The organism is Marinobacter aromaticivorans (assembly GCF_002806975.1).
Classification (GTDB): Bacteria; Pseudomonadota; Gammaproteobacteria; order Pseudomonadales; family Oleiphilaceae; genus Marinobacter; species Marinobacter aromaticivorans.
This window is the reverse complement of record NZ_NIHD01000013.1, coordinates 1-57,671: the sequence shown is the minus strand read 5'-3', so window position 1 is coordinate 57,671 and position 57,671 is coordinate 1. Positions and strand designations below refer to the sequence as shown.

Here is a 57,671-nt window from a genome sequence, read left to right as displayed (position 1 = left end):
TTAATCAGCGCTTGCAACATACCGCTGGTGCCTGTTCAGAAAGCAACTTTTTAAACCAGCGGCTGGCGGAACTGCAGTGGAAATCAATGGGGCAGCGCGCGCGCCGCCTGCCCGTTGCAGGGCTGAGCGCACTTTCTTTGCCTGAGCAAAAAAATCTTCTGCGCTGGTGGATCGGGCGGGCTGGTTACTCCGCCCCTTCGCTCAGCGATTGGTCCCAGGTGCTTGACGATTTGTTGCAGGCCGCGGACGACCGGTCTCCGGAGTTGCGGGCAGATGGCTACACTCTGCGACGTTTTCAGAGAGAGCTCTACCTGGTTCCTGAGGAGCCGGCTTTGCCCGACGAGCCGGTAGAGCTTCAATCCAATCAAACGGTGCATTGGGGCGAGTGGGTGATCAGGCTGAGCCCCACCGGTACCTCCAAAGGCCACAGGGCGCCAATACGAATATGTACGAGGCAGGGCGGCGAGCGCCTTCGGTTTCATCCTGAAGGCCCCTCGAAATCCCTGAAAAAATGGCTTCAGGAACGGGCTGTTCCGCCCTGGGAAAGGCGTCGCCTGCCCCTGATTTTCAGGGGGTTGAAGGGGGAAGAAGAGCTGATTGCGATTGGCGATCTGTGGTGTTCTGAACAATACTGCGGAAGCGCTCCTGTTGCAGGCTGGCGGCTGATTGTAGAGCGGGATTGTAATTGAGTCGTTAAAGGCTTTCTGGTAGTCTGGCGTCCCATCTTGAGATGACAATCTCCCTCCTTCACAGAACCTGATAATCGTGGAATCTGCATGACGCGTTATATTTTCGTCACCGGCGGTGTTGTGTCTTCACTGGGCAAAGGAATTGCATCAGCCTCCCTGGCTGCGATCCTTGAAGCACGCGGCCTTAAGGTTACTATTCTCAAGCTGGACCCATACATTAATGTGGACCCGGGCACCATGAGCCCGTTCCAGCATGGTGAGGTTTTCGTGACCGAAGACGGTGCTGAAACTGACCTGGATCTTGGTCACTACGAACGCTTCATTCGCACCCCGATGAGCCGTCGCAATAACTTCACAACGGGCCGCGTTTACGAGGAAGTTATTCGCAAGGAGCGCCGGGGTGATTACCTTGGTGGAACTGTGCAGGTTATTCCCCATATAACCGACGAAATCAAGCGCCGTGTTGTGGAAGGGGCAGCCGGTGCAGAGGTGGCCCTGGTTGAGGTGGGCGGAACCGTGGGTGATATTGAATCCCTGCCGTTCCTTGAGGCTTGCCGCCAACTGAAGGTTGAGGTGGGTTCCTCCCGGGCTCTGTTCATGCACCTTACACTGGTTCCCTACATAGCGACTGCCGGCGAAATCAAAACCAAGCCAACACAGCATTCTGTGAAGGAAATGCGCTCCATTGGCCTGCAGCCGGACATCCTGCTGTGTCGTTCCGAACACGAAGTAGATGTGAGTTCCCGCCGGAAAATCGCGCTGTTCACCAACGTGGAAGAGCGCGCTGTTATCCCGATGCGCGATGCCAAGTCCATTTATGCGATTCCCCGCATGCTGCACGAACACGGGCTGGACCAACTGGTTATTGAGCGTTTCAATCTCGAGGCCCGGGAGGCCGATCTGAGTGAATGGGATGGCGTTATAGAAGCGCTGATGAATCCCGAGCACGAAGTGACGATTGCCATGGTTGGCAAATACATGGAACTGCTCGATGCATACAAGTCCCTGATTGAGTCACTACTGCATGCAGGTATCAAGACCCGCACCAAGGTAAAGATCAATTACATTGATTCTGAGGATATTGAGCGTGAGGGTACTCAGGTTCTTGAGAGTGCAGATGCCATTCTGGTTCCTGGCGGTTTTGGCGAGCGCGGTGTCGAGGGCAAGATCCGTACCGTGCAGTATGCTCGTGAGAACAAAGTGCCCTATATGGGGATCTGCCTGGGCATGCAGGTAGCTGTTATCGAATACGCCCGCAACAAGGCCGGCCTGGTGGACGCCCACAGCACCGAGTTCCGTGAGCATACGCCGGAGCCGGTCGTTGGTCTGATCACCGAGTGGCTGGATGCAACCGGTGAGCGCGAGGAGCGTACTGATGATTCCGACCTCGGCGGCACCATGCGCCTGGGCGCTCAGGACTGCGTGCTTACCGAAGGCTCAACCATCGCCAATTGCTACGGCAGAAAAACCATTCGCGAACGCCACCGCCACCGTTACGAGGTGAATAACCACTTCCTGCCACAACTGGAAGCCGCTGGACTGCTGGTTTCCGGGCGTTCCACCGATGGCAAGCTCGTTGAAGTGGTGGAAGTGGCCGACCACCCCTGGTTTGTTGCCTGCCAGTTCCATCCGGAATTTACCTCCACGCCACGGGATGGCCACCCGCTGTTCAAGGGGTTTGTGGAAGCCGCGCTGGCGAATCGTAAGGAATCCTGATCATGGCTCAGAGTACCGTTACGGTTGCTGATATCGACATCGCCAACGACAAGCCTTTTGTACTGTTTGGCGGTATGAACGTGCTGGAATCCCGGGATTTGGCGTTTGAAGTTGCTGAAAACTACGTTGAGGTGTGCCGTAAGCTGGGCATTCCTTATGTTTTCAAAGCCTCTTTTGATAAGGCCAACCGGTCATCGGTTAAATCTTTCCGGGGCCCGGGGCTCGATAAAGGCTTGCAGATACTGGCCGATATCAAGAGCAAATACGGTGTTCCGATTATTTCTGATGTCCATGAACCGGCCCAGGCAGCCCCTGCAGCTGAGGTGTGTGACATTATCCAGTTACCGGCTTTCCTGAGCCGCCAGACGGACCTGGTGGTTGCCATGGCAAAAACCGGCGCGGCGATCAACATCAAAAAGGCCCAGTTTCTTGCGCCACAGGAAATGAAGCACATCATCAACAAGTGCGCAGAAGCCGGAAACGACCGGGTTATTCTGTGTGAGCGGGGCAGCAGCTTCGGGTATAACAACCTTGTGGTGGATATGCTCGGTTTTGGCATCATGAAGGCCATGAATGTGCCGGTGATGTTCGATGTGACCCACTCGCTGCAGATGCCGGGCGGCCGTGCCGATTCAGCCGGTGGTCGCCGCGCCCAGGTGACTGATCTGGCGTTGGCTGGCATGTCTCAGGGGTTGGCTGGTCTGTTTCTTGAAGCCCATCCTAACCCGGACGAGGCCAAGTGCGACGGCCCCTGCGCCTTGCGACTCAGCCAGCTGGCGCCGTTCCTGCAGCGTGTGAAGGCTGTAGATGACCTTGTGAAGAGCTTTAAACCCATCGATACCGCCTGATTGGCGGTTTTCGCGTTATGGGTACAAATTATGAGAGAGAGCGGGGCACGTCTTTACGAAAATGTGCGGAGCCATGGATGGCGGCGCCAAGCGCACATGGATGTGCTTGTAGCGGTTTTCGTAAAGACGTGCCCCGCTCTCTCTTGCACCAGATTTTGTTAATGACCTTTGAAATTGAAAACCTGGAGACTTTCTAGAATGACCAAAATTGCCAACATTAAAGCCCGTGAGGTTCTGGACTCCCGTGGTAACCCTACTGTCGAAGCAGACGTAATTCTGAAAGACGGCACTCTTGGCCGTGCCTGTGCGCCGTCTGGTGCCTCTACAGGTTCCCGCGAAGCGCTGGAACTGCGAGATGGTGATGCGTCACGTTATCTGGGTAAGGGCGTTCTGAAGGCAGTTGCGGCCATTAATGGCAAGATCAATGATGCGCTGAAAGGTAAAGATGCTGCAGATCAGCGCGGGCTGGATAATATCATGTTGGAACTGGATGGTACTGAGAACAAGGCCAATCTGGGTGCCAACGCTATTCTGGCAGTGTCGCTGGCAGCTGCTAAAGCCGCCGCAGCGTCTCTGGGCAAGCCACTTTATGAGCACATTGCAGACATCAACGGCACCTCTGGCAAGTTCAGCATGCCAGTGCCGATGATGAATATTCTGAACGGCGGTGAGCATGCGGATAACAACGTTGATATTCAGGAGTTCATGATTCAGCCGGTTGCGGCCAGGAACTTTGCAGAGGCTCTGCGCATTGGTGCGGAGATTTTCCACAATCTGAAAAAAGTGCTGAAGGCTCAGGGCCTGAACACGGCGGTAGGCGATGAGGGTGGCTTTGCGCCCAACCTGCCGTCTAACGAGGCAGCGCTGGCGGTTATCAAGGAAGCCATTGAGAAGGCAGGTTACGAGCTGGGTACTGATATTACCCTGGCTCTGGACTGTGCTGCATCCGAGTTCTACAAAGATGGGCAGTATAATTTGTCTGGCGAAGGAAAGAGCTTTGATTCTGAAGGCTTTGCCGATTACCTGGCTGGTCTGGCTGAGCGTTATCCGATTGTGTCCATTGAAGATGGCATGGATGAGAGTGACTGGGACGGCTGGAAGGTGTTGACCGACAAGATCGGCGACAAAGTACAGTTGGTGGGTGACGATCTGTTTGTTACCAACACCCAAATTCTGAAGCGTGGTATTGATAACGGCGTGGGCAATTCCATCCTGATCAAGTTCAACCAGATTGGCAGCCTTAGCGAAACCCTGGATGCCATCAAGATGGCACAGGATGCCGGCTTTACGGCGGTTATTTCGCACCGTTCCGGGGAAACCGAAGATACGACGATTGCGGACCTTGCCGTTGCTACCTGTGCTGGCCAGATCAAGACCGGTTCACTTTGCCGTTCTGACCGGGTTGCCAAGTACAATCAGTTGTTGCGCATCGAGGAGGCGTTGGAAGGTAAGGCGCCTTATCGCGGCCTGAGTGAAATCAAGGGGCAGGGCTGAGATAAGGCACGATGGCCTTTTTGACCAATCAGTTAGAAGAATTTGTTGTTAATCTACTCTAAGGTCTATACTCAGCGTCTGATGTTGTTTTTTTGATCGGTTGTATCCTTGACGGAATCGGTATTGATGAAGTTGCTCTGGGCTATCATGGTTGTTCTTATTCTCCTGTTGCAGGTGCGTCTGTGGGTCGGGGAGGGCAGCTTTGCGCAGGTATGGGCGCTGGAGAAATCGATTGCCGAACAACGTGAGGAAAATGCCGAGCTTTCCACGCGCAATGAGCGTCTGTATGCGGAGGTGCGTAACCTTCGTAATCAGCAGGGTGCGGTTGAGGAGCGGGCGCGGATGAACCTTGGGTTGATTCGTGACGATGAGACGTTTTTTCTTGTTGTTGAGCAGTGATTTCCGGGCTTGGAGCATGGAGCGGCGAGTAGGCCGTTTCCGGGAAACGCTACGAGCACATCCATGTGCGCTTGACGGTGGCCATCCCTGGCCACCGACATTCCCGGAAAATGCCTGCTCGCCGCTCTCCAGCCATCGTACGAAAACTCTATGACTTCTCCAAAACTCTGGTTGATTGTTCCCGCCGCTGGCATCGGTCGGCGCATGCAGACGGAATGTCCCAAGCAATATCTTCGGATAAATAACCGCTTTATTCTGGATATCACACTTTCGCGTCTGCTGGACTCCGGGCTTTTTGCCGGTTGTATGGTTCCCCTGAATGCTGCCGATCATTGGTGGCCAGAGTCTGATGCCAGCAGCGATGATCGTGTTCAGACCTGCGGCGGAGGCGCGGAACGGGCGGATTCTGTGCTTTCGGCACTGCACGCACTGCAAGAGCAGGTTGCAGCAGACGACTGGGTGCTGGTTCATGATGCGGCCCGTCCCTGCATTCATTCAACCGATCTTGAGAACCTCGTTTCAACACTGTCTGATCATCCTGTCGGCGGTCTTCTGGCAGCGCCGGTTGCGGACACGCTTAAAAAGGCGGAACCCGGTCGTTTACCCGAGGTTATTGGCACAGTGGATCGTAGCCGGTTGTGGCGGGCGCTCACGCCTCAGATGTTCCGGTATTCCATGTTGGTTAAAGCATTGGAAATGGCGCTCAAGGAGGGGCAGCCGGTTACGGATGAGTCCTCGGCAATGGAGCTTTCCGGTAATATGCCGGTTCTTGTGGAAGGTCGGTCGGACAATATCAAGATTACGGTTCCCGCCGACCTGGGTCTCGCCGGTTTTATTCTGAGCCGGTTTTGAGTTTTCTGGATTTTCCCGGAGTTGTTTATGCGAATCGGTCAGGGCTTTGACGTTCATGCTTTTGGCGAAGGCGACGCGGTTATTCTCGGTGGTGTTTCCATACCGTTCAGCAAGGGGCTGAAAGCCCATTCGGACGGTGATGTGTTGCTTCATGCGCTGGCAGATGCATTGCTGGGCGCGGTTGCGCTGGGCGATATTGGTCATCTGTTTCCGGATAGCAGTGCCGAGTGGGCGGGCGCAGACAGTCGCGATCTGTTGCGTCGGGTTATGACGCGGGTGTCAGAGGAAGGCTTTGGCGTAGTTAATGTGGATACGACGATCATTGCACAGGCACCTAAAATGGCGCCACACATTGAGGCGATGCGCCTGAACATAGCAGAGGATCTTGGAGTTCCTGCCAGCCGTGTGAGTGTCAAGGCGACAACGAGTGAGAACCTGGGGTTTACCGGCCGTGGCGAGGGGATTGCCTGCCAGGCTGTGTGCCTGCTTGAACCGGTGGCATCGTGAGCGAAGCAGAAGCTGGTGCGAAGCGTTGGCGGCTGGACTGGCCGGTATCCGGTGGCGAAAGGCTTGCCAGAGCCCGGTTGAAAACGACACCGGAAGATTTCCGGGTAAGCGAGGTGCTTGAGGATTTTCCTGAACCATCCGGTACGCCAGGCGTTACCGGCGAGGGTGAGCACCTGTGTTTGTTCATTGAGAAAACCGGTGACAATACGGAGTTTTTGGCGGGCGAGTTGGCCGCACTCGCGGGCTGCCGGCCTTTTGATGTGGGGTTTTGCGGGCTTAAAGATCGTCATGCGGTAACCAGCCAATGGTTCAGTCTCTATCGTCCCGGTATGATGGACGATGACAGGGCGCTTATCGGTCTGATTTCGCAGCGCTGGCGGGTAAAATCGGCTCATCGCAGTGTGCGTAAGCTGCGCCGTGGTGATCACCAGGGCAACCGTTTTGTGATCAGGCTCAGGCAGGTAAGCGCCGATCGCCAGTCAGTTGAACCGGCGCTTGAACGCCTGAAGGATCAGGGCGCGCCCAATTATTTTGGCCCACAGCGTTTCGGCTTTGCCGGTGGAAATCTTGATCGTGCTGTACATATTGATCCCTCGATGCTGAATCGCCGAAGGGGGCACGGTAGGCACAGGGGGCGGGGCAAGCTCCGCAGTGGCAGAGATGACCGGAAAAACGTATTGTATTTTTCAGCCGCTCGCTCCTGGTTGTTCAATGAGGTGCTTGCTTCCCGGGTGGCTGAGGGTAGCTGGCGCTTGCCGTTGCCGGGTGAGCCGGAGGATAACGCCACCGGCCCCCTGTGGGGCGATGGCGGCACCTGCGCCCGTGGTGAGGCAGAGCAGCGTGAGCGTGACATAGTCGCAAAAACACCGGAACTGGCTTCCCTGTTTCTTGCAACACGCATGAAGCCTGAGCGCCGGCCTCTGGTTGCCAGGCCGGTAGGCTTGGAGTGGCAATGGCTGGGCGCGGGCGTTCTGGAACTGTCGTTCTTTCTTGAGCCAGGGCAGTACGCCACCACAATTTTAAGTGATATTTTTGAGCTTGAGGATATGAGCCTCAGCCAATATGAAAAACAGCACGGCTAACCGGGACGCGGTCCGCTACTTGTTGCATATTATGTATCTGTAGTTTTTAGGCGTTAATTTTTACAGACGTCACTTTATGTGGACGTTGCTTTTTTGGAGAGTACTGTGCGTATTCTTTTGTCAAACGACGACGGTGTGCATTCACCGGGACTTGTCGCTCTGTATGAAGGCCTGAAAGGCCTCGGGGATCTGGAAGTGGTCGCGCCGGACAGGGATCACAGCGGCGCCAGTAATGCTTTGACGCTGAATCGTCCGCTGACGGTTGAGCAGCATCCCAACGGCTTCCGTTCTGTTGATGGCACGCCTACAGACTGCGTTCATCTGGCGGTAAACGGATTGTTTGATGAGCCATTTGACCGGGTTGTTTCCGGTATCAATACCCACGCCAATCTCGGTGACGACATTATCTATTCCGGCACCGTGGCAGCGGCGACCGAAGGCCGCCATCTGGGGCTGCCAGCTATTGCTGTCTCTCTGGTGAGCGAAGGGCGCAATCACTACGACACGGCCGCCAGAGTGGTACGCACACTGCTTGAAAGTAAAAGCCCTCTTGTACTGGGGCGGCGCTCCATTCTCAATGTGAACGTACCGGATCTCCCCTGGAAGGAACTGGCTGGGTTCCGCGTCACCCGGCTGGGTGACCGGGAGCGCGCCGAAGGTGCGGTACCCATGACATGCCCCAGGGGCAAGGAGCGTTACTGGATCGGGGCCGCAGGCAAGGGCGGCGATGCCGGCCCGGGTACAGATTTTCATGCGGTTGCCCAGGGGTACGTTTCGCTAACACCTGTGCACATCGACATGACCCGCCACGAAGCGCTTGTGTCGCTAAGAAGCTGGGCAGATTCACTGCAGCTTTCCATGGGGGGCGATGCGTGACCGGAGAGCTGCAAGGTATAGGGATGACATCAAGGCGCACTCGTATGCGTCTGGTGCAACGCCTCAAGGATTCGGGTATCCAGTCGGATCGAGTGCTGGAGGTCATGGGGCAGGTGCCACGGCATATTTTTCTGGACGAGGCGCTGGCGCATCGGGCCTATGAGGACACATCCCTGCCTATTGGCTACGGCCAGACCCTGTCACAGCCGTATATAGTCGCGCGAATGACTGAGCTTTTGCTCAGCCATGAACCCGCCAGAGTGCTGGAGCTGGGCACCGGATCCGGTTACCAGACAGCTGTGTTGTCTCACCTGTTCGACCAGATTTACAGTGTCGAGCGAATCAAGCCTCTGCAGGATCGTGCCCGGGAGCGACTGCGCCAACTCAGTATCCGCAATGTTATGCTCAAGCATGCTGATGGTGGTATGGGGTGGCCTGAAAGAGGCCCGTTCGATGGCATTATCGTTACCGCTGCGCCGATGGAGGTGCCGCCCGAGCTCCTGGATCAGCTTGCCGATGGAGGTGTACTGGTGGCGCCGGTTGGCGAGGAGAACCAGGTACTGGTTGAGATAATCCGCAAAGGAGACCGGTTTGAACGGCACGAACTTGAGCCGGTTCGTTTCGTACCTTTGCTGGGCGGAGTTGTCCGTTGAGCGATCGACCACAGGAAGTTACTTCGCAAAGCAACGCCCGTGTACAGCATTCCGCCTCAGTGTTCCTGAGGGGGATGGCGATGGGGGCAGCTGATATTGTACCGGGCGTTTCAGGCGGCACCATCGCGTTTATAACCGGTATCTATTTCCGGCTTCTGGAGGCGATTAACGCGATTCCCGGGGCGGTATTCAGACACCTGTTCCGGGGCAATCCGAGAGCGTTCTGGCAGGCCTGCGATGCAACCTTTCTCAGTACTTTGCTGGCGGGGATTCTCGCCAGTATCGTGACTCTGGCTACTGTAATCAGCTTTATGCTTACGGAATATCCGATTCTTATCTGGAGTTTTTTCTTCGGGCTGATACTGGCGTCTGTCTGGCATGTTGGGCGCCAGGCACTGAATTACCGGCTGACGTTACTCATTCCCCTGATTATTGGCGTTGCGGTCGCATGGTGGATTACAACCCTTTCTGCGGTGCAGCTGAATCCTTCAGCTGCGATGTTTTTTGCCGCCGGCGCTGTAGCAATATGCGCCATGATTCTGCCTGGGATATCGGGCAGTTTTATTCTGGTTATCCTGGGTATGTACGGCCCGGTTCTGGCAGCGATCAAATCCTTTGATATCGCTTTGTTACTATTGTTTATGGCGGGCTGCCTGGCAGGGCTCCTGTCCGTTGCGAGGCTGATTACCTGGGCATTTCACAGGTACCACGATCCGGTTCTCGCCCTGCTAACCGGCTTCATGATTGGCGCCCTGAACAAGGTCTGGCCCTGGAAGGAAACCCTGAGCTGGCGAACCAACAGTTCCGGTGAACAGGTGCCGTTGACTGAAATCAGCATAAGCCCGGGTGCGTTTTCGGATCTTACCGGCCATGATCCGCAGGTTCTCATGGCGGTTATTATGGCCATTACCGGTGTTGCTCTTGTTTTGCTGGTTGAGTGGCTTGGAGGCACAGGCCCGGCAGAGCGCCGCTCTTGAAAGAGGGGCCTGATAATCCGGTGTTACCTTTTCAGTCATGTTCCTGTTTCTACCCGTAACAAAAAACAGGATGGGTAACAGGAGTGGCGGGTCAGTAACTTGGATTTGGCGCTAAAATGTGCAATAAATTAGCGGGTTACTTTTAAAACTTCAGGATCTTCTTTGACCAGACTCAGAGCCTGTACAGATTACCTATAGCCGGGCCGGTGTTATTCCTGTGAGATCGTTGCGTGGGTCACTTCAAGCTGTTTATTCCGCTTCCCCGAGGTTCCTGTCCGGTACCCGGCGTCCCCCATGGGCTTTTGAAACCGTTAAAGCCGGGGTCTTCTTCAGCATAATACTGCTTCTCTCCGGGGCCCTGAGTGGTTGTAACACCCGTGCGCTGCATCAGGACGATCTCTACAACCCTCCGGTGTATTGGGGGCGCCATGTGGTTCGTGAGGGCGAGACGTTGTATGGCATTGCCTGGAATTATGGCCGGGATTACCGGGAGCTGGGTAGTGCCAATGGTATCGGGCCGCCATGGACGATCCGGGCCGGGCAGGTGCTCAGGCTGGATCTTCGCGGCAAGGTGCCGTCTGGCAGTAATGGTCATGCAGCAGCACAGAGATCAAGACCGGTCGCAAGCACCTCCGCCCGACCGGCACGCGCCAAACCTCCTGTAGTAACTCCGTCAAATACCCCGAAACCTGCGGTCACTCGCAAGTCCGACACCTCTGCCCCTCTGGCTTCCCGTACCCAGACAGTTGCCGGTATACCCTGGCGCTGGCCACACCCTGGCACCGTAATTGCAGGCTATTCAGCATCCGGAAAAGTCAATAAAGGCGTTGATATTGCCGGAAAAGCCGGGGATGCTGTAAGGGCTGCGGCGGAAGGAAATGTGGTCTATGCCGGCAACGGTTTGCTCGGGTACGGTAATTTGATTATCGTGAACCATAACGAGCATTATCTTAGTGCTTACGCTCACAACCGGAGGATTCTGGTCGCGGAGGGAGAGAAAGTAAAAGCCGGGCAGGTTATAGCCGAGCTTGGCAGCAGTGGTGCAGGTAGGCCCATGTTACATTTTGAAATACGGAAAAATGGAAACCCGGTCGATCCGGCTCACTATTTGCCACCACGTTAATGGCAGATGAGTAGTACAGAAGAAGAAAAAATGATGGCGGCCACAGGCCGGCTGTTGAAGTAGTCCTGAATCGAAGTGAAATACCCAATGCCCGCAATAAAAAGAAGTATCGGGCAAAATCCAGGATTGTTGAAAGGCGGGGCAAGAGATATGTCAGCAGAACAAGAAGAAATGATTGTTGATCGCATAACAGATGTTGATGATTCTACCAACCTTGATGACTCTACAGACTCTGCAGTAGTTGATGACGCTGAGAACCAGTTGCTCGCAGAAGAAAAAGCCGGAAAAAGCGCTTCCGGAGCAGTTGAATCCGATGGAGGGTTTTCTGCCCAGGGGCGTTATTACACCAATTCAAAGCAACTGGATGCAACACAGCTTTACCTGAATGAAATCGGTTTTTCTCCACTCCTGACGCCGGAAGAAGAAGTCTACTTTGCACGCCTGGCGCGCAAAGGTGAGGAGTCCGGGCGTAAACGAATGATCGAGAGCAATTTGCGGCTGGTGGTGAAAATTGCACGACGCTATGTGAACCGCGGCCTGACCTTGCTGGATTTGATCGAAGAGGGCAATCTGGGCCTGATCCGGGCTGTCGAAAAGTTTGATCCGGAACGCGGTTTCCGCTTTTCTACTTACGCCACCTGGTGGATCCGTCAGACAATAGAACGGGCCATCATGAATCAGACCCGCACCATACGTCTGCCCATTCATGTTGTAAAAGAGCTTAACCTGTATTTGCGGGCCGCCCGTGAGCTGACTCAAAAGCTTGATCACGAGCCGTCAGCGGAAGAAATCGCCAGGATGGTGGATAAGCCTGTCAACGATGTGAAGCGTATGCTCGGGCTTAACGAGCGGGTGGCCTCCATGGATACGCCCATTGGGACTGGTGGCGAGAAATCATTGCTGGACACAGTGGCTGATGAGGGGGCGTCGGACCCGGCCGATGTGCTTCAGGATAACAACATGAGCGCCTGCCTTGGAAACTGGATAGATCAGCTTAGTGAAAAACAGCAGGAGGTGTTGTCCCGCCGTTTTGGTCTGCGGGGCTATCCGGTCAGCACACTCGAGGAGGTAGGGCAAGAGATTGGCCTTACCCGTGAGCGGGTTCGCCAGATTCAGGTTGAGGCGTTGCGGCGCCTGCGTGAAATTCTGGAAAAGGAGGGCCTGACTGGCAATCTGCTCTTCCAGTAGAGCTTTGTTTGACAGGCTCTCCATAACGCCGGCCATGCCTCTCATGGCTGGCGTTTCTGTGTCAGCAACCGTGCAAATGAGAACCAGGTGGCGATTCGCGGCTTCCGGACATTGTTAGAATAGCCCCACCGGGGCCGCAAGTGGGGACCTGGCGACGAATGAACTCTCATAACAATGACGGAAAAGGAAAGCACTATGAAGAAGGCATTTTTGGCGGGCTTTGCATCGCTGATGCTGATAACCACCCTGTCGGCGCCCGCCTTGGCGGCAAATGTGGGTGGTGTCGATATTCCCGATACCTATACTGCAGGTAACACCGAGCTTCAATTGAACGGTGCAGGTACCCGTTCCAAATTTTTCATGGATCTGTACGTTGGCAGCTTGTATGTGCCCCGGGTTCAGAAGGATGGTAATGCGGTGGTTGAAGCCGATGAACCCCAGGCGATTACATTGCACATTACCTCCGGCATGATCACCAGCGACCGTATGACTGAGGCGACCATGGAGGGGTTTGAGGCCTCCACAGGCGGCGATATGTCCGCGGTGAAAGCAGATATCGACCAGTTTATGTCGGTGTTCAAGGAAGAAATCAAGGAAGGCGATGTGTTTGACCTTGTTTACCTTCCCGGTCAGGGGGTGAAGGTGCTGAAAAATGGCGAGGAAAAAGACACGGTTGGCGATCTTGAGTTCAAAAAGGCCCTGTTTGGTATCTGGCTGTCTGATGACCCGGCCCAAAAAAGCCTGAAGAAAGACATGCTGGGGCTTTAACCCTGTAAACGTTCAGTGGCATGGTTAGGGCAATAGCCACCAAAAAGCAGTCATAAGTCGGCTTTGCTGGCTACTGTCCTACCACTTACAAATAATCGCTCTTCTGTTTGAACTCGCACAGGTCCTCGATAATGCAGGCGCCACACCTGGGTTTTCGTGCAACACAGGTGTAACGCCCGTGCAGAATCAACCAGTGGTGGGCATCCAGAAGAAACTCCCTGGGCACCAGCCGCATCAGGCGCTTCTCGACTTCCAGTACGTTCTTGCCCGGAGCAATCCCGGTACGGTTTGATACCCGGAAAATATGGGTGTCCACGGCCATTGTCGGTTGCCCGAACGCGGTATTCAGAACCACGTTGGCAGTTTTGCGCCCGACTCCGGGCAGAGCTTCAAGGTCTTCCCGGTTGTCAGGAACAACGCCGTCGTGCTTTTCAACCAGGATCCGGCAGGTCTTGATCACGTTCTCTGCCTTGCTATTGAACAGCCCGATGGTTTTGATATAGCTTTTCAGGCCATCCACGCCCAATGCAAGTATGGCCTCAGGTGTGTTGGCCACAGGAAACAGCTTGTCGGTAGCCTTGTTGACGCCTACATCGGTTGCCTGTGCAGAGAGAATAACTGCAATCAGCAGCTCGAACGGAGTGCTGTAATTCAGCTCGGTTTTCGGGTTGGGGTTGGCTTCCCGAAAACGGGAGAATATTTCAATACGTTTGGCTTTATTCATGGCGTTTTTGGAAAACTCTGGCGGCGGATCATGAGGCGCTCCCGGTAACACGTACGCGCTTGCTGCCCGGCACGACCGCTGGTTGAGCCTCCTTCTGGCGGTCTTTGAGGCGGCTGTCGATGCCGTTTTTCAGGGCAATGAGTAAACCCAGGCCCACGAATGCGCCGGGGGGCAATACCATGAAGAGCATGTCCGGGTAGTTGGCGAAGGGCTCCATGACCCAGTCCGCAGCCATGGGGCCGAACAGCAGATGCATATCAACAAACAGCGTGCCCTGGCCAATCAGTTCCCGCATGCCGCCGAGTATCAACAGTACAATAAAGAAGCCGGTGCCCATCATGGCACCGTCAAGAAGTGCAGGGCCGGGAGCGTTACGCGAAGCAAATGCATCCGCACGGCCCAGAATGGCGCAGTTGGTGACAATGAGCGGGATGAAAATACCGAGAATCTGATACAGCTCGTAAGTGTATGCCTGCATTAGCAGCTCGGCACAGGTTACGAAGGACGCAATAATCATCACAAATGCCGGCAGGCGCACAGACTCGCTGACAAAGTTCCGGATCAGCGACACTGCAAGGTTCGAGCCCATTAGTACCATCAGGGTTGCCAGCCCCAGGCCTATTGCGTTGACCACCGTGCTGGTAACCGCAAGAAGGGGGCATAGCCCCAGTACCTGAACCAGGGCCGGGTTATTACTCCAAAGCCCGTCGCGGATGATGTCACCCGATGTTTTCGTCGCCATAATCAGGATTGCTCCAGGTTCGGGGATTCGTCTGTCAGATCTCCGGGTGTCAACTCAGGGCCTTCCCCTGAAGGTGTCCGGTTTAACCGGGCCCGGATGACTCTCTGGTTTTTCCGAAAATAAATCAGAGATTTCTGTACTGCTTTAACAACGGCCCTTGGTGTGATGGTGGCGCCGGTAAACTGGTCAAAAACGCCGCCGTTCTTTTTTACATTCCACTCCCGGGGCTTCGGATTGCCGAGAGAACGACCGTCAAAAGCATAAATCCAGTCCGACTTTCTGGTTTCAATCCGGTCTCCCAGCCCAGGAGTCTCTTTGTGGCTGATAACCCTCACACCCAGAACAGTACCGCCCGGATCAATACCCACCAGCAGCTTTATGGTGCCAGAATAGCCGTCCGGCGCAATGGCTGGCATGATCATGCCTACCGGTTGCCCGTCCTGGCGCGCTACCCAGGCAGTAACCGGCCCTTCGGTCGCAAGCCGGTCACTGGCCGGCAGAACCACGGTGTCTCTGAGCATGTCATTGTTATGGGCTGTTTCGGGAATGATTTCAAACAGGGCTTTGGCTTCCGCTCTTGCCGCCTGTTCTGCGATGCGTTCCTTGGTCAGAGCCTGGGTTACGGCAATGGTTCCGCCGGTTATTACAGCAAATATGCCGAGGCCGATGGCGCTGCGCCGAATGGATTGGGTCATGGTTGCCATGGTCAGCTCCTGCCCCCACCGGGCAGACCCCGCCGGGCTTTGTGATGACCGTAGGTCCGTGGCGGTGTGTAGTAATCAATAAATGGTACTGCAAAGTTCATGAGCAAAACGCTGAACGCCACCGCATCCGGATAGTTACCCCAGCTCCGGATCAGGTAGACCAGTATCCCTATACCAGCCCCGTAAATCAGCTTTCCCTGGTGGCTGGTCGCAGCCGATACCGGATCGGTGGCAATGAAAAATGCCCCCAGCATGGTAGCTCCGGCCAACAGGTGTAATGACAGCGGGGCGTACTGGTCTGCATTGCTTCCGAAGGCCAGGCTCATGGCCGCGAGGGCGGCCAGAAACGCCACAGGAATATGCCAGGTGATTATCCGCAGGCCAATCAGCAAAAGCCCACCGGCCAGGAAGGCTGCGTTAACCCACTCCCAGCCTTTTGCAACTCCATCTCCAAAGGTAGGGTGGGCGAGTACTTCGACCGCGGTATGGTTGGCAATCTTGTGCTTGTATTCGTCCAGCGGCGTGGCCATAGTCCAGCCGTCGACCGCTGTTTGCTGGCCGGAGGCGATTGCCGCCAGTGTATCCGCGAAACCGGGAGCCTTGCCCCAGAGTAACGCCGGCTCCGCCCAGTTGGTGGTCATGGCTACCGGGAACGAAATCAGCACCAGCGCGTAGCCCACCATGGCAGGGTTGAAAGGGTTGGATCCCAGGCCGCCATACAGCTGCTTGGCTATCACTATGGCCGAGATGACCGCTACGGCGGATACCCACCAGGGCGCAAACTGCGGCAACGACAGCCCGAGCAATAACCCGGTTACAGCGGCGGTATTGTCCCGGAGAAAAAACGCCACCGGTTTGCTGCGCAGTTTGAGTATGGCTGCTTCCGAGGCCAAGGCAATGGCGATACACCAGACCACGTTGATCAGGTTGCCCCAGCCAAAAAACAGGGTTTGCACCAGCAGGCCCGGCAAGGATGCAAGAATGACCCAGAGCATCACCTTGGATGTCGGTCGCGCATTGTGAGCATGAGGTGAGGACTGTTGAACAAACGCCATGAAAGTCGGGCCTGATTCAGGTTATTTTATGGACTGGGTTTCGGATTGGGTTTCGCGCTGGTCTTCCTGCAGCTTTCGGGCATCTGCCAGGGCGGCTTCTGCACGCTTCACCCGGTCATGGTTCTTGGCCACCGCACGTTCCAGCTTGTCTACATTGTCGGCTTGCTGGGCCTTGGCATCTTCAAGCATGGTTTGCATGGTTTCCAGTTTGGACTGGGCCTGGGCAAACTGCTTTTCCAGCGTTTCAATGTCGGGCTCCTCCCGGGCTGGCCGGCCAGGGGCGACCGTTTGTGACTGCGGATCAGGCGTCTGGCTGGCATTATTGCTGGTAGTGGCGCTGGTAGCGGTGCTGGCTTTTTTCCGCGCCAGAGCCTGCTCAACAAGAGCGGACCTTGCCGCCCGTTCGTCTACAGCGTCTCCATTGGCGGCAATTTTTTCGGCCTCTGCTTTCTTTTTGGCCTGGGCTTCTGCAGCAGCCCTGGCGCGCTCTTTACGACGCAGTTCTTTCTCCTGCTGTTCGCGTTCAAGCCTCTGCTGACGGGCCTCAAAGCGCTCCCGTGCACGATCGGCCTTGAGCTGCTCTGCACGCTGAACCCGGATCTCACCCTTGGCATAACGGTAGTACTGCACGAGCGGGATGGAGCTCGGGCAAACGTACGAGCAGGCACCACACTCTATGCAGTCGAACAGATTCAGGTGCTCGGCTTTCTCGAATTCCGTGGCCTTTGCGTGCCAGAACAGTTGCTGCGGCAAAAGCTCCATGGGGCAGACCTCAGCACACTGGCCGCAGCGGATGCAGGGTTGCTCCGGTGGCGGTGCAGGCAGTTCACTGGCAGATGCTGCAATGATGCAGTTAGTTGTCTTGATAACCGGTACCGCTGTGGTGGTCAGGGTATACCCCATCATGGGTCCGCCGAGAACCAGGCGGCTGGCACGATCTGCCTGCAGGCCCGCCTGTTCCAGGAGATAGTCCACGGGCGTACCCACAAGCACATCGAAATTGCCCGGGTTTTTTACTGCCTCACCGGTAACCGTAACAACCCGACTGATTAGCGGTGAGCCTTCAAACACCGCCCGGGCCACGGCAACGGCGGTTCCAATGTTCTGGCACATCACTCCAATATCTGCCGGGATGCCACCACTGGGCACTTCCATGCCGGTGAGAATCCGGATCAGCTGTTTTTCACCACCGGACGGGTATTTGGTCGGGATAACAGCGATTTCAATCTGTGTTCCCTGAATGGCTTCGCGCAGCGCCGCTGCAGCCTCCGGCTTGTTGTCCTCAATGCCGATCACGCAGCGCTCGGGGCGCAGAATCCAGGCCATCACTTTGAGCCCGGCAACAACCTCGTCGGCGCGCTCACGCATGGTCATGTCATCAGCGGTTATGTAGGGCTCACATTCGGCGCCGTTAAGAATCAGCGTGTCGACCTTGCGATCCCGGCGTGGTTTCAGCTTGATGTAGGTTGGAAAGCCAGCGCCACCCATGCCGGAGATGCCAGCCGAGTGAATTATGTCCAGAACCTCGTCCCTGTCGAGTTTGCGATAATCGCTGATGGGATAGCGGTCACACCATTGATCCTTGCCGTCCGGCTTCATAACGATGCACTTGTCGGCCATGCCGGAGGGGTGTGGTACCGGGTAGTCGCCGATGCTCTCAATCACACCGGATGTTGGTGCGTGAACCGGAACGCCCATGCCATGACTGACGTCGGCTATTTTCTGGCCTTTAAGAACACAATCGCCAACTGCCACTATAGGCTCCGCAGGCTCACCGATATGCTGTTGCAGTGGCAGCACCAGTTGCCCGGGAATCCCTGCGGCTTGAATCGGCCGGCTAGTTGAAAGCTGTTTGTTTTCTGCCGGGTGGATGCCGCCGCTAAAATCCCAAAGCTTGATAGGTGAGTGCATCAGGAATTGGCCTCCTGCCGGTCTGTGGCGATAATGCCGGGCGCAGGTGGAGACCAGGTCCAGCCACGGATGTCCGGCTCAACAGTAACCATGTCGATGCAGTCAACGGGGCAGGGCTCCACACACAGGTCGCAGCCTGTGCACTCACTTTCAATGACCGTGTGCATGTGTTTTGCTGCCCCCAGAATGGCGTCCACCGGGCAGGCCTGGATGCACTTGGTGCAGCCTATGCACTCATCTTCGCGTATCACCGCAACACGTTTGGCCTGCTCCACACCGTGCTCGGCATCCAGTGGCTGGGGTTCCACATCAAGAAGGTCAGCCAGAGCCTTAATGGTGGATTCCCCGCCCGGGGGGCATTTATTGATGGCACCGCCTTCAGCAATGGATTCGGCATAGGGCCGGCAACCGGGATAACCGCACTGGCCGCACTGGGTCTGTGGCAGCAAGGCATCAATCTGTTCCACCAGCGGATTGCCTTCAACCCGGAAGCGCTCGGAGGCAAAGCCCAGCAACCCCCCAAATACCAGGGCAAGGCCAAGGAGAACCAGAACGGCGATAATAATGCCTGTCCACATAAAAACGCGTCTCCGCTAAACGCCAACCAGGCCGGTAAAGCCCAGGAACGCCAGTGACATCAACCCTGCGGTGACCATACCAATGGCCGCACCCCGGAAGGAAGCGGGGACATCGGCCACAGCAATGCGCTCGCGCATTGCGGCGAACAGCACCAGCACCAGCGAAAAGCCGGCAGCGGCGCCAAAACCGTAGAGTACTGATTCAACGAAGTTGTTGTTTTTATTCAGGTTAAGAAGTGCTACGCCAAGTACAGCGCAGTTGGTGGTAATCAGCGGCAGGAAGATACCCAATACGCGATAGAGCAGAGGGCTGGTTTTGCGCACGACCATTTCGGTGAACTGAACCACCACCGCAATAACCAGAATGAAGGTGATGGTTTTCAGAAAGGCCAGATCCAGAGGGGCTAAAAGGTAGGTATAGGCAAGATAGCTGCACACTGATGACAGGGTCAGCACAAAGGTGGTGGCCAGGGACATGCCCATGGCCGTTTCCAGTTTGCCTGATACCCCCATGAAGGGGCACAGGCCAAGAAACTGAACCAGCACGAAGTTGTTCACCAGGATGGTGCTGACCAAAATCAGTAAATACTCTGTCATTAGTGCGTCATCGTTGCGTCATCGGGACGCTCTGCCTCGATTTCTGTTTACATAACTCGCATGCCGGGGGTTGCACCCGAATCCGGAGACAGGATGAAGATATCCTTGCCCCCCGGCCCCGCTGCCAGAACCATACCTTCGGACATGCCGAACTTCATCTTCCGGGGTTTGAGGTTGGCCACCATCACCGTAAGGCGGCCCTCAAGATCCTCGGGCTTGTAGGCAGACTTGATACCAGCAAACACGTTGCGTTCGCCATGCCCCAAGTCAAGAGTGAGACGAAGAAGCTTGTCTGCCCCTTCCACGTGCTCGGCTTTGACGATTTTAACCACTCGCAGATCTACCTTGGCAAAGTCATCAAACTCTATTTCATCGGCAATAGCTTGGTCTTTCCCGGATTCGGCGGGCTTGGCCGGTTTGCCGGTCGCTGCCGGCATTTCCTCTTTTGAGGCATCCAGCATTTTTTCGATCTGCGCCATATCCACCCGGCTCATCAACGGCTTGAATTTGCTGATGCTGTGGTTTTCAAGCCGCTCGCTGCGGTTGTTCCAGTCCAGTCTGGCGTTCAGAAACGCCTCGGAAGCCTTGGCGGTTTCCGGAAGCACCGGCGCAAGATAGGTCATCAGCAGATGGAACATGTTGATGGCGTTGGTGCAGATGGCCTGCAGCTTTTCGTCCTGACCTTCCTGTTTTGCAACCACCCAGGGCTGTTCATCATTTACGTACTGGTTGGCGATATCAGCCAACTCCATGATGCGGCGCATGGCACGGCCAAACTCCCGGGCCTCGTAGAAGGTTTCCAGATCTTTGCCCGCTTCGATGAACCCCTTCAGCTTCTCATGCTCGGTAACCTCGCCAAGTTTTCCGTCGAAACGCTTGGTGATAAAGCCGGCGCTACGGCTGGCAATGTTAACCACCTTGCCAACCAGGTCCGAATTCACCCTGGCGGCAAAGTCTTCCAGGTTGAGATCCATATCGTCCACACCACCGGTAAGTTTGGCGGCAAAGTAGTAACGCAGGTATTCCGGATTCAGATGATCCAGATAGGTGCGGGCCATAATGAAGGTGCCCCGGGACTTGGACATCTTCTTGCCATTAACCGTCACAAACCCGTGGGCCCAGACCGCCGTTGGCGTGCGGAAGCCCGCCTCGTGCAGCATCGCCGGCCAGAACAGGGCGTGGAAGTTGATGATGTCCTTGCCGATAAAGTGATAGACCTCAGCGGTGGAGTCCACCTTCCAGAAGTGTTCGAAATCGACATCTTCCCGGTTGCAGAAGTTCTTGAAGCTTGCAAGATAACCAATGGGTGCATCCATCCAGACATAGAAATATTTGCCGGGTGCATCCGGGATTTCAAATCCGAAATAGGGCGCATCGCGGCTGATATCCCACTCCTGCAGACCCGCATCAAGCCATTCGGCCAGCTTGTTGGCCACTTGTGGCTGCAAGGCACCACTGCGAGTCCATCCGGTCAGGAAATCCGCAAACTCCGGCAGCTTGAAGAAGTAGTGCTCCGACTCCTTCTCAATGGGAGTGGCCCCGGATACCGCAGAACGGGGATTGATCAGCTCCGCCGGGGTGTAGGTAGCGCCACAGGCTTCACAGTTATCACCATATTGATCCTCCGTTTTACACTTCGGACAGGTGCCCTTGATAAAACGATCCGCAAGGAACATGTTCTTTTCCGGATCGAAGAACTGCGTGATATTGCGAGTCGCGATCTTGCCATTTTTCTGCAACTGGCGGTAAATGTACTCGGAAAAATAGCGGTTCTCTTCCGAGTGAGTGGTGTAGTAGTTATCAAAGTGGATGTGAAACCCGCTGAAATCCTGTTGATGCTCCTCTCGCATCCGGTCAATCAGCCGCTCAGGCGTAATGCCTTCGCGCTCGGCACGAAGCATGATGGCGGTGCCGTGAGCGTCATCCGCGCAAACGTAGTAGCAATTATGGCCGCGCATATTCTGATAGCGCGCCCAGATATCCGTCTGAATGTATTCCAGCAGATGACCCAGGTGAATGGGGCCATTGGCGTAGGGCAGGGCGCTGGTAACCAGAATATCGCGCTGTTGCTTTGAACTCGCTTGCGTCATGGTGTGTCCGAACCTTTCATCAGATAAGGGTTGTATGGTCAGAAACGGGCCCAGATGATACCTTTTGAGCAGATAATTTTCACCCGAAACACCTGTTTTCATGCTGAAAAGTCCCATGAGCCCATAACGGAGAGCCAGATGACACAGATTTCAGAGCAGGCCTTGCAGGCAGCCGTTCGTGAATACCGAGACCCCTATCTGCAAAAGAATCTTTACGACCTGGGTGCCGTAAAGTCGCTGGTAGCAGACGACGTCGGCAAAGTGACGCTGATGGTCGAATTGCCATACCCGTCAAAAGGTATCGCCGGTGGCCTGAAACAACTGGTTGCCAACGCGCTGGAAAACGTTGCCGGCGTCGAAGCGGCAGAGGTTCATGTGGCCCAGAAAATCCACTCCTACAAAGTCCAGAAAGACCTGCCGTCCGTTCCGGGAGTCAAAAACATCATCGCCGTCGCCTCGGGTAAAGGGGGTGTAGGCAAATCCACCACCGCCGTCAACCTTGCCCTTGCACTGCAAGCTGAAGGCGCACGCGTGGGCATCCTCGATGCCGACATCTACGGCCCCAGCATCGGCATGATGCTCGGCGTACCCGAAAACAAACGCCCGGGCGTGCGGGAAGAAAAATACTTCCTGCCCATGGAAGCCCACGGCCTCCAGGCCATGTCCATGGCCTTCGTAACCACCGACAAAACCCCCATGGTATGGCGCGGCCCCATGGTCAGCGGCGCAGTCATGCAGCTGTTGCAGCAAACCCTCTGGGACGAACTGGACTACCTGATTGTCGACATGCCCCCAGGCACAGGCGACATCCAGCTCACCCTGGCCCAGAAAGTCCCGGTCACCGGCGCGGTTATCGTCACCACCCCCCAGGACATCGCCTTGCTGGACGGCAAACGCGGCATAGAAATGTTCCGCAAGGTTGACATCCCGGTGCTGGGCGTTGTCGAAAACATGAGCGTACACATCTGCAGCAACTGCGGCCACGAAGAACACCTGTTCGGCGAAGGCGGCGGTGAACGCATTGCCGATGAATACGAAACAACCCTGCTGGGCCAACTGCCCCTGCACATGACCATCCGTGAACAGACCGATGGCGGCGCGCCGACTGTGGTTGCCGTGCCTGATTCCGAAGTGGCGCTGCGCTACCGCGATATTGCCCGCAGGGTTGGGGCGGAGCTTTCCACAAGGGAACGAAATCTCAGTGGCGCTATCTCGAGTGTGTCGGTTAAGTCGCACTAACTAAGAAGTGATTTGCGCGGCGGGCTTCACATGAGTCCGTTCGCGGGCGCAGGAAAGGCGTTCCAAAAATGTCGTAGGCCAAGGACGGCCGAAGACAAGCGCACATGGATGTGCTCGTAGCGGTTTTTGGAACGCCTTTCCTGTGACCGCAGCCCCCAAAATCAGAACCCTCGAGGCTACACCGCCAAGCTTCGACAGAACCTAGCCGAACAGGTAAACTACGCCCCAATTTTCCTTTCCCAGTGGATACGAGACTTCACCCATGAGCATCAAAGCCGATAAGTGGATTCGCCGGATGTCAGAGCAGCACCGCATGATCGAACCTTTTGAAAGCGGACAGGTTCGTGAAACTGAAAAAGGCCGGATCATCTCCTATGGCACCTCCAGTTACGGCTACGACGTACGTTGCAGCAACGAATTCAAAATCTTCACCAACGTGCACTCCGTCACCGTCGACCCCAAAAACTTCGACGAAAAAAGCTTCGTGGACTTCACCGGCGACGTATGTATCATCCCGCCGAACTCCTTTGCCCTGGCACGCACCGTAGAATACTTCCGTATACCCCGCAGCGTACTCACCATCTGCCTGGGTAAATCCACCTACGCACGCTGTGGCATTATCGTCAACGTCACACCGCTGGAACCCGAATGGGAAGGCCATGTAACCCTGGAGTTCTCCAACACTACCAACCTCCCGGCCAAAATCTACGCCAACGAAGGCGTCGCCCAGATGCTGTTCTTCGAATCGGACGAAGTCTGTGAAATCAGCTACAAGGACCGGGGTGGTAAATACTTTGGCCAGACAGGGGTTACCCTGCCGAAAACATGAACGCCAACCAGTTTCTCAAAGCCGTCTCACAGCTACAGGGATGGCGCGAATGCGCCTTTCTGTTAGCCCTTGCCGAAAGATCGTTTCCAAACTATGCCCTGTTTGCCGAAGCGGTGGGCATGAAAACCGGCGGCAAGATGCGTCAACTGCTGGATCGCGCCTGGGATATGCTCCAGGAGGAGGTGGCAGAAACCGCCATACCGCAACTGCTGGCGAAACTGGAAGCCCTCTCGCCCGATGTGGAAGCCTACGACGCCTACGGTGTTTACCCGGCTTTCGACTTCTGCCAGTTACTGGAACAGGCGCTGCTCAATCGCCTGAACCCTTCAAAACACCGGGCGACTGAGGCATCGCAGTTGGCAACAGCCACAGTTATGAGCTTTATAGAGCTCTCCGAGGGGGAAAGCCTGGAAGAAGACGAACTGGTGCGCCTGCTGGATTCTCACCCCCTGATGAAAGAAGATAAAAACTTCCAGCGCAACCTGGTATTGGCTCTCAAGCGCCAGCGCGCGCCCGTGGAACGGTTTATTACAGAAATCCGCGAGGACGCTGCAAACGAGGGCGTCAGCAATCTTGGAATCTCGCTGGGGGACTAACGCGCCTTGAGCGTGAGAAAGCAAGCGCAAAAAAGCGTTTTCGCCCCACCCGCTAAATGTTCAGCCTGATCAGATGGATACAAACCCATGAAACTCTCCACTTTCGGTCGCAAGTTCACTGCAGAAGCCGGCATAACCTCGCTTATGGATGATCTTGGCAACGCCATGGCCTCCGGCGACGATATGATCATGATGGGAGGTGGAAACCCCGGGCACATTCCGGAAATCCAGGCGCGGGTGCAGGAAATTCTGGCGGACATGAGCCGGAGCGAGAGCGATGTTCGCAGGCTGGTGGGCATATACGACCCGCCCCAGGGCGAAAAACAGTTTATCGCCTCGCTTGCCGATTTACTCAACCGCGAATATGGCTGGGGCCTGAAGCCTGAAAACATTGCCCTGACCAATGGCAGCCAGGCTGCTTTTTTCATGTTGTTCAACATGTTTGGTGGCGATTATGGCGAAGGTCAGCGCAAGCATATACTGCTGCCACTGGCACCCGAGTACATAGGCTATGCGGATGCTGGTATCGAGCCGGGCCTGTTCCACGCGGTGCAACCGGATATTTCGTTTACGGATGCTCACGAATTCAAATACCGCGTAGACTTTGATGCGGTGGAAGTTACCGGGGAAACCGGCGCTATCTGTGTCTCCCGCCCAACCAATCCCACCGGCAACGTGGTTACCGACGAAGAAATGGCCAGGCTGGAGGAAATGGCACGCCAGCACGATGTGCCACTGATTGTCGACGGGGCCTACGGAACGCCGTTCCCGAGCCTGATGTTTGTGGATGCCACACCCACCTGGAACGAGCAGATCATACTGTGCCTGAGCCTGTCAAAGCTTGGCTTGCCTGCTGTGCGCACAGGTATCGTGATTGCTGCAGAGCCCGTCATTAAAGCCCTGTCCGGCATCAATGCCATCATGAATCTGGCGACCGGAAGCTTTGGCGCCATGTTGGCCGGGCCACTGGTTCGTTCCGGCGAAATTCTGTCCCTGAGTCGGGATGTGGTGTGTCCGTTCTACAAGCGCAAGATGCAACGTGCCGTGGCTGCTTTCCGGGAGGCGATGGGTGAAGATAGCTGTCGCTGGTACGTGCACAAGCCAGAGGGCGCTATGTTCCTGTGGTTGTGGTTCCCGGATTTGCCCATTACCAGTCTGGAGCTTTATCAGCGGTTAAAAGCCCGTGGTGTGCTGGTGGTTTCAGGCCATTACTTCTTCCCCGGGCTGCCTGACGATGGCTGGCGCCACCGCCATGAGTGCCTGCGCGTAACCTATTCACAGGACGACGAGCGTGTTGCCCAGGGGCTGCGAGTTATTGCAGATGAAGTAAAGGCTGTGTGGGCCGAGGCGGGCCGGGAGGTTTAGTCTCCCAGGTCCATGCTTTTGAGTGAGAGTTGGTAGCGGCTGCCGTCGGGTTCAACCTGGAGCAGGCGCACCAGCACATATTTGTTATCCGGGTCAAACCACATCAGGGTTTCTCTTTTGGAGTTTTCACGAACTTTTTCAGCTTTCAGATAGGAAGCCTGGCCTCCATCGGTGCGACTGACGTCGTCCGTCACAACGGCAAAGCGTTCGCTGTCAATTTTGCCCCGGTCCAGCACCTGATACTCCATTTCGCGCTTTCCAACCCGAATATCCTGGTGCAACTGGATCTGGTAGCCGAGGGGGTCGAGAACGCCTTCTTCAAGTTGGATCCGAAAAGGCTTTCCCCGGTATTCGCCGGTCGCGACACCAGCCTTCCAGTCGAAATCAATGGACTGTTTTCTGTCCCGGATCAGAAAGCCCGACAACCGATAGCGATATCTGAGTGGAATAACCCGACCGTCTTCCCATTTAAGAATCAGGGACTCATCAAGATCCGCGATGAACGAGTTCACATCGGTGCGGTACAGCCAGACGTCATTACCCTGTGATGTGAGAACGCGCTTGGCGCTGCCGTTCAGGGACAAGCCCTTGTCCATGGAGGCGTTGTAGCTTACTTCGAAGGGAAACAGTGCCGGCCCGGTTTCAGCCTTTGTGGCGGTACCTGCGAGCAAGCTGACCAGAGCCAGGGCGGATAGCAGGGTAATTCGAGCCCTTTTCTGCAGTGGTGTCATGATTCTGGCTAATCGCATCGGGTTGACCTCAAGTTCCTTCATGGGTGATGAAAGCTTAGCGGGTCAGCGGGCATTGCAGGGTGACAGTCTGTTAAGATGCGCCTCAGCTCTCCGGGAGGCGCATCGGGGCTTCCATAACCTGACCATCGAAAAGCACCTGATCCTGGCCCAACTGTATCCTGCCTTGGCAGAACCAGCGAACTACAATCGGGTACAGGAGATGTTCTTTCTGCTGTACTTTTTCCGCCAGGGTTTCGCTGGTGTCTCCGGCTGCCACTGATATTTCAGCCTGAGCGATGACTGGTCCACCATCGAGTTCCTCGGTTACAAAGTGAATGGAGACCCCGTGCGTCCGGTCGCCAGCATCCAGAACCCGCTGGTGCGTGTTCAGCCCTGTGTACTTTGGCAGTAACGAGGGGTGAATGTTTACAAGTTTGCCACGAAATGCCCGCACAAAATCTGTGGTCAGGATGCGCATAAATCCTGCCAGCACGATGAGGTCCGGATTGTAGCGAAGAATGTGGGCCATCAGGGCAGCATCGAATTCTTCCCGCGATCCGAAATTCCTGTGGTCAACTACGAAGGTTTCGATATTGGCCTGGCCGGCACGCTCAAGCACGAAGGCTTTCGGCTGGTTACAGCCGAGGGCAACGATCTGGCCGGGGAAATCCCGTTCACGGCTGGCATCTATGAGAGCCTGGAAGTTGGTTCCACTGCCGGAGGCCAGCACCAGAATTCTGGGCACGGTCGGTTCGTCTGCCTTCATTTTGTAAGGAGCCCCGGTGCATAGCGCACTGCTGCCTCTTCGTCCGTATTGTCAGCGCGTTCGATCACGCCCACCTGCCAGGCTGTTTCGCCCAGGGCGTTCAGCGTGTCCAGTGCCAGGTCTTTCTGGTTTGCCGGAACGCAAACAATCATGCCAATGCCACAGTTGAAGGTGCGGTACATTTCTTCACGGGCTACACCGCCGGCCTCCTTGAGCCACTGAAACACAGGTGGCAGCTCCCAGCTATCGGTGTCAATGGCGGCAACCATGCCCTTGGGGAGAACCCGGGGAATGTTCTCTGGCAAACCGCCGCCAGTAATATGGGAGAGAGCGCCGACATTCACTTCACGTATCAGTTGCAGCAGGTTTTTGACGTAGATCCGGGTGGGTGCCATCAGGGCGCCTGCCAGGGTGGTCTCACCCATTGGCTGGTCCAGATCGGCTTTGCTGACTTCAAGAATTTTCCGGATCAGCGAGTAACCGTTGGAGTGCGGCCCCGAGGATGCCAGTGCCAGCAGTACATCGCCCGCCTGCACCTTGCTTCCATCAATGATCTCGCTGCGCTCGGCAACGCCTACGCAGAACCCTGCGAGGTCGTAGTCATCGCCCTCATACATGCCGGGCATTTCTGCTGTTTCGCCGCCCACCAGCGCACAGCCGGCCAGTTCGCAACCGCGGCCAATACCGGCGACCACGCTGGCAGCTATGTCGACATTCAGCTTTCCGGTGGCGTAATAATCGAGGAAGAACAAAGGCTCTGCACCGCCAACGATGAGATCGTTGACGCACATGGCAACCAGATCTATTCCGATGGTGTCGTGCTGCGCCAGCTGCATCGCCAGCCGCAGTTTGGTACCTACACCATCGGTGCCCGAAACCATAATCGGCTCTTTGTAGCCGGGAGGGATGGCGACCATGGCACCAAAGCCGCCAAGCCCTCCCAGAACCTCAGGGCGCCGGGTACGTGCGGCGGTTTCCTTGATGCGGCTGACAAGTTCATTGCCAGCGTCAATGTCGACGCCTGCATCGCGGTAGGTCAGGGAGGGCTTCTGTTCGCTCATGTTGCTCATAACCGTTGGCCAGTGGGTCAGGCGGCGGATTTTAGCAGGTGCGGTGTAGGGCTCCAAGTGCTAATGCCTGAACCGGACCAGGTTTGCCTTGGCGGCAGCTTTATAGTGTGCCCGGATTGCTTTTCCGAAACCTGGCCTGGCTACTCAGGCCTGGGGGCATGGTGTATCCTATTCGCCATTCATGCGAACTGCAGGGTGTTTCATGCCAGGACAAGACCAGATCACCGTTATTAAGCTGCCACAAGCCTTTGTGCTTGCTGTTTTTTGTGCACTGATACTTGCGGTGCCGGTCCCTGTTAGCGCCGTAACGGTATCAGGGCTGTATTCTGTGGAGGTTCCCGTTTCCGGCTCCGGCCCGGGCGATCTCGCTCAGGGCTACGCAGACGGGCTGGCGCGGGTTTTCGTGCGCATTTCAGGCACGCGAGAAGTACTCGCGATGGACGGCGTGCAGGCTCTGCTGGCTGATGCCGAGTCGCTGTTGCTGTCTTACCAGGTGCTTCGTGGCGAAACTGGCGATAGCCGCCTCAGCATGGCATTCGGTGCCGTGGGAGTGAACCAGGCGCTGGCGTCGATTGGAGCCCCGGTCTGGGGTGCCAATCGGCCACTGACGCTTGCCTGGATAGCGGTCGAAGACCGCGGTGTACGAAGATTGATTATGGGCTCCGCCGGATCGGGGAGCGGCAATGATGATGGCGGTGTCTGGGCCGAAGCATTTGCCAGAGCCGCGCAGGAGCGTGGGCTACCGGTAGCGCTGCCACCCAATGAGTTCAGCGGAAACCGCGAATTATTGTCGGATATATGGGGCCAGTTTACCGGCCGCGTACGGGAAGCATCCCAAGGGTTGGAACACGACGTTCTTGCCATGGTGCGGGTAAGCCGTTCGGGTGGTCAGTGGCGGGCAGGCTGGGTTTTTGAGGGTGCCAAACTCAACAGCAGCGAGGAGTCAGTCACCGCCGCCACGCGGGAAGCCCTTGCCGAAGCACTGGTAAACCGCTGGGCCGAGCTTTATGCCAACCGTTATGCGGTCGCTGCAGGTGAGGTTGGCGACTTGCCGCAGGTTGATATTGTGCTGCGAGGTGTAACCTCCGTTGCAGACTATGGCAAAAGCAGCCAGGTTCTTGAAGGCCTCACGCCGGTTGTAAACGTGGGAGCATCACGGGTCAGGGGCGAACAATTGACCCTCAGGGTGGCGTTTTCCGGTGAACTGGACCAGCTCCGGGAATATATTGCACTGGATTCGCGGTTTGTGCCGGCAGAGGGCGAGCCGCAGGGGCCCTCTGCGCCCGCACAGGAGGTGCAGAATGTAACTGCCGGGTCCGCTCAGGCGGAAACAGCCGGGCCCGAGGTGGAGCCGGTGCCGGAAAACCAGCCTGATGCCGACAAGTCCAAACCGTCCATGTTTACTTATCAACCTTCCCCGGTCGATGAGGAGGACGCGGAGCAGGCGTTTGAGTCCCTTTACCAGGTGCTCTACTATCGCTGGCAGCCGGAGCCGGTCATCGGTAATGATAGCGCGCGGTAAAGCGGCGCTGGAGGCGTTTTTGTGAACTCACATGCCTGGCGCTGGGTCCCCAATGCGCTGACGCTTGTGCGTATTTTGCTGATCGCGCCTTTTGCCCGAGCCTTGCTGGTACAGGAGTATCGTCTTGCTTTGACAATTTTTGCCATCGCATCGTTAACAGACGGGCTTGATGGCTTCCTGGCCCGGCGCTTCAACTGGCGATCGCGGTTTGGCGCCGTTGCAGACCCGCTGGCAGATAAAGGTCTGCTGATCACCGCCTATCTGGTATTGACTTACACGAGTGTGTTGCCGCTATGGCTGTTCGCGCTTGTGCTGGGGCGGGATCTTCTGATTGTGGGAGGGGCCCTGGTTTACCACTACTGCATCGGGCGTTTTGATATGCAGCCCAGCGTTCCGGGCAAGCTGAACACCCTGGTTCAGATACTGGTTATTCTGGGCATTATCATCATCCTGGCGGGGTTCCCGGCGCAGCCGGTGTGGCTGGATACGGGAATCTGGCTGGTTGCCGCCTCGACTGTCTTCAGCGGTGTTCATTACGTGATCGTCTGGGGCTTAAGGGCATGGAGGTCCGGAAGGCAGTGAATGCTTCTCAGCTGGTTCTTGGTGTTCGGCTTCGGGACGATGCACGTTTCGATAACTTTCATGGTGATCGCAACCGGGAGGCAGCCCTGCGTTTCCAGTCGGTGCTTTCCGGGGCAGATGAATTGCCGGTAGTGGTGGTTTGTGGTGATTCCGACACGGGTAAAAGCCATCTTTTGCAGGCGGCGTGCCATAGAGCGGAAGCTTTGGGGAATACCGCAGTCTGTATCAGTATTGCCGAGCTGGAGCCGTTTGGGCCGGAAGCCCTTGCCGGGCTGGATGCCATGGACATAGTCGCGCTTGACGATCTGGACAGGATCGCTGGAAGAGCGGACTGGGAAGAAGCCGTTTTTCATCTTTATAACCGGTTGCACGATGGCGGGCACACGTTGATTGTAAGCCTCTCGGAGGTCCCGGCGTCCCTGCCATTTACGTTGCCGGACCTGGCTTCCAGGTTGCGTCAGGGTGTTACTGTCCAGTTGGGGATTTACCGTGATGCTGATCGACAGAAAATCCTTATGGCCCGTGCAGAAAGGCGCGGGCTGACAATGACGGATGAGGTTGCAGGTTTTATCATGCGGCGGGCACCGAGACGCCTGGGAGAGTTGCTGGGCATTCTCGACACACTGGATGAAAATTCGTTGCAGGCTCAGAGAAGGCTGACCATTCCGTTTGTGAAGACAGTAATGCAGTGGTAGCAACAAAAGACAGGCATAACTAAACGCAGAGGCGGCCTTTAAACGATAAGGCGCTCAATAATACAGTGCCAGACGGAGATATAGCATGAGACGGGTAGTATTCAACCAGAAAGGTGGAGTAGGGAAGTCCAGTATTACCTGCAACCTGGCAGCCATCAGCGCGGCACGTGGAAAACGCACGCTGGTGGTTGATCTGGACCCCCAGGGTAACTCGACACATTACCTGCTGGGCACACCGGCCAGCGAACTCAAGGACACTGTGGCAGATCTGCTCGAACAGACGGTTGCGTTCAAGGTGTTTAATCGCCGCCCCGAGGAGTTCGTCCATGCCTCGCCGTTCAGGAACCTCTTTGTTATGCCCTCCAGCCCCGAGCTGGATTTTCTGGAGCGCAAGCTGGAAGCAAAGCACAAAATCTACAAGCTGCGTGAAGCCCTGAAAAAACTCGGGGAATCCTTCGATGCCATTTACATAGATACGGCCCCTGCACTGAATTTTTACACCCGTTCAGCACTGATCGCGGCTCAGCGTTGCCTGATTCCTTTCGATTGTGACGATTTTTCGCGCCAGGCACTTTATAACATCCTCAATGAAATACGCGATCTGCAGGAAGACCATAACGAAGATCTCGTGGTGGAGGGTATTATTGCCAATCAGTTCCAGCACCGGGCCAGCCTGCCCAGGCAGCTGGTAAAAGAACTGATTGAAGAAGGATTACCGGTGTTGCCAGTGCGCCTTTCCAGTTCGGTAAAGATGAAAGAATCTCACCAGAGCCGACAACCACTGATTCACATGGCGCCAAAACATCCGCTTACGGCCCAGTTTGAAGATCTGTACCGTGTATTGAATGGTGAAACGGTAGAGCTGGAGCCTCTGGCAGATTAGGGTGCAGGGGGTATGAGATATTCTGACGACATTGCAGGGCAGGTTGCAGATTGCCTGCTGAGCATCGAAATGGAGCTTCGCAAGCTGGATATGTGGGCGAGCCAGCGTCCACCTGAGGACGCGTTCAGAAGCACTGAACCTTTCTGCCTGGACACGCTGGCATTTACGCAGTGGGTTCAGTTTGTATTTCTTGAGCGCATGAAGGTGATTGTTGAGAACGGCCACCCCCTGCCTGAGGTGTCCGGCATTGCGCCCATGGCTGAGGAGTACTTTCGTGGGCGCCCGGAGTCAGGGCAGGGGCTGATCCGGGAGCTTGAGGTTTTTGACCAGTTGTTGTCAGGTCAATGATCTGTTCACTTGCGGCCTTGCTCGATCACTCCAGGCGCATGGAAAGATCTACGGCTCTGACGTCCTTGGTCAGAGCACCAATTGATATGTAATCTATGCCGGTTTCCGCAATGGGAACCAGCGTATCCGCGTTGATACCTCCGGATGCTTCCAGCTTTGCCCGCCCTTTGTTGAGTGCGACCGCAGCCCGTAAATCCTCCATGGAAAACTCATCAAGCATGATGATATCGGCGCCGGCGTCCAGAGCCTGCTCCAGTTCCGCCATAGTTTCTGTCTCGACTTCTACCGGTTTGCCGGGCGCGATCCGGCGAGCTTCTGTAATGGCATCAGCGATCGAGCCGCACGCAACAATGTGGTTTTCCTTGATAAGGAAGGCGTCCCACAGGCCGATCCGGTGATTGTGGCAGCCGCCACAGGTCACGGCATATTTCTGGGCAAAACGTAACCCTGGCAGAGTCTTGCGGGTGTCCAGAAGCTTTACACCGGTATGAGCCACCTGTGCAGCGTAACCTGCGCAGGTTGTTGCAACACCGGAGAGCGTCTGGAGCCAGTTCAGTGCGGCCCGTTCGGCGGTGAGCAGGCTTCTGGCGGTTCCTTTTATACGGAACAGAACCTGGTCGGGGGAGACAGACTCCCCATCCTGCACCAGCCACTCCAGTGAAACTGAGTCGTCTACCTGGCGGAAGACTTCATTCACCCATTCGCGCCCGGCTATGGTGGCCTGTTCCCGGGTAATAACGCGCCCTGCTGCCTGTTTTTCCAGCGGAATAAGACGCGCGGTTATATCGCCGTCGCCGATGTCTTCGCGCAGACTCATGGCGACTGCCTCAATTCGGGACTGCCGTAAGCGTTCAGTGAAATTCATGGTCATACATCCACGTGTCCGGGGCAAATGGGTTCAGAAGTGTTCAAGGGTGACAGATTCTATAGAGCGCCAGCGTTTTCGCCAAATTTTGCAGGAATTGTGACCCGGATCCAGTCTACACAAAAGGTGACAAATTCTGACACAAGGTGACGCGACTAACTCGTATGATATGTAATCAGAGTACTTTTTAATCTATGGTCAGGCATCGTGCGTGCCCTGACCGGGAGTCGCTCAATGAAACAGGACAATAAGGTCGTCAGTTTTTCTGGCCAGAAACCGTTTTCGCGGTTTGATCTGCCGCCGGCCCTTGTTCGCCTTCGTGATACATCCGGTCAGTCCTTGAAAGACGTTCTCGGTCGCTTTTTTGATCGTGCTGACGATGCACTGTTTGAACTTGCGGATCGCGCCGGTTCCAATACCGATCAGACCGTTTATTTTGATGCCATGCGAGAGTTGAGGCTAAGGCGCAAAGCCATGGCAGTCTCAGTTCTGCAATATGTGAGCCAGGCGTTTAACGATATTGGCAGTTTTCGCCCACGGCATTCCGGGGGAGCTCTCGATGATGTTGATCAGGACTCTCTGAGCCTTGTTGAGCATTCCGACCTGGAACAACAGGTTGCGATTGATAATCTGATCAACAAACTGCGCAGTCGTTATCAGGCTCCCATACAGCTGTTGTCAATGCGGGTGAATCACCTGGTACCGGGTGTTGAACTGGCAGACAACCAGATGCCGCTCAGCCCCGAAGTTATTTGCGGTGGCGTTGCGGAGGCTTGTGCCGATCTTGATATCGACATCCGGGCAAAACTCGTTGTACTCAAACTGTTTGACCGTCTGCTTGCGGATACTCTTGGAGATTTCTACCAGGAGGCGAATCGCACGCTGGTATCGGAGGGCGTTCTGCCGGACGTAAAACGGCCCATGCCCCGTTCGGAAACTGCTGGCTCAGGTGCCCGGTCCGCAACCTCAGCGCCGGTTCCTCCCAGTTCTGTTCGGCACAATGCGAGCGGAGAAACGGGCGGGTTTTCCTACGCAACTTTCTCGGAGCTGAGCGCACTCCTGCACCAAAGGGGCAATTCCAGCATGGCAGCCGAGCCGGTTACCTCAGGCGAAGCCTATCTTGATACCGACATGCTCATGGCGCGTCTCAGCGAAGCCCAGGCTTCCTTTGGCCGGTGGGAAGGCAGTGATGTCGTTTCTCTCGACCAGCAACTGCAGCCGGTACTTCAGGCGGCCAATGGCCAGAAAGCCAGTATTGGCCAGGTGGACAGCGATGTCATCAATCTGGTTTCCATGCTGTTCGATTTTATTCTGGAAGACCGGCAGTTGCACCCGGTTATGAAGGCACTCATCGGGCGCCTTCAGATACCCGTGTTGAAAGTAGCCTTGAGTGATAAAAACTTTTTCAACCGGGGTGGGCACCCGGTACGCAAGCTTTTGAATGAGCTTGCGCTATCAGCCATTGGCTGGAACGAGAAACGTCAGGGCCAGCGCGATCCGTTACGGGAGAAAATTGAATCCGTTGTGGACCGGGTGTTGAGTGAATTTACCAACAATGTGTCGCTGTTCGAAGAATTACTGAAAGACTTTACTCATTTTACCGATCTGGATCGCCGTCGCCGGGAGCTGGTAGAACAGCGCCTGCGCGATGCGGAAGAAGGCAGAGCCCGTCAGGAGCGGGCATGTCAGCTTGCTGAGTCATTAGTGAAGGATTGTACATCCGGGCGGGATATTCCCGAGTCTGTTCTTGGTATATTGAACGAAGCCTGGATGAAATACCTGCAGTGGGTGGTACTGCGGGAAGGTGAAGACAGTGAGCGCTGGGCAGATGCCAGTGAGTTGACAGGCCATCTTGTGTGGAGCGTGGATCCACAACCCGTGGAACATTCAACCCGAAGCGAATTGCTGAGGGCAATTCCCGCCATTGTTGACGATTTTCGTTTGGCCCTTCAGGAAATCTCCTGGGATCCGTTTGCAACCGATGCGGCGGTGCGTGACCTGGAGCTGGCACACGTTGATGTGTTTCAGCGCCTGGCAACAGCGCCGTCACGACCGGCATCTGACCTGTACCATGAGGAAACGGTGGCCGACCCCCATCCGGATACTGGCACGCGCCCTGAAACCTCCCAAACCCCTCAAACCCCTGCGCCTGAGCCGGAGGCTGAAAAGCAGGAGCCCGACCGGGTGCAACCCGCCGCAGCAAAGGCAGAAGCTGCCATGGGTTCAGGCGCATCAAACCATTCACCCGAGGCGCAAGATACCGAAGAGGAGGTTTCCCCACACTGGCTGGAGCAGGCGGACAGCATCCGGGTTGGCGCATGGATTGAGCTCACCCGTGATGACAGCAAGCTGCGGTGTAAACTGGCAGCATTTATCAAAGCCACGGGTAAGTACATATTTGTCAATCGCAGCGGTGCAAAGGTTGCTGAATACCACCGCCAGGATCTGGCAGTTGCACTGGCAAGCGGTGCTGTCAGCATGCTTGACGACGGACTTATTTTCGACCGCGCGCTGGAATCCATCATCGATAACCTGCGTAGCAGCCGCAAGGATTGACTCGTGGTAACAGACCTTACTTTGTGATTCAATCAAACCACAGTGTAATGCTCTGATAACTATGGAATCATCTTGCCTGATACAACTTCCGGTCACTCAGCTTCCGATCAACCTGTTGCGACGGTTTGCGGGGAGAAGATAGAGATTCTCCGCCAGACAGGCCGCCTGGCGTCAGCCCGTTGGTGCCCGTCGCCAAACTATGGTCCGCGCCCGGACGGCGTCTCCATAAATCTGTTGGTGATCCATTGCATCAGCCTCCCGCCCGGGCGGTTTGGTGGGCGCCACATTGAAGATTTTTTCACAAACTGCCTGAATCCTGCCGGGCACCCGTATTTTTCAACAATTGCCAATATGCGGGTTTCAGCCCATGCCCTGATTCGCCGGGATGGCTCTGTGGTGCAGTTTGTGAGTTTTCTGGACAGAGCCTGGCACGCCGGGCGTTCGTGTTTCCAGGGGGTAGAAGAATGTAATGACTTTTCCATTGGAATCGAGCTGGAGGGTGCAGACGATATACCCTATACGCAGGAGCAGTATCGCGCTCTGGCGAGACTGTCGGCAGTGATCAGTGCAGCCTGGCCCGAGATAACCAGCGATCGCATTACCGGCCACAGCGACATTGCGCCCGGTCGCAAGACAGACCCAGGGCCAGCGTTTGACTGGTGTCATTTCCAGGATTTCCGGCGCTCTGTTATGGCTGACGAGGGCGGTGGCGAACTATCCCGTAAAGGAGCTGTGTAGATGATACTGGTGGTGTTTCTGATTGCCTACATGGTGCGGCGACGCCTTGACAGCCTCGATGCGTTAGAGGGCGACGCTCTTTGGCGGCGCTGGTTTCATCAGGGCAGTGTTGCTGAAGCCGGGCGCGAATCGGATATTCGCAATGGCCTGGTGCTGGTGGCGGTGCCTGCTGTACTGGTGCATCTGAGTGTCTATGGCCTGGCATTCTATGGCTGGGGAATTGCCGCATATCCCCTCGAAATCCTCGTGCTAGTGCTGTTAATGGGTACACCAGGCTGGCGCCAGTCGGTTGAACCCTATGCCGAAGCCTGGCACAGAGGTGACATGCAGGCGGCATGGCACCATATTCAGAAGCACCTGCCGGCGAGCGAACGGGGTGCTGCTGCCTCACCGGAAACCATGCATCTCGCTCTGACGCGGACGCTGCTGTTGGCGGTGTTTCAGCGTTTCTTTCTCGTAGCATTCTGGTATGTGGTGGGCGGCATTGGCCTTGCCGTTCTGGTGCGTGGGCTTGTGGCGCTGTCTGAGCAGTGGCCGCAGGCTGCTGCAAGGCCAAGGTTCCTTAAAGCCTGCGAGTGGGTCAGCTGGATACCGGTCAGGCTGCTGTCAGTAACGTTCGGGATTGCGGGTGACCTTTCCGGTTGGCTGGGAGAAGCCAGGCCAGCCATTGCAGGCATCCGAAAAAGCACCTCTGATCTGCTTATGATTTCGGCCAATGGGTCGTTAACCAGGTATGCACTTGACCCGGCCCGCTTTTCCCGGATTCACCCGGACGAGTGGGCGAGTTTTGGCGGTCGCAGCCTGAGCGCGGTCAGAGACCTGCTCAACCGCAGTATGCTGGTGTGGATATGCTTGCTGGCCTTGCTGGTCATTGCCGGAATCGTATGAGAAACCGGAAAGCAACACATGAAAGCAACAAAGAAAACTCAAGTTTCCTGATGCCTGGTCGATAAAAAGAATATAGATTCAGTTATTTCTCAGTGGTTTTAAAGAGAGCGCCAATGTGAAGCAACTCATCAGTCCCGCAGTAACACTCATGAACCGGTTGCCGATGCTGTACAAGTTCGGTCTTATCAGCATTCTCTTCCTCTTACCCATTGGTGGATTGTCCTGGCTTGTGATGACTGAGCTTAACCGCTCGGTTAATACCATGACCCGGAGCGTGGAGGGACTGGAGCAATTGCGTCTGGTTGATCGTCTGGTAGATGCTTCGATGGATTACCGGGATTACCGTGCGCCCGCAGTGGCCAAGGACGAAAGCGCTCTCAAGGCACTATCGGATGAAGCCGCCGGTGAAATTGAGTCCACTCTTGACAGCCTGGCGTCGGAAAGGCGCTCCTTTGACGTATCCGGAGCCTGGGCCGATCAGGTAGAAGCCCTCAAGGCAGACTGGCAGAAGCTACGTGGTGATGATAACTACCAGACCAATTTTGATCCCCAGTTCAAGTATTTTCACGAATTTGTTCAGAAAGCGCTGGCACTGCTCCCGGCTACTATCGAGAGTTCAGGGTTGGGGCAGGGTACTTCAAGGGAAAACCTGCTTATCCTGGGGCTGGTTCGCGAAACCTTGCCGGAGGCCCGCAGCATGATCGGGCGTGCCCGTTCGTATGGCTTGTTTGCACTGGTTGACGGCCAGGTAGGCTACGCACTCAGTGAGAATCTTAATGAAATCTATGATGGCCTGACCAATCACAGTTCGTTGCTGTCACCTGCACTTACCCTTGTAGCCGATGCTTCTCCTGCTTTGGCATCCCGGGCAGGCGGCGCATTCGCAAAAGTTGATGAAAGCCTGCTGAATGTTCGTGAGTTGCTTGATATGAACATCATTACACCCATGCGACTGGAATTATCCTGGCAGGAATACGACGCACGCATTTCTGCGCAGCTGGCCGGCTACGGGGTACTGAAAAACGCCGCTTTTGATGTAATAGAAGCCAATCTTGATGCCAGCCTGGAGCAGGAGGTTAACCAACGCCGTCTTATCGTCGTTGCGTTGATTTTGGTGCTATTGTTTGTTGTTTACCTCTATGTTGGCTTCTTCATGTCTGTGCGCACGGCGATCAACCGGTTCGGCGAAGCTGCCCGCAAGGTGGCTGCAGGCGACATGACCACCCGGATATCACTTGATAACCGTGACGAACTTGGTGAACTGACCGACGAGTTCAACAACATGACCGATCGCATCGCCGAGTTGATACGGTCTGTTGGCCGGACAACCTCCGAGGTTGATCAGCAGGCAGCAAGAGTAAATGATACGGCGACGGCAAACAGCGAGGCCGTGGCGCGCCAGATGGCGGAAAGCGGCCAGATCAACGAGGCCATGGGGCAGATGGTTGAAGCAGTCGGCGAGGTAACAGAGAGTGCTCACCGGGTTGCAGACAGTGCCAAAGCAGCGGAGAAGGATACTGAAACCGGGCGTGACGTGGTTTCGGATACGGTGGAAACCATCAACCGCCTGGCAACAGAAATTTCCGGTGCTGTAGACGTAATCAACCGGGTTAGCCAGGACAGCGACAATATCAGCCAGGTCCTGGTGGAAATCAAGGCCATCGCCGAGCAGACCAATCTGTTGGCTCTGAATGCTGCCATAGAAGCAGCCCGGGCGGGCGAGCAGGGTCGCGGGTTTGCAGTGGTTGCTGATGAAGTGCGCTCGTTGTCCCAGCGCACTCACAAGTCTACGGAAGAAATTGAAGGCATGATTTCACGGCTTCAGAGTGGTGTGAAAGATGCGGTAGCCGCTATGACCAACAGCCGTGACGTAACCCAGGCAACCGTGCAGAAATCCGGCGAGGTAACAGAAGCGCTGAGCCGGATTGCCCAGGGTATCTCGGTGATTGTGGACATGAGTCACCAGATTGCACAAGCTGCGGAAGAGCAGTCAGCGGTATCCAAAGACGTGAATGCCAGTGTTGCCCACATTGGTGAACTGGGTGCGTCCACGGCCTCTAATGCGACAGAAACTCTTGCTTCATCTCAGGAGATGTCTGATTTGACGGCTTCTTTGCAGAGGCTTGTTGAGGCGTTTAAGGTTTGAATTAAGACGGTCAGGTAGCGGCATCAATTTCAGAAACACGCTGTGAATACGTCCGTGTACGCTTGGCTCCGCCATCCATGGCTCCGCACAGTTTCTGAAGTTGATGCCGCTACCTGACCTGGTTTTGGAGCAGGCCTTCAGGCAGTTATAAGTTGTAGCGAGCGCTACATCCCAGACTTTTGCTGATCCCACAGAATCTCTTCCGCACCTTCCCGGCGCGCTAATACCCTTGAGGCTACAAACAACAGGTCGGACAAACGGTTCAGGTACTGGCGTCCCAGAGGATTGATTGAGTCCTCATGGCTGAGGGCTACCACCACACGCTCTGCACGGCGGCAAACGGCACGGGCCAGGTGACACTGGGCCGCGGCAGGACTGCCGCCGGGCAGGATGAAATTCTTCAGGGGCGGCAAGGGCCCGTTCAGCTCATCCAGCAGATTTTCCAGCCAGCTGATGTGATCGTCGGTGATCGCTTTGCTACCTGGAATCGCAAATTCACCACCCAGATCAAACAGGTGGTGCTGAATGCGCCGGAGTGGCTCCAGCATGTCATCATCGCTGTCCAGGGTTTCAATCAGCAGGCCAATATGGCAATTCAGCTCATCGGCCATCCCCATCGCCTCAACACGCTGAGCATTTTTCGCAATACGGTTACCATCGGCCAGGCCGGTAGTGCCGTCGTCACCGGTGCGCGTGTAGATCTTGGAAAGACGATTACCCATGAGACTGCTCCTGATAGTTAAAAAACTGAGTTGTTAAAGGCGTTACAGACCTTGTACTCGTTCGGTCAACATTTGGTTTACCGGCGTGACAATGCCGTGGCGCTTCCCGCACTGCACAATATAGCCGTTGATATAATCAATCTCGGTTTTACGACCCGCCAAAACATCTGCACGCATGGACGAGGTATTGCTGGCGGTGTTCCTTGCTACGGTTTCGATACGCTCCCGAAGAACCTCCGGTGTGACAGTCTCAGAGGTTTCAGCTTCCAATAAAACAGATATCTCCGAGCAAAGCCCATCAATGTTCTGCTGATAAAGAGATGAGTCCAGAATATCGCCGTTAGGGCAATCGAGCAGGGCCGTAAACGGATTTATCCCGGCATTCACCACCAGCTTCTGCCAAAGGCGCTGAAGAATGTTCTCCTCAGCATGGATCCGTAAACCCGTTTCAGCCAACTGTTGAACAACACTCGCGGTGTAGTCAGCTGCAGAAGTCGTAAGTGCGCCCACCCAGGTGTCACCGGCTCCGGCATGAACCAGAACATCCGGGGAAGGCCTGTTTGCGCCTTCCGTAGTGCTGGCTGCCAAAATCGGCCGCTCCGGCCAGCGCTCGGCAACTGCCGGTTGGCTGCCTAATCCGTTCTGAAACAAAACAACTGGTGTGCCAACCTGAATGTGAGGCAGCCAAGCGTCCAAAGCCGCGAGGGTATCTCCTGCTTTTGTTGTTACCAGCAGAAGAGTTAGATGTTCAACTGACTGAAGCCACGGAAGGTTAATGTTAGTGCGGGCTTCACCAGAGTCCGGCGAAGCCGTCAGGCGGGCCTCCCCGAAACCTTGTGGAGCCAGGGATGGCGGAACAGAGCGTACAAGGACGTATTCACAGCGTGTTTCGGGGAGGCCCGCCTGACGGCTGAAGCTCCCCCCAAGCCCAAATTCATGCTCAGAATCACCAGCGAGGCGAGGCAAGAAACCACAACGAGCAGAAGGCAAAAGGGCGGCCCAAAGCCGCCCCAAAGAACCCGCTCCAAGAATAGCAATCACCCCGCCACCCCCGGAACGCTCACCCGCAGCCACCATACCTACATGGCCTCAATATCTGCGCGCTGCTGCTGCAGCCGGCCCAGATTACCCTGAGCCTCTGCCAGCTTCTCCTGCTCCCTGGCAACAACCTCCGCAGGCGCCTTGGCCGTAAACTTCTCATTGCCGAGCTTGCCCTCCAGGCGCCCGATTTCCTTGTTCAGGCGCTCAAGCTCCTTATCCAGCCGCTTCAGCTCTGCATCCTTGTCGATCAGCCCCGCCATAGGCACCAACACTTCCATATCGCCAACCAGCTGAGTGGCGCTCATGGGGGCCTTGTCACCCTCAAACCACTCCAGACTTTCCAGCTTGGCCAGCGAGCTCAGGAACTGGCGGTTCTCATTCATCCGGCGCTGGCCCTCCGCGCTGTTGCCACGGAACAGAACCGGAATCCTCTTCGCCGGTGAAATGTTCATCTCACCGCGAATATTGCGAATCGCCACAATCACACCCTTCAGCCACTCGATATCCTCGACTGCCTGGGCATCATGCTTGCCCGGATCCATCTGCGGGAATGGTTGCAGCATAATGCTGTCGCCGGACTTTCCAGCCAGAGGAGCAATGCGCTGCCAGATCTCTTCTGTGATAAACGGCATGAACGGATGGGCCAGGCGCAGCACGGTTTCCAGCACGCGCACCAATGTACGGCGGGTACCGCGCTTGGCTTCGGCGCTGGCATTGTCGTCGTTCAGGGAAGGCTTGGACAATTCCAGATACCAGTCGCAGTATTCGTCCCAGATAAATTCGTACAGAGCATGGGACGCCAGATCAAAACGGTACTGATCCAGATGGCGGGTCACATCCTGCTCACACTGCTGCAGGGCGCTGATAATCCAGCGATCGGCCAGTGACAGTTCCACCGGCTCGCCATTCACGCCGCAGTCTTCACCTTCGGTGTTCATCAGCACGTAGCGGGCAGCGTTCCACAGCTTGTTACAGAAGTTGCGGTAGCCTTCCAGGCGCTTCATGTCCCAGTTGATATCACGACCGGTGGTGGCCATGGCCGCGAGAGTGAAGCGTAGGGCGTCGGTGCCGTGGGCCGAGATACCTTCGGGAAATTCTTTCTCGGTGCGTTTGGCGATTTTTTGTGCAAGCTTTGGCTGCATCAGGTTGCCGGTGCGTTTTTCAAGCAACGGTGCCAGACCAATGCCATCGATCATATCCAGCGGGTCAATCACGTTGCCCTTGGATTTGGACATCTTGTCGCCGTGTTCGTCGCGGATCAGGCCGGTGACGTACACGGTTTTGAAAGGGACCTGAGGCGTGCCGTCTTCATTTTTCATGAAGTGCATGGTCATCATGATCATCCGGGCAACCCAGAAGAAAATGATGTCAAAACCGGTGACCAGAACATCCGTAGGATGGAAAGTTTTCAGGCGTTCGGTGATTTCCGGCCAGCCCAGAGTGCCGAAGGTCCAGAGGGCCGAGCTGAACCAGGTATCGAGAACATCGTCATCCTGATTCAGTTCCAGGTCCGGTGCCAGTTTGTGCTTCCGGCGGACTTCCTCTTCACTGCGGCCCACATAAATATTGCCCTCAGCATCATACCAGGCGGGAATACGGTGGCCCCACCACAGCTGGCGTGAAATACACCAGTCCTGGATGTCGCGCATCCAGGAGAAGTACATGTTCTCGTACTGCTTGGGTACAAACTGGATACGACCGTCTTCAACCGCTTCGATAGCCGGCTTGGCCAGGGTTTTTGCATCGGCAAACCACTGGTCTGTCAGCATTGGCTCAATAATCAGGCCGGAGCGGTCGCCACGGGGGACGCTCAGTACGTGATCTTCTACCTCCTGAACCAGACCAGCAGCTTCCATATCTGCAACGATCTGCCTGCGGGCATCTTCCCGGGTCAGGCCTGCGTAGGCTGTGGGCAGACTGGCGTCCAGTTCGGTATTTTCAGTGCCGTCGCTGTTGAATACTTCTGCCTGCTCCCGGATGTTCGCATCCGGGGTCAGCACGTTCATCATCGGCAGGTTGTTGCGCTTGCCCACGGCGTAGTCATTAAAGTCGTGGGCCGGGGTAATCTTCACGCAGCCGGAGCCTTTCTCGGGATCAGCGTGGTGGTCGGCAATGACCGGAATGCGGCGATTTACCAGTGGCAGCATGACAAACTTGCCAATCAGATGCTGGTAGCGCTCGTCGTCCGGATGCACGGCTACGGCGGTATCGCCCAACATGGTTTCCGGGCGGGTGGTGGCCACAACCAGATAGTCTTTACCATCTTGCGTGGTGGCGCCGTCAGCCAGCGGGTAACGCAGGTGCCAGAAAAAGCCTTTTTCCTCCTTGTTCTCAACTTCCAGGTCAGAGATGGCGGTATGCAGCTTCGGATCCCAGTTCACCAGACGCTTGCCACGGTACACCAGACCGTCCTCGTACAGGCGGATAAACACTTCCTGCACGGCCTTGTAAAAGCCGTCATCCATAGTGAAGCGTTCGGTGTCCCAGTCTACCGAGTTGCCCAGCCGGCGCATCTGGCCGGTAATGGTGCCCCCGGACTCTTCTTTCCATTCCCAGATGCGTTTGATGAACTCTTCGCGGCCCAGATCATGGCGGGTTTTGCCTTCTTCCGCCGCCAGTTTGCGTTCAACAACCATCTGGGTGGCAATCCCTGCGTGGTCACTGCCCACTTGCCATAGCGTGTTATGGCCCTGCATGCGCTTGTAGCGGGTGAGGGTGTCCATGATAGTGTGCTGGAAGGCGTGGCCCATGTGCAGGCTGCCGGTTACATTGGGTGGTGGAATCACAATACTGTATGGCTGGCCTTCGCCGCTGGGGCGGAAGTAGCCTTTGGATTCCCAGTGCTGGTACCACTGGCGCTCAATGTTCTCTGGCTGGTAGGTTTTTTCCATGGGTTTTTCTGGCAACCGTTTGATTGATTCACAAGGGGAAATTCAAACGCGGGATTATACATGGTCGCCTGCATCCGGGCCATGGAGGGGGGTTATCCCGCGGAGGAGAGAGTCTGTTTTTTTCGGCCCGGCGGGTTTGTGGCTTTTGTTAATCGTTTAATTTGCCAAAATAAAACAGGCCGGAGCCAACTCCCAGCAGCACCAGTACCAACATGACGCCAAACAAAGGCCAGGGGCCGAAGTTATATATAACTGGCAAGGAGATGCCGGTGACCAGGCCGCCGCCAAAAATGGGTTCGAATGCCATCTGTTTATAGCCAAAAGCTTCATAAGCCGGGGTTTTGTTGTCGGGATCGGCGATTTTCATCAGAATCAGCCCGGTGGCAGTGACCCCCATGGACTGACCAACGTCACCAATTCCCCGCTCAAACCAGTACTTCGGGATTACTCGCGGTGCCAGGAAAAGGAACATGCATATATTCCAGGCAATACCGGCGACACCCAGCAAAATAAAGGGCATAAGATTTGCCGCAATCGCGGCCAGGGAAAGGCTGGCAATGGCTGAGGCGATCAGAATGTCCAGCGCTATACCCTGGATTCTCAGCATGGTAGGGCGGTCCATGAGTTCGTTTTTGTCAATCCGGGTGAGAATCTGTTGCACAATCAATCCCCCGATCATCGCCAACGGGAATAGCGGCACAGCACCTAGCAGTTCCAGCCCTTCCTTGCCTTTGCCCCAGGTGTGCTGTTCAATCCAGGTAAGTGTTTCAAGAATCCCAAGGCCAATCAGAATAGCCATGGCGATGAATGCGAAATGCAAGGTTAATGGTTCGATGGATTCCGAACGGACTGTCATTCCGCCGGTGGGTACGGGGCGGTCTGTTTTGTCAATCAGGCCGCGTTGCTGGCTATGGGGAATCTCCCCGATGTCTTTGTCCAGCACTGCGCTCTTGCCGTTACGCACGCCCCAGTTCACCAGTATGATGCCGCCGACGATACCTGAAACAACTCCCACGGTAGCCATGCCCACCGCCAAATCTGCTCCTTCAGGAAAGCCCAGATCTGCAAATACATCCTGTAAACCGGCCGCCGTGCCATGACCGCCTTCAAAGCCGATTTCAATGAGTGCGCCGGCCATTAGAGGTAGTCCGAAAAGGGGCGCCAACACGAGGGCAGCAATCAATATCCCGACAACATACTGACCGGCTCCCAGCGTCAGACCAAACGCCAACTGAGGGCCGGCAAGCCTCCAGATCCGTTTGAAATCAGGCAGGGGTGCACCCAGAAACAGTGCGGCGAACACCACATTAATGAGCAGGCCCGGCAATTCGCTCCAGGTTTCCAGCATGGGTGCCGGTATGGCACCTTCGGCCAACGCTGTGTCGGGCCCCGCCACCATTTGCGCCAGTGATCCCAACACACCGGGGCCAAGTAACAAGCCGATAACGCCGGCAAGTATTGATGCGGGAAGAAACAGCTTCTGGGCGGGTCGCCACTGCATGCGCACCCACTTGCCTGCGAAAAGAAGGATCGCGAGTATTAGCAGTGCAAAACCGATTTGTTCTGCGTTCACTGTTGTGCCCCCGTCGAACAGCCTGGCCGAAAAGAGGATGCACCTGTTACTGCAGATTACAGAAGTGCGAAGTCCGTTTTTGCAGATAAAGTTCAAGCTTTATTGGCGTTTTTACCTTACTTGGCTAGAGGTTTCCATTAAGTTCGGGTAACTCCTCACCCTGGCCATTGCTTCGGAGTGTATGGGATGTGTGGCCATGACCGGTACGGGAAGGTGACTAACAATTTGGCAATGGTTTGCCGTGAATCGAGTGCTACACTTTTAAAAAACGACCCCTGTCTCCGTGATCCAAACAAAAGCGGGGACATCGTTTAAGGGGAATGTGTCGATTTTGTGCTTTCAGGGCGGCGCTGAAAACCGGTAACCACGTGGTTCCGGTCAAGCTGGATTGATTGATTCTTACTGCTCATAAGGATGGCACAATACCATGAACACGAGAAAAAAAGCCCTGACCTGGCTCATCGGTTGCTGCATGTCGATGCCGGCTCTTGCAGACAGTTTCGGCCCCGGCGAGTGGACCCAATATCGCATGAACGCCGCCAACAATGCCGTTTACGACAATGGTGGGGCGGCACTGAATCGTATGAAGTTTCGTACCGGTGACCAGGTTCGTGCGACCCCCGTGATCGTTGGTGATGCATTATACATTGGTAACCATGCTACCGGCGGCATGTTTCGTTTCGAACTGCCGGGCGGAAAGGTGGCCTGGCATGACGACAATCCCTGGTTCCGTCACGCACCAAACTGGATTCATTCAGAGATGATCCAGGCAAACGGACGGATTTTTGTAGGCTATGGCAATCGCGCTTTCCAGAGCCCGGATATCCGGGGTACAGGTGCCAGCGGGGTTATGGCTGTAGACCCGGAAGACGGCGCTACCCTTTGGCAATACCCGACTGTAGGCGAAGTCATGCCCACACCGGCGCTTTGGAAGGACGTTCTGTATGTAGTTACCGGGGGCGCCGAGCTGATTGCTTTAGCGCCCGAAAGCGGCAAACGCCTGTGGTCGCTCCCTCTCCCTGGTTGGGTCAGTATGTCCTCACCGGCGGTTACCGATGGCGTACTGTATGTGGGAGCCCTCAACGCTGTTGTCGGGATTGACCTCGAGCAGCGCGAAATCCTGTGGCGCTTCAATGAACCTGCGTCCTTCACCGATGTACCGCCCGCCGTATCAGATAACGTTGTGGTGATAACGGGGATGATGGAGCGCAGCAGCCTTTCGGAAGAAGACCGGCAACGGTATCCCAGCCGCCGCGGCAGTTTTCACTTCATTTACGCGTTTGATGCTGCTACCGGCAAGTTGCTCTGGCGCGACCTGCTTGGCAGTGGCCCTCGTCAGCCTAATAACACGTCCGGAGCTCCCACTATTGCTGATGGACGGGTCTACGTAGGCAGTCCTTACGCCCGTGGGATGTTTGCCTATAACCTGAAAACCGGTGAACGCCTTTGGGAGCATTCGACCACCGCCGGCATCAAGGGTGCGCCAGCGATCACCGCCGGTAAAGTGTTTTTTGGAGATACCGCCGGAATGCTGCACGCACTCGATGCTGAGGATGGTGACACACCAAAGTGCAAAACTGGCCAGGCTATTGACACGCTCAAGTTGGGAGGCTCCAGCAATAATGCCTCGGCAACTGCGCTTGCGCCCGCAGGGCCGGTGGTAATCAACAAGACGGTGTTTGTGGGTAGTCAGGACGGTTTTGTCTATGCCGTTCCTGTATCGGAGTTTGATTGTCGCTAACCCAGGCCAAATCCTCCGCTGGCAGTGAGTTCCATTTGTCGGGTAGTGGCGAACAAACCTGGCCCTGAAAGGCCAGGGAAGCTTACCGTTTCCGCTGGTCATGTACCCGTGGCTCAATGCCCAGTTTACGCAGCTGTTTGAAATGTGAGCGAGCCTGACTGAGTATTGCCGGATCATTGTGCGCAACCAGTGCCAGGCGTCTGAATTTGTCTGCGTGCGCCGGAAGTGTTTCCGAAAGGATGATGACGGTATCCCAGTCCTCCGCCACAGGCGGGCACAGCAGGATACCGACGGGGTCGGTGCAGGCTGCAGTGGATTCGTGCACGATGCTGTGGGGGATGAACGCTTCCGGGCTGAAATTCCAGAGCAGTTCGTCCAGCTCCTCGGCCTGCTGCGCGGTATCGCACAGGATGCACACGCGGTCGCCCTGCTCCCACGCCTTGTTTACAAGCCTGGTGGCGTGCAGGTTACGGGCTGCTGGTGTGTCCTGCAGGAGAATGTGAAACCAGTAGCGCTGGTTTTTATCCTCCGGTCTTGTCATATCACGGGAGTCACCGGCAGCAGTGCTGCCGGTTTGTGTTGCCGGATTACTTTGCATTGGCTTCCGTTATTTTCCGGCATGGGACATCAGGTAATCGACCAGCAATGGAACCGGGCGGCCGGAGGAGCCTTTGGCTTTGCCGGAGTGCCAGGCGGTGCCGGCAATGTCGAGGTGGGCCCAGCGGTAGTCTTTGGTGAAGCGCGACAGGAAACAGGCAGCGGTGATGGTACCGGCCGGGCGACCACCGATGTTGGCCATGTCGGCAAAATTGCTGTCCAGCTGGCTCTGGTACTCCTCCCATAGCGGCAGGCGCCAGGCTTTGTCGCTGGCTCGTTCGCCCGCGGCGAGAAGTTCGTTCGCCAGTTCATCGTTATTAGCCAGCAGGCCTGTGGCGTGATGGCCAAGGGCAATGATGCAGGCGCCGGTGAGGGTGGCAAGGTCAATAACCGCAGCCGGATCGTATTTCTTCACGTAGGTGAGGGCGTCACACAGAACCAGCCGGCCTTCGGCATCGGTGTTGAGGATTTCAACCGTTTGGCCAGACAAGGTGGTAACAATGTCACCGGGCCGTGAGGCGCCACCGTCTGGCATGTTTTCAGCCGCCGCAATAACGGCAACAACGTTGATTTTGGGTTTGGTCTCGGCGAGTACCTGCATGGCGCCGAATACAGCCGCAGAGCCCCCCATGTCGTATTTCATTTCATCCATGCTTTCGCCGGGCTTCAGGCTGATGCCGCCAGTGTCGAAGGTGATGCCTTTGCCTACAAGCACATGGGGCTTGTCTTTGGCGTTGCCGCCACGATATTCCATGACGATCAGGCGGGGTGGCTGAGTGCTGCCTTTACCCACCGCCAGGATGGTGTTCATTCCCAGCTCCTGCATCTGCTTCTCATCAAGGATTTCAGTCTTGATGCAATCGTGCCTGGCAGCCATTTCCGTGGCTTGCTCCGCCAGCCACACGGGGTGGCAGATATTCGGTGGCATATTGCCCAGGTCACGGGTGTAATTCATTCCGCGGCCGGTTGCCAGGCCCAGGTTGAAGGCTTCTTTCTGGGCTTTGCCGGTACCGGAGGCGTGCACCAGGATTTTTTTGAGTTTGCGTGCGGTAGGCTTTTCACTTTTGAAATCGCTGAACAGGTAAAGCTGGTCTTCCAGTGTGCGGCCAATCAGGCTGAGTTTTGCCAGTTCCGAGCTCACACTTTCGTCACCCGTTACGGTTGTGTCTGCAAGGGTAACAATCGCGCTTTTCGAGGCGCCATCCTTGAGCACGCCCATCATGGCGGTAAGAGCCTTGCGGTACTTGTCGCTGTCGCGTTCGGCGTCTTTTCCGGTACCCACTATGAGCAGCCGGCCCCAGGGTTGATCATCAAGGTGGATCAGGCTCGTTTCTGCGTTCTTGCCACTGATATCACCGGCTTTCTGGAGTTTGCTGATCAGCCCGCCCAATGCGCTGTCCGCCTCGGTGGTAGAAGCGGGCCAGTCGCCTTTTTCAGGAAGTGCAACGACCAGGCAGTCGGCTTTGGTGTTCGCAATGGCATTGCTATTCAGGCTGAAGTTCATGGAAACTCCTTTGATTGTCCGGGGAAGTCGCCGTTGTCAGTGGCGGGAAATAGGTTGTTCCGATTGTTTCAAGCATTGGGGTTTGGAGAAGGATTATCAAGTTGGAAGAACAGTTTGCTTTACTTCATTGACACCTGATCTGTCGCGACCTTAACGTCTGCGCACTGTCATTAAGCCCCAAGGTTACATAGAATACGCGCAGTTTTCCTTTTCCTCCAGGTTCCGGTTGATGCGGGCAGAGAAACCGTTTTGAACATTATTTTCCGCTATCTCATTCGTCAGATTATGGTCAGCATGGTTGCCGTATCAGGCATTCTTCTGCTGGTGTTCATGAGTGGGCGGTTTATCAAATACCTGGCCGGTGCTGCTGAGGGCAAGATTGCCCCGGGCGTTCTGTTTGAAATCATGGCTTACCGCTTCCCCGGGTTCCTCGAACTCATCCTGCCGCTGGGGTTGTTTATCGGCATCTTGCTGGCATACGGGCGCATGTATCTGGAAAGCGAGATGACCGTGCTCTCCGCCTGTGGTTTCAGTGATCGCCAGTTACTCGGGAAAACCCTGCTGGGCAGCCTGGTGGTAATGCTGGTTGTGGGGAGTATGAGCCTGGTGGTGTCGCCCTGGGGCATGAAGCAGGTAGAGCAGATATTTGCGGAACAGGCGAAAGCCACAGAATTTGATCTGCTGGCCCCAGGGCGCTTTCAGAAGCTTTCGTCTGGCGGGCGTGTCACCTATACAGAGGCTCTCAGTGATGACAAACGGCGCCTGCAAGGTGTGTTTATTGCCGAGTACGGTCGCAATGGCGAGGGGGTCAGCATTATCACCGCTGATGTGGGTTCCCAGTTAGTGGATGAGGAGACCGGTAGCCGCTTTCTGATTCTGGAAAACGGTGCCCGCTTTGATGGCATACCCGGCAATCTGGATTACGCGGTTACCGGCTTCGAGGCCTATGGCCTGAAAATCCGTAGCGGAAGTACGGGGGACGTGGAGCTCGACGAGGGAGTTACTACGGGTCAGTTGATGCGTTCGGATGACCCCAGAGACCGGGCCCTGCTGCATTGGCGCTTCTCGTTGCCGCTGATTGTTCCTATCGTAACGCTGCTGGCGGTCCGGCTTAGCCGTGTAAATCCCCGGCAGGGCCGTTTTTTCCACCTGCTGCCGGCCATGCTTGTGTATGTTACCTATCTTGGGCTGCTCATCGTTGCCCGCGATGCCATGGCCGAGGACAAGGTGCCCGAATGGCTTGGCATGCTCTGGGTGCATGCAATTTTTCTCGCACTGGGTTTGTGGCTGTATTTCGGTCCGGCCTGGCTACACAGGAGAAAAGTGAAGCGGGAAGGAGCGGCGAGTGCGTAAGATTGATCGTTATGTGATGCGCAACGTCGGTGGTGCCATGCTGCTTGTGATGGTGGTGGTGCTGTCGCTGGATCTGATATTTGCGTTTGTTGCGGAGCTGGATGACACCCGGAACAATTACCAGATTCTGGATGCGCTTTGGTACGTACTTCTCACCTTACCGCGTCGGATATACGACTACCTGCCACTGGGCGCCTTTATGGGATGCCTTGTTGGGCTGGGCTCCATGGCAAGCTCCTCCGAGCTCACGGTCATTCGTGCGGCAGGGGTGTCCCTGAAAAGAGTTGTATGGTCGGCGATGAAACCGGCACTGGTGATTGTTCTGGCCGGGGTTCTTATCGGTGAATATATGGCACCACCTGCGGAGCGCGCCGCTCAGAGCTATAAAGCCGTTGCCCTCGGTGCCGGCAAGAGCGTCGCCGCAGCCCACGGTGTCTGGCATCGCGAGGGAAATGTGTTCATGCACCTTAACGCCGTGCAGCCCAACGGCGTGCTCCACGGCATCACCCTGTTCCGTTTTGACGATCAACGCCAGCTGATGGCTGCCAGTTTTTCTGAGCGGGCAATCTACCAGGGGGATTACTGGTTACTGGAAAATACCACAACGACTCGCCTGGAAGGCGACTCAACACGCCGCGTGGAACACAAGTCCTTGCGTTGGGAATCCGGCTTGTCGCCCAGTGTGTTGAGTGTACTGATTGTGAAGCCGGAAAACCTCTCCATGGCCGGCCTCTACACCTACGCCAGCTATCTTGGTGACCAGGAACTGAACGCCTCTTCTTACTGGCTCGCTTTCTGGAAGAAAGCCCTGATGCCCCTCGGAACCGGTGTCATGGCGCTGGTGGCGATTTCCTTTATCTTCGGGCCCTTGCGTTCGGTTACCATGGGTTTTCGTGTGTTTACGGGCCTGCTTGTGGGGTTGCTGTTCAAATACATGCAGGATTTGCTGGGCCCCATGAGCCTTGTCTTCGGGTTTAATCCTGTGCTTGCGGTTCTTGCACCCATTGCTGTCAATGCAGTGGTCGGTGCGGTGCTGATGCGCCGTGCGGGGTAGCTACCCGGCAAAGCCGTTCAACTTGCTTTTTTTTTATGGGGAAGTGCAACAACCACGCTGTCTGAAAACCTGTCTGTTACAGAAAGCCCGTTTATGGGATAGAACAGTGCGATCATGGCCGGCACAGTAAGGAACAGGGTTGCAGAGCCGAGGTAATAGCCGGCCAGCAGGGCCAGAAAAAACACGGCAGCGGCGGTCAGGTATCGGCGCAGGGCCTGGCTCCAGCTCACGGAGGAGCCGTCCAGGTTCTGAATGCGAACGCGCCATACCTGCATACCGAGGGTTTGCCCGATCCGTGTCCAGAAGTAGGCAAAGAACAGGTACATCACCAGAAACAGGACGAACGTAAGGCCCGGATCTCCGGACAACTGGCCCGCTTCTGCTTTTTGTTCAAGGCGATCCCAGCCTGTGATCCAGCCGGTTATCATGGTGTATACCCAGGTTGTAACCAGAAGCACGGCAATACTGATCAGGCCGTCGTAGATAACGGCCAGTGATCGTTTCAGAAACGTCGCTGGGGGGAGCAGTTCATCAGCGGCGTGGAAGCGACGGGGCATGGGGTCTCCTGTGATGTTTCACGTTTTTCCTGTACTCGGCGTGTGCTAGAGTAGCCGATTTGCACACGCATGTAAGTATTCGTATTCAATCGCGGATCCCGCCACTTAATGGCGGGATTTCTGGAAAGGTATCAAAGGGCTATGAAAACCGCAGAGTTGCGACAGGCATTTCTTGAGTATTTCAGACAGCAAGGTCATACCATTGTTTCAAGCAGCTCGCTGGTGCCGGCAGATGATCCGACCCTGCTGTTTACCAACGCGGGAATGAATCAGTTCAAAGACGTTTTCCTGGGCCGTGAGGAACGCGACTACAGCCGCGCCACTACCTCCCAGAAGTGCGTGCGTGCCGGTGGAAAGCACAACGACCTTGAAAATGTCGGCTACACCGCGCGCCACCACACGTTTTTCGAAATGCTGGGCAACTTCAGCTTTGGTGATTATTTCAAGCGCGAAGCAATCAATTACGCCTGGACGTTTCTCACCAGCGAGCAATGGCTGAACCTGCCTCCTGAAAAACTCTGGGTGACCGTCTACGCTGAAGACGATGAAGCCTACGATATCTGGCATAAAGAAGTGGGCGTTCCGGCGGATCGCATTGTCCGCATCGGTGACAACGGTGGCGCCCGCTACGCCTCCGATAATTTCTGGCAGATGGGCGATACCGGCCCTTGCGGCCCCTGCACGGAAATTTTCTATGACCATGGCCCCGACGTAGCGGGCGGTCCTCCCGGAAGCCCCGAGGAAGACGGCGACCGTTATATCGAGATCTGGAACGTGGTCTTCATGCAGTACAACCGCACAGCTGATGGTGAGATGCTTAACCTGCCCAAGCCGTCGGTGGATACCGGCATGGGTCTGGAGCGGGTCACAGCCGTGCTGCAGGGCGTGCACAGTAACTACGAGATTGATCTTTTTGATGATCTGCTGAAAGCAGCCTCGGCGATACTCGGCGGCGCCGCCACAACCGAAGCCAGCCTGCGCGTAGTTGCTGATCATATTCGCTCCTGTGCATTCCTGATTTCCGATGGTGTCATGCCGTCGAATGAGGGCCGTGGTTTTGTACTGCGCCGCATCATTCGCCGGGCCGCCCGCCACGGCAACAAACTGGGCGCCAAGGAGCCATTCTTCTACAAGCTGACCGGTGCGCTGGTGGAACTGATGGGTGAAGCCTATCCGCAGTTAATCAGCAGTCGGAAGCAGATCGAGAGGGTTCTGCTGCAGGAAGAAGAGCAGTTTGCGAAAACGCTGGATAAAGGCCTGCGTTTGCTGGAGCAGGATATTGCCGAACTGGAAGGTGAGGTTATTCCCGGAGAAACCATCTTTACACTTTACGACACCTATGGTTTCCCGGTGGATCTCACCAACGATATAGCCCGCGAGCGTGGTTTGACGCTGGATTATGAAGGTTATGAGCGGGCCATGGAAAGCCAGCGAGAGCGTGCGAGAGCGGCCAGCAAATTTGGTATCGACTACAACGCTGGCGGCATGAGCATTGATGGCAAAACCGAATTTACCGGTTACGACCGGATTGATGGTCATGAGCGTATTCGTGCGGTCATCGTAAATGGCGAGAAGAAAACGGCCGAAGCCGGTGATGAGGCGGTGGTTGTGCTGGAGCGCACTCCTTTCTACGCAGAATCCGGTGGGCAGGTAGGGGACACCGGGCTACTGACCTGGAGCGGTGGTCGCTTCAAGGTAACCGATACCCGCAAAGATGGTGATAACCACCTGCACATTGGCACTCTGATTGAAGGTGAACTGTTCGAAGGCCTGGAAGTAGACGCCCGTATTGATCACGCACGCCGTGAGCGTACCCGTCGCAATCACTCTGCCACGCATCTGCTGCATGCCGCATTGCGCAAAGTGCTCGGCGAACACGTGACACAGAAGGGCTCTCTGGTTGATCCGGACAAGCTGCGTTTCGATTTTTCCCATTTTGAAGCGGTAACCGCCGAACAATTGAAAGAGATCGAGCGCCAGGTGAACGAGCAAATTCTCGCGAACACGGCGGTTCAAACCGATATTACAGACATGGAGCAGGCGCAGGAAAAAGGCGCTGTGGCTTTGTTCGGTGAAAAGTACGGTGACGTTGTCCGGGTGCTGAGCATGGGCACGGATAACTACTCTGTAGAGCTTTGCGGTGGCACCCACGTGAACCGCACCGGTGACATTGGCCTGTTCCGTATCACGTCTGAAAGTGGTATCTCTTCCGGCGTTCGCCGTATTGAGGCGGTCACCGGTCTGGGCGCGCTGGAATGGCTGGATGACACTGAGCACAGGTTGCGCGAAGTGGCCAGGCTGGTAAAAGGCAGCCGGGAAACCCTTGTCGACAAGGTGCAACAGACTATCGAGCGCAACCGCCAGCTCGAGAAGGACGTCGATGCCCTGAAAGCAAAGCTTGCCAGTTCCGCAGGAAGCGATCTGGCGGATTCTGCGGTGGAAGTTGCCGGCCTGAAAGTGGTTGCCTCTGAACTTGCAGGCGCAGATCGCAAAGCTCTTATGGAAACCGCGGACCAGCTTAAAAACAAGCTGGGTGAAGGTGTGGTAGTGCTTGCCAGTGTTGACGATGGAAAAGTAACTCTGGTTGCAGGTGTTACCAAATCCGCGACAGACCGTATCAAGGCCGGCGACCTGATGAAACACCTGGCCGGTTTGGTTGATGGTAAAGGTGGTGGCCGACCCGATATGGCGCAGGGCGGTGGCAACGACCCGTCAAAGCTTGCCGAAGCCCTCGCCGGCGTGCCTGGATGGGTTGAAAAAAATATCGCTTAGGCAACTGTTTTTCTGAGGTGGTCGGGGTTTATAATTCCTGCCGCTTGTTCATGACAGGCAGAGCCAGGTGCTCTGCCGCAGATCTCTGATTCGGATATTGGTAAGACAATGGCTCTGTTAGTTCAGAAATACGGTGGTACCTCGGTTGGCACAATCGAGCGCATAGAGGCGGTTGCTGAAAAAGTCTGTAGCTTCCGCAAGGAGGGCCATGATGTTGTTGTGGTGGTATCCGCCATGAGCGGAGAAACCAATCGCCTGATTGCGTTGGCCAACGAGATTATGGAAGAGCCGGTGCCGCGGGAGCTGGACGTTCTGGTTTCCACCGGCGAGCAGGTTACCATCTCCCTGCTATCCATGGCTTTGCAGAAGCGGGGCTGTGAAGCCCGCTCTTACACCGGGTCGCAAGTTCGCATATTGACAGACAACAGGCACACCAAGGCCCGTATCAGGCAGATCGACGAGCAAAGTATGCGTAAAGATCTGGACGCAGGTCGCGTGGTAGTGGTTGCCGGCTTCCAGGGTGTTGATGAACACGGCAATATCACAACCCTGGGGCGCGGAGGTTCGGACACCACGGCTGTTGCCCTGGCGGCGGCACTGAAAGCCGATGAGTGCCAGATTTATACCGATGTAGACGGCGTTTACACTACGGATCCCCGGGTTGTAGACAGTGCTCGCCGTCTGGAACGGGTCACATTTGAAGAAATGATGGAAATGGCCAGCCTGGGCTCGAAAGTGCTCCAGATTCGTGCCGTGGAATTTGCGGGCAAATACAACGTTCCGTTAAGAGTTCTCTCCAGCTTTAAAGAAGGTGAGGGGACTCTGATCACATTTGAGGAAGAAATTGCCATGGAACAACCGGTCGTCTCCGGCATCGCTTTTAATCGTGATGAAGCCAAAGTTACTATCTCGGGCGTGCCCGACACCCCGGGTAGCGCGCTGAGTATTCTGAAACCAGTCAGTGATGCCAACATTGACGTGGACATGATTGTCCAGAACGTGGGTGAAGATAACCGGACAGCCTTCACCTTTACGGTGCATCGCAACGACTTCAATCGCGCCAAGGGCGTTCTCCAGCGTGTGGCGGATGAGATAGGTGCCCATGGTGTCAGTGGTGACACCAAGATCGCAAAAGTCAGTATTGTAGGCGTTGGTATGCGCTCCCACGCTGGTGTAGCCACCAAAATGTTTGAAGCTCTCTCTGCTGAGGGAATCAATATTCAGATGATCTCCACATCGGAAATAAAAATTTCTGTGGTGATTGACGAGAAATATCTTGAGCTTGCGGTTCGTGCACTTCACAGTGCATTTGAACTGGACAAGCCCGGGGTAGAAGAAACCCTGTAGTAAGGTCAGTCACCTGCCTTGCAGGGCTCAATAAAAAGAGATTTATTTTCTGAGCCTGTGCACGCTTAGATCCGTATAAGGGAATGTGCGTGTTTTGATCAGCCAGTGATCTCACTAGAAGCGTAGAACCAACTAAAAAATTACTTGTCGGAACAGGTAGCTTTGAATAGGGAGTAAGGGATATGTTGATTTTAACTCGCCGTGTTGGCGAAACTCTGATGGTCGGTGATGACATCACCGTGACTGTGCTCGGAGTGAAAGGAAACCAGGTGCGGATTGGTGTCAATGCCCCCAAAGAAGTTGCGGTGCACCGGGAAGAAATCTATCAGCGCATTCAGTCTGAAAAAGACGCAGATGAGCCGGAGCCGGGTAATAGCTGATAAGTTAAATCAGGCTGCTCAGGGTAGGCGCGGGCGGCTTTTTTGTTTTTGGGTAAAACAAGGGCTAAAAAAAGCCTGTCAACCCTATGAAAACAGAAAAATTATGGTAGTATACGCCCCGTTCTGAAGGAGAGGTGGGTGAGTGGCTGAAACCAGTTCCCTGCTAAGGAACCGTACGCGCAAGCGTACCGAGGGTTCGAATCCCTCCCTCTCCGCCATTTTCTTTTCACGAGAAAACCGGAACAGATTGGAGTAGCATTCAATCAGACCAAGTGATTACTGCGCGGCTGTAGCTCAGCTGGATAGAGTACTCGGCTACGAACCGAGCGGTCGGAGGTTCGAATCCTCCCAGCCGCGCCACTTTTTAGTACATCGACTCGTGAACCCGGCATTAGAGCCTTTCTCATAAGTCAGATAGGATTTGAACCGAAAAGAGGTTCGACCGAAGCACACGAAGTGTGCTGAGGAACGCCAGAGCAAAGCGACGGCGGCCCCCGAAAGGGGTGAGGGCCAAAGGCCCGAATAATCCTCCCATAAGGCTAATCGCCGAAGGTGAGGAAAAAGTTTCAGGCGGCTGTAGCTCAGCTGGATAGAGTACTCGGCTACGAACCGAGCGGTCGGAGGTTCGAATCCTCCCAGCCGCGCCACATTAAGACCAGAACGCCTCAGTTTGTGCACCCCACATGCTGAGGCGTTTTGCTATGTGTTGCTGGGAGGATTTGAACCGAAAGAGGTTCGACCGAAACC

Annotated in this window: 52 protein-coding genes and 3 tRNA genes (1 of these 55 running past the window's edge); 36 read left to right on the top strand and 19 right to left on the bottom strand. The window is 55.7% G+C overall.

The window, feature by feature from the left end; all coding sequences use genetic code 11:
- From tilS to CDH48_RS15865, 14 genes are all read left to right on the top strand, one after another.
- Positions 1–689 carry the 3' portion of a tRNA lysidine(34) synthetase TilS gene (gene tilS / locus CDH48_RS15930; RefSeq protein WP_100689726.1) on the top strand. It extends 652 nt beyond the left edge of the window, so only the last 689 of its 1,341 coding nucleotides appear in the window; its start codon lies off the left edge, out of view; it ends in the stop codon at positions 687–689.
- 87 nt (positions 690–776) lie between these two features.
- Positions 777–2,405, top strand: a complete 1,629-nt coding sequence (locus CDH48_RS15925) for a CTP synthase (RefSeq protein ID WP_100689725.1) — start codon at positions 777–779, stop codon at positions 2,403–2,405.
- 2 nt (positions 2,406–2,407) lie between these two features.
- Entirely contained in the window at positions 2,408–3,253 is an 846-nt protein-coding gene (gene kdsA / locus CDH48_RS15920; protein WP_100689724.1) for a 3-deoxy-8-phosphooctulonate synthase, read from the top strand.
- Positions 3,254–3,451: 198 nt separating this feature from the next.
- The gene (gene eno / locus CDH48_RS15915; protein ID WP_100689723.1) at positions 3,452–4,747 is read left to right on the top strand and encodes a phosphopyruvate hydratase; all 1,296 of its coding nucleotides are present in this window, start codon (positions 3,452–3,454) and stop codon (positions 4,745–4,747) included.
- A 126-nt stretch (positions 4,748–4,873) separates the two neighbouring features.
- Entirely contained in the window at positions 4,874–5,146 is a 273-nt protein-coding gene (locus CDH48_RS15910) for a septum formation initiator family protein (protein ID WP_100689722.1), read from the top strand.
- A 150-nt stretch (positions 5,147–5,296) separates the two neighbouring features.
- The gene (ispD, locus tag CDH48_RS15905) at positions 5,297–5,998 is read left to right on the top strand and encodes a 2-C-methyl-D-erythritol 4-phosphate cytidylyltransferase (protein WP_100689721.1); all 702 of its coding nucleotides are present in this window, start codon (positions 5,297–5,299) and stop codon (positions 5,996–5,998) included.
- Positions 5,999–6,025: 27 nt separating this feature from the next.
- The gene (gene ispF, locus CDH48_RS15900) at positions 6,026–6,505 is read left to right on the top strand and encodes a 2-C-methyl-D-erythritol 2,4-cyclodiphosphate synthase (RefSeq protein WP_100689720.1); all 480 of its coding nucleotides are present in this window, start codon (positions 6,026–6,028) and stop codon (positions 6,503–6,505) included.
- On the top strand, positions 6,502–7,587 hold the full coding sequence (gene truD / locus CDH48_RS15895; RefSeq protein WP_100689719.1) for a tRNA pseudouridine(13) synthase TruD: 1,086 nt from the start codon (positions 6,502–6,504) through the stop codon (positions 7,585–7,587). The genes ispF and truD overlap by 4 nt, the downstream gene beginning before the upstream one ends.
- A gap of 105 nt (positions 7,588–7,692) precedes the next feature.
- A complete protein-coding gene (surE, locus tag CDH48_RS15890) occupies positions 7,693–8,463 on the top strand; it encodes a 5'/3'-nucleotidase SurE (protein WP_100689718.1) in 771 nt (256 codons plus the stop codon).
- A complete protein-coding gene (locus CDH48_RS15885; protein WP_100689717.1) occupies positions 8,460–9,116 on the top strand; it encodes a protein-L-isoaspartate(D-aspartate) O-methyltransferase in 657 nt (218 codons plus the stop codon). Before surE ends, CDH48_RS15885 begins: the two co-directional genes overlap by 4 nt.
- A 74-nt stretch (positions 9,117–9,190) precedes the next feature.
- Entirely contained in the window at positions 9,191–10,093 is a 903-nt protein-coding gene (locus CDH48_RS15880; RefSeq protein ID WP_227521126.1) for a DUF368 domain-containing protein, read from the top strand.
- Between the two features lie 334 nt (positions 10,094–10,427).
- The gene (locus CDH48_RS15875) at positions 10,428–11,216 is read left to right on the top strand and encodes a peptidoglycan DD-metalloendopeptidase family protein (RefSeq protein ID WP_379923654.1); all 789 of its coding nucleotides are present in this window, start codon (positions 10,428–10,430) and stop codon (positions 11,214–11,216) included.
- A gap of 150 nt (positions 11,217–11,366) precedes the next feature.
- On the top strand, positions 11,367–12,404 hold the full coding sequence (gene rpoS / locus CDH48_RS15870) for an RNA polymerase sigma factor RpoS (protein ID WP_100689715.1): 1,038 nt from the start codon (positions 11,367–11,369) through the stop codon (positions 12,402–12,404).
- A gap of 195 nt (positions 12,405–12,599) precedes the next feature.
- A complete protein-coding gene (locus CDH48_RS15865) occupies positions 12,600–13,172 on the top strand; it encodes a chalcone isomerase family protein (RefSeq protein WP_100689714.1) in 573 nt (190 codons plus the stop codon).
- 85 nt (positions 13,173–13,257) lie between these two features.
- Here CDH48_RS15865 and nth read toward each other — a convergent pair whose 3' ends face one another.
- Genes nth through metG form a run of 8 tightly spaced genes read right to left on the bottom strand, consistent with a single transcriptional unit; the run spans position 13,258 to position 21,573 of the window.
- Positions 13,258–13,896, bottom strand: coding sequence for an endonuclease III (gene nth / locus CDH48_RS15860; RefSeq protein ID WP_100689713.1), 639 nt, complete (start codon positions 13,894–13,896; stop codon positions 13,258–13,260).
- A 28-nt stretch (positions 13,897–13,924) separates the two neighbouring features.
- Entirely contained in the window at positions 13,925–14,638 is a 714-nt protein-coding gene (locus tag CDH48_RS15855) for an electron transport complex subunit E (RefSeq protein WP_100689712.1), read from the bottom strand.
- A gap of 2 nt (positions 14,639–14,640) precedes the next feature.
- Positions 14,641–15,342 carry an electron transport complex subunit RsxG gene (rsxG, locus tag CDH48_RS15850; RefSeq protein ID WP_100689711.1) on the bottom strand — a complete coding sequence of 234 codons (702 nt, stop codon included), beginning with the start codon at positions 15,340–15,342 and terminating at the stop codon, positions 14,641–14,643.
- A gap of 2 nt (positions 15,343–15,344) precedes the next feature.
- Positions 15,345–16,397: an electron transport complex subunit RsxD gene (gene rsxD, locus CDH48_RS15845; RefSeq protein WP_100689710.1), complete on the bottom strand. Its 1,053-nt coding sequence runs from the start codon at positions 16,395–16,397 to the stop codon at positions 15,345–15,347.
- 21 nt (positions 16,398–16,418) lie between these two features.
- Positions 16,419–18,308, bottom strand: coding sequence for an electron transport complex subunit RsxC (gene rsxC / locus CDH48_RS15840; RefSeq protein WP_100689709.1), 1,890 nt, complete (start codon positions 18,306–18,308; stop codon positions 16,419–16,421).
- Positions 18,308–18,886: an electron transport complex subunit RsxB gene (rsxB, locus tag CDH48_RS15835; RefSeq protein WP_100689708.1), complete on the bottom strand. Its 579-nt coding sequence runs from the start codon at positions 18,884–18,886 to the stop codon at positions 18,308–18,310. Before rsxB ends, rsxC begins: the two co-directional genes overlap by 1 nt.
- Before the next feature lie 15 nt (positions 18,887–18,901).
- On the bottom strand, positions 18,902–19,483 hold the full coding sequence (rsxA, locus tag CDH48_RS15830) for an electron transport complex subunit RsxA (protein WP_100689707.1): 582 nt from the start codon (positions 19,481–19,483) through the stop codon (positions 18,902–18,904).
- A 47-nt stretch (positions 19,484–19,530) separates the two neighbouring features.
- On the bottom strand, positions 19,531–21,573 hold the full coding sequence (gene metG, locus CDH48_RS15825; protein WP_100689752.1) for a methionine--tRNA ligase: 2,043 nt from the start codon (positions 21,571–21,573) through the stop codon (positions 19,531–19,533).
- 138 nt (positions 21,574–21,711) lie between these two features.
- On the opposite strand from metG, the gene apbC reads away from it, so the two are divergent.
- From apbC to CDH48_RS15805, 4 genes are all read left to right on the top strand, one after another.
- Positions 21,712–22,812, top strand: coding sequence for an iron-sulfur cluster carrier protein ApbC (gene apbC / locus CDH48_RS15820; RefSeq protein WP_100689706.1), 1,101 nt, complete (start codon positions 21,712–21,714; stop codon positions 22,810–22,812).
- Positions 22,813–23,074: 262 nt separating this feature from the next.
- Positions 23,075–23,641 carry a dCTP deaminase gene (gene dcd / locus CDH48_RS15815; RefSeq protein WP_100689705.1) on the top strand — a complete coding sequence of 189 codons (567 nt, stop codon included), beginning with the start codon at positions 23,075–23,077 and terminating at the stop codon, positions 23,639–23,641.
- Positions 23,638–24,237 carry a YjaG family protein gene (locus tag CDH48_RS15810; RefSeq protein WP_100689704.1) on the top strand — a complete coding sequence of 200 codons (600 nt, stop codon included), beginning with the start codon at positions 23,638–23,640 and terminating at the stop codon, positions 24,235–24,237. The genes dcd and CDH48_RS15810 overlap by 4 nt, the downstream gene beginning before the upstream one ends.
- Positions 24,238–24,324: 87 nt before the next feature.
- A complete protein-coding gene (locus CDH48_RS15805) occupies positions 24,325–25,602 on the top strand; it encodes a valine--pyruvate transaminase (protein WP_100689703.1) in 1,278 nt (425 codons plus the stop codon).
- On the opposite strand, the gene CDH48_RS15800 is transcribed toward CDH48_RS15805, so the two are convergent.
- The 3 genes from CDH48_RS15800 to purM all read right to left on the bottom strand — a co-directional run bounded on the left by CDH48_RS15800 (position 25,599) and on the right by purM (position 28,160).
- Positions 25,599–26,351: a DUF3108 domain-containing protein gene (locus tag CDH48_RS15800; RefSeq protein ID WP_227521121.1), complete on the bottom strand. Its 753-nt coding sequence runs from the start codon at positions 26,349–26,351 to the stop codon at positions 25,599–25,601. The two genes, CDH48_RS15805 and CDH48_RS15800, sit on opposite strands and share 4 nt — an antisense overlap.
- Before the next feature lie 85 nt (positions 26,352–26,436).
- Positions 26,437–27,099, bottom strand: a complete 663-nt coding sequence (gene purN / locus CDH48_RS15795) for a phosphoribosylglycinamide formyltransferase (protein WP_100689701.1) — start codon at positions 27,097–27,099, stop codon at positions 26,437–26,439.
- Positions 27,096–28,160 (bottom strand): phosphoribosylformylglycinamidine cyclo-ligase, encoded by a 1,065-nt coding sequence (purM, locus tag CDH48_RS15790; RefSeq protein ID WP_100689751.1) that lies wholly within the window; start codon positions 28,158–28,160, stop codon positions 27,096–27,098. The genes purN and purM overlap by 4 nt, the downstream gene beginning before the upstream one ends.
- Positions 28,161–28,371: 211 nt before the next feature.
- On the opposite strand from purM, the gene CDH48_RS15785 reads away from it, so the two are divergent.
- From CDH48_RS15785 to CDH48_RS15765, 5 genes are all read left to right on the top strand, one after another.
- On the top strand, positions 28,372–29,691 hold the full coding sequence (locus tag CDH48_RS15785; protein WP_100689700.1) for a DUF2066 domain-containing protein: 1,320 nt from the start codon (positions 28,372–28,374) through the stop codon (positions 29,689–29,691).
- A 21-nt stretch (positions 29,692–29,712) separates the two neighbouring features.
- Entirely contained in the window at positions 29,713–30,273 is a 561-nt protein-coding gene (locus CDH48_RS15780) for a CDP-alcohol phosphatidyltransferase family protein (protein ID WP_100689699.1), read from the top strand.
- Entirely contained in the window at positions 30,270–30,968 is a 699-nt protein-coding gene (hda, locus tag CDH48_RS15775; protein WP_227521120.1) for a DnaA regulatory inactivator Hda, read from the top strand. The genes CDH48_RS15780 and hda overlap by 4 nt, the downstream gene beginning before the upstream one ends.
- 85 nt (positions 30,969–31,053) lie before the next feature.
- Positions 31,054–31,851: a ParA family protein gene (locus tag CDH48_RS15770; protein ID WP_100689697.1), complete on the top strand. Its 798-nt coding sequence runs from the start codon at positions 31,054–31,056 to the stop codon at positions 31,849–31,851.
- Positions 31,852–31,863: 12 nt separating this feature from the next.
- Positions 31,864–32,199, top strand: coding sequence for a YqcC family protein (locus tag CDH48_RS15765; protein WP_100689696.1), 336 nt, complete (start codon positions 31,864–31,866; stop codon positions 32,197–32,199).
- 25 nt (positions 32,200–32,224) lie between these two features.
- Here CDH48_RS15765 and nadC read toward each other — a convergent pair whose 3' ends face one another.
- Entirely contained in the window at positions 32,225–33,064 is an 840-nt protein-coding gene (gene nadC, locus CDH48_RS15760) for a carboxylating nicotinate-nucleotide diphosphorylase (protein ID WP_100689750.1), read from the bottom strand.
- A gap of 234 nt (positions 33,065–33,298) precedes the next feature.
- On the opposite strand from nadC, the gene CDH48_RS15755 reads away from it, so the two are divergent.
- The 4 genes from CDH48_RS15755 to CDH48_RS15740 all read left to right on the top strand — a co-directional run bounded on the left by CDH48_RS15755 (position 33,299) and on the right by CDH48_RS15740 (position 39,392).
- The gene (locus CDH48_RS15755) at positions 33,299–35,620 is read left to right on the top strand and encodes a DUF1631 domain-containing protein (protein WP_100689695.1); all 2,322 of its coding nucleotides are present in this window, start codon (positions 33,299–33,301) and stop codon (positions 35,618–35,620) included.
- 138 nt (positions 35,621–35,758) lie between these two features.
- The gene (gene ampD, locus CDH48_RS15750) at positions 35,759–36,358 is read left to right on the top strand and encodes a 1,6-anhydro-N-acetylmuramyl-L-alanine amidase AmpD (RefSeq protein WP_100689749.1); all 600 of its coding nucleotides are present in this window, start codon (positions 35,759–35,761) and stop codon (positions 36,356–36,358) included.
- Positions 36,359–37,246 carry a regulatory signaling modulator protein AmpE gene (gene ampE, locus CDH48_RS15745; RefSeq protein ID WP_100689694.1) on the top strand — a complete coding sequence of 296 codons (888 nt, stop codon included), beginning with the start codon at positions 36,359–36,361 and terminating at the stop codon, positions 37,244–37,246.
- 115 nt (positions 37,247–37,361) lie between these two features.
- The gene (locus CDH48_RS15740; RefSeq protein WP_100689693.1) at positions 37,362–39,392 is read left to right on the top strand and encodes a methyl-accepting chemotaxis protein; all 2,031 of its coding nucleotides are present in this window, start codon (positions 37,362–37,364) and stop codon (positions 39,390–39,392) included.
- A 164-nt stretch (positions 39,393–39,556) separates the two neighbouring features.
- Here the strand turns inward: CDH48_RS15740 and CDH48_RS15735 are convergent, their stop codons facing one another.
- The 4 genes from CDH48_RS15735 to CDH48_RS15720 all read right to left on the bottom strand — a co-directional run bounded on the left by CDH48_RS15735 (position 39,557) and on the right by CDH48_RS15720 (position 45,619).
- The gene (locus CDH48_RS15735; protein ID WP_100689692.1) at positions 39,557–40,114 is read right to left on the bottom strand and encodes a cob(I)yrinic acid a,c-diamide adenosyltransferase; all 558 of its coding nucleotides are present in this window, start codon (positions 40,112–40,114) and stop codon (positions 39,557–39,559) included.
- Between the two features lie 42 nt (positions 40,115–40,156).
- A complete protein-coding gene (locus CDH48_RS15730; RefSeq protein ID WP_227521119.1) occupies positions 40,157–41,155 on the bottom strand; it encodes a ketopantoate reductase family protein in 999 nt (332 codons plus the stop codon).
- Positions 41,156–41,193: 38 nt separating this feature from the next.
- Positions 41,194–44,046, bottom strand: a complete 2,853-nt coding sequence (locus tag CDH48_RS15725) for a valine--tRNA ligase (protein WP_100689690.1) — start codon at positions 44,044–44,046, stop codon at positions 41,194–41,196.
- Between the two features lie 148 nt (positions 44,047–44,194).
- Entirely contained in the window at positions 44,195–45,619 is a 1,425-nt protein-coding gene (locus CDH48_RS15720; protein WP_100689689.1) for a sodium/glutamate symporter, read from the bottom strand.
- Between the two features lie 427 nt (positions 45,620–46,046).
- On the opposite strand from CDH48_RS15720, the gene CDH48_RS15715 reads away from it, so the two are divergent.
- On the top strand, positions 46,047–47,360 hold the full coding sequence (locus CDH48_RS15715; protein WP_100689688.1) for a PQQ-binding-like beta-propeller repeat protein: 1,314 nt from the start codon (positions 46,047–46,049) through the stop codon (positions 47,358–47,360).
- 82 nt (positions 47,361–47,442) lie between these two features.
- Here CDH48_RS15715 and CDH48_RS15710 read toward each other — a convergent pair whose 3' ends face one another.
- Together CDH48_RS15710 and CDH48_RS15705 are read right to left on the bottom strand one after the other, a co-directional pair.
- Positions 47,443–47,958 carry a DNA polymerase III subunit chi gene (locus CDH48_RS15710; RefSeq protein ID WP_100689687.1) on the bottom strand — a complete coding sequence of 172 codons (516 nt, stop codon included), beginning with the start codon at positions 47,956–47,958 and terminating at the stop codon, positions 47,443–47,445.
- Between the two features lie 9 nt (positions 47,959–47,967).
- Positions 47,968–49,461 (bottom strand): leucyl aminopeptidase, encoded by a 1,494-nt coding sequence (locus tag CDH48_RS15705; protein ID WP_100689686.1) that lies wholly within the window; start codon positions 49,459–49,461, stop codon positions 47,968–47,970.
- 249 nt (positions 49,462–49,710) lie between these two features.
- Here CDH48_RS15705 and lptF point away from each other — a divergent pair, with 249 nt between their 5' ends.
- Positions 49,711–50,814 carry an LPS export ABC transporter permease LptF gene (gene lptF, locus CDH48_RS15700; RefSeq protein WP_100689685.1) on the top strand — a complete coding sequence of 368 codons (1,104 nt, stop codon included), beginning with the start codon at positions 49,711–49,713 and terminating at the stop codon, positions 50,812–50,814.
- A complete protein-coding gene (gene lptG, locus CDH48_RS15695; RefSeq protein ID WP_100689684.1) occupies positions 50,807–51,868 on the top strand; it encodes an LPS export ABC transporter permease LptG in 1,062 nt (353 codons plus the stop codon). Before lptF ends, lptG begins: the two co-directional genes overlap by 8 nt.
- Positions 51,869–51,885: 17 nt before the next feature.
- Here the strand turns inward: lptG and CDH48_RS15690 are convergent, their stop codons facing one another.
- Entirely contained in the window at positions 51,886–52,425 is a 540-nt protein-coding gene (locus CDH48_RS15690; RefSeq protein WP_100689683.1) for an RDD family protein, read from the bottom strand.
- Positions 52,426–52,566: 141 nt separating this feature from the next.
- Between CDH48_RS15690 and alaS the strand changes: the two genes are divergently transcribed.
- The 6 genes from alaS (at position 52,567) to CDH48_RS15660 (ending at position 57,571) form a co-directional block, all read left to right on the top strand.
- Complete coding sequence (gene alaS / locus CDH48_RS15685) at positions 52,567–55,197, top strand: alanine--tRNA ligase (RefSeq protein ID WP_100689682.1); 2,631 nt, start codon at positions 52,567–52,569, stop codon at positions 55,195–55,197.
- A gap of 108 nt (positions 55,198–55,305) precedes the next feature.
- Positions 55,306–56,544: an aspartate kinase gene (locus tag CDH48_RS15680; RefSeq protein WP_100689681.1), complete on the top strand. Its 1,239-nt coding sequence runs from the start codon at positions 55,306–55,308 to the stop codon at positions 56,542–56,544.
- 182 nt (positions 56,545–56,726) lie between these two features.
- Positions 56,727–56,924 carry a carbon storage regulator CsrA gene (gene csrA / locus CDH48_RS15675; RefSeq protein WP_100689680.1) on the top strand — a complete coding sequence of 66 codons (198 nt, stop codon included), beginning with the start codon at positions 56,727–56,729 and terminating at the stop codon, positions 56,922–56,924.
- Between the two features lie 128 nt (positions 56,925–57,052).
- Positions 57,053–57,142 (top strand) — tRNA-Ser (locus tag CDH48_RS15670).
- Positions 57,143–57,207: 65 nt separating this feature from the next.
- Positions 57,208–57,284: transfer RNA gene (locus tag CDH48_RS15665), tRNA-Arg, on the top strand.
- 210 nt (positions 57,285–57,494) lie between these two features.
- Positions 57,495–57,571, top strand: a tRNA-Arg gene (locus CDH48_RS15660).
- The last annotated feature ends 100 nt before the right edge of the window (positions 57,572–57,671 follow it).

Bases quoted from the DNA above. Each gene is read 5' to 3' on its own strand.
- CDH48_RS15810 (WP_100689704.1), top strand. From the start codon at position 23,638: ATGAACGCCAACCAGTTTCTCAAAGCCGTCTCACAGCTACAGGGATGG.
- CDH48_RS15680 (WP_100689681.1), top strand. From the start codon at position 55,306: ATGGCTCTGTTAGTTCAGAAATACGGTGGTACCTCGGTTGGCACAATC.
- CDH48_RS15755 (WP_100689695.1), top strand. From the start codon at position 33,299: ATGAAACAGGACAATAAGGTCGTCAGTTTTTCTGGCCAGAAACCGTTT.
- nth (WP_100689713.1), bottom strand. From the start codon at position 13,896: ATGAATAAAGCCAAACGTATTGAAATATTCTCCCGTTTTCGGGAAGCC.
- rsxC (WP_100689709.1), bottom strand. From the start codon at position 18,308: ATGCACTCACCTATCAAGCTTTGGGATTTTAGCGGCGGCATCCACCCG.
- ispF (WP_100689720.1), top strand. From the start codon at position 6,026: ATGCGAATCGGTCAGGGCTTTGACGTTCATGCTTTTGGCGAAGGCGAC.
- CDH48_RS15785 (WP_100689700.1), top strand. From the start codon at position 28,372: ATGCCAGGACAAGACCAGATCACCGTTATTAAGCTGCCACAAGCCTTT.
- eno (WP_100689723.1), top strand. From the start codon at position 3,452: ATGACCAAAATTGCCAACATTAAAGCCCGTGAGGTTCTGGACTCCCGT.
- CDH48_RS15865 (WP_100689714.1), top strand. From the start codon at position 12,600: ATGAAGAAGGCATTTTTGGCGGGCTTTGCATCGCTGATGCTGATAACC.
- CDH48_RS15735 (WP_100689692.1), bottom strand. From the start codon at position 40,114: ATGGGTAATCGTCTTTCCAAGATCTACACGCGCACCGGTGACGACGGC.
- CDH48_RS15770 (WP_100689697.1), top strand. From the start codon at position 31,054: ATGAGACGGGTAGTATTCAACCAGAAAGGTGGAGTAGGGAAGTCCAGT.
- CDH48_RS15910 (WP_100689722.1), top strand. From the start codon at position 4,874: ATGAAGTTGCTCTGGGCTATCATGGTTGTTCTTATTCTCCTGTTGCAG.
- CDH48_RS15855 (WP_100689712.1), bottom strand. From the start codon at position 14,638: ATGGCGACGAAAACATCGGGTGACATCATCCGCGACGGGCTTTGGAGT.
- metG (WP_100689752.1), bottom strand. From the start codon at position 21,573: ATGACGCAAGCGAGTTCAAAGCAACAGCGCGATATTCTGGTTACCAGC.
- CDH48_RS15880 (WP_227521126.1), top strand. From the start codon at position 9,191: ATGGCGATGGGGGCAGCTGATATTGTACCGGGCGTTTCAGGCGGCACC.
- apbC (WP_100689706.1), top strand. From the start codon at position 21,712: ATGACACAGATTTCAGAGCAGGCCTTGCAGGCAGCCGTTCGTGAATAC.
- rsxB (WP_100689708.1), bottom strand. From the start codon at position 18,886: ATGTGGACAGGCATTATTATCGCCGTTCTGGTTCTCCTTGGCCTTGCC.
- CDH48_RS15805 (WP_100689703.1), top strand. From the start codon at position 24,325: ATGAAACTCTCCACTTTCGGTCGCAAGTTCACTGCAGAAGCCGGCATA.
- CDH48_RS15925 (WP_100689725.1), top strand. From the start codon at position 777: ATGACGCGTTATATTTTCGTCACCGGCGGTGTTGTGTCTTCACTGGGC.
- ispD (WP_100689721.1), top strand. From the start codon at position 5,297: ATGACTTCTCCAAAACTCTGGTTGATTGTTCCCGCCGCTGGCATCGGT.
- alaS (WP_100689682.1), top strand. From the start codon at position 52,567: ATGAAAACCGCAGAGTTGCGACAGGCATTTCTTGAGTATTTCAGACAG.
- CDH48_RS15725 (WP_100689690.1), bottom strand. From the start codon at position 44,046: ATGGAAAAAACCTACCAGCCAGAGAACATTGAGCGCCAGTGGTACCAG.
- rsxD (WP_100689710.1), bottom strand. From the start codon at position 16,397: ATGGCGTTTGTTCAACAGTCCTCACCTCATGCTCACAATGCGCGACCG.
- CDH48_RS15710 (WP_100689687.1), bottom strand. From the start codon at position 47,958: ATGCAAAGTAATCCGGCAACACAAACCGGCAGCACTGCTGCCGGTGAC.
- CDH48_RS15765 (WP_100689696.1), top strand. From the start codon at position 31,864: ATGAGATATTCTGACGACATTGCAGGGCAGGTTGCAGATTGCCTGCTG.
- CDH48_RS15800 (WP_227521121.1), bottom strand. From the start codon at position 26,351: ATGCGATTAGCCAGAATCATGACACCACTGCAGAAAAGGGCTCGAATT.
- nadC (WP_100689750.1), bottom strand. From the start codon at position 33,064: ATGAATTTCACTGAACGCTTACGGCAGTCCCGAATTGAGGCAGTCGCC.
- CDH48_RS15715 (WP_100689688.1), top strand. From the start codon at position 46,047: ATGAACACGAGAAAAAAAGCCCTGACCTGGCTCATCGGTTGCTGCATG.
- rsxG (WP_100689711.1), bottom strand. From the start codon at position 15,342: ATGGCAACCATGACCCAATCCATTCGGCGCAGCGCCATCGGCCTCGGC.
- rsxA (WP_100689707.1), bottom strand. From the start codon at position 19,483: ATGACAGAGTATTTACTGATTTTGGTCAGCACCATCCTGGTGAACAAC.
- ampE (WP_100689694.1), top strand. From the start codon at position 36,359: ATGATACTGGTGGTGTTTCTGATTGCCTACATGGTGCGGCGACGCCTT.
- rpoS (WP_100689715.1), top strand. From the start codon at position 11,367: ATGTCAGCAGAACAAGAAGAAATGATTGTTGATCGCATAACAGATGTT.
- dcd (WP_100689705.1), top strand. From the start codon at position 23,075: ATGAGCATCAAAGCCGATAAGTGGATTCGCCGGATGTCAGAGCAGCAC.
- kdsA (WP_100689724.1), top strand. From the start codon at position 2,408: ATGGCTCAGAGTACCGTTACGGTTGCTGATATCGACATCGCCAACGAC.
- CDH48_RS15705 (WP_100689686.1), bottom strand. From the start codon at position 49,461: ATGAACTTCAGCCTGAATAGCAATGCCATTGCGAACACCAAAGCCGAC.
- purM (WP_100689751.1), bottom strand. From the start codon at position 28,160: ATGAGCGAACAGAAGCCCTCCCTGACCTACCGCGATGCAGGCGTCGAC.
- csrA (WP_100689680.1), top strand. From the start codon at position 56,727: ATGTTGATTTTAACTCGCCGTGTTGGCGAAACTCTGATGGTCGGTGAT.
- purN (WP_100689701.1), bottom strand. From the start codon at position 27,099: ATGAAGGCAGACGAACCGACCGTGCCCAGAATTCTGGTGCTGGCCTCC.
- CDH48_RS15690 (WP_100689683.1), bottom strand. From the start codon at position 52,425: ATGCCCCGTCGCTTCCACGCCGCTGATGAACTGCTCCCCCCAGCGACG.